51 protein-coding genes and 9 pseudogenes are annotated in these 55451 nt (G+C 36.0%); 23 read left to right on the top strand and 37 right to left on the bottom strand.

All coding sequences use genetic code 11. From position 1 onward, the window contains the following. Positions 1-117 precede the first annotated feature (117 nt). From DMC01_RS04100 to yajC, 15 genes and pseudogenes are all read right to left on the bottom strand, one after another. Positions 118-669, bottom strand: coding sequence for a hypothetical protein (locus DMC01_RS04100; RefSeq protein ID WP_142693005.1), 552 nt, complete (start codon positions 667-669; stop codon positions 118-120). 2 nt (positions 670-671) lie between these two features. Continuing rightward, the gene (locus DMC01_RS04095; RefSeq protein WP_246058999.1) at positions 672-1181 is read right to left on the bottom strand and encodes a type VI secretion system amidase effector protein Tae4; all 510 of its coding nucleotides are present in this window, start codon (positions 1179-1181) and stop codon (positions 672-674) included. Between the two features lie 125 nt (positions 1182-1306). Next, positions 1307-1741, bottom strand: coding sequence for a hypothetical protein (locus DMC01_RS14855; protein ID WP_246058997.1), 435 nt, complete (start codon positions 1739-1741; stop codon positions 1307-1309). Between the two features lie 286 nt (positions 1742-2027). Next, the gene (locus DMC01_RS04085) at positions 2028-2237 is read right to left on the bottom strand and encodes a hypothetical protein (RefSeq protein ID WP_142693002.1); all 210 of its coding nucleotides are present in this window, start codon (positions 2235-2237) and stop codon (positions 2028-2030) included. A 336-nt stretch (positions 2238-2573) separates the two neighbouring features. Next, on the bottom strand, positions 2574-3410 hold the full coding sequence (locus tag DMC01_RS04080; protein ID WP_142693000.1) for a biotin synthase: 837 nt from the start codon (positions 3408-3410) through the stop codon (positions 2574-2576). Between the two features lie 358 nt (positions 3411-3768). After that, positions 3769-6699 (bottom strand): transcription-repair coupling factor, encoded by a 2931-nt coding sequence (gene mfd, locus DMC01_RS04075; RefSeq protein WP_142692999.1) that lies wholly within the window; start codon positions 6697-6699, stop codon positions 3769-3771. Between the two features lie 7 nt (positions 6700-6706). After that, positions 6707-7096: a bactofilin family protein gene (locus DMC01_RS04070; RefSeq protein ID WP_142692998.1), complete on the bottom strand. Its 390-nt coding sequence runs from the start codon at positions 7094-7096 to the stop codon at positions 6707-6709. Continuing rightward, a complete protein-coding gene (locus tag DMC01_RS04065; protein ID WP_142693010.1) occupies positions 7036-7911 on the bottom strand; it encodes a M23 family metallopeptidase in 876 nt (291 codons plus the stop codon). The genes DMC01_RS04070 and DMC01_RS04065 overlap by 61 nt, the downstream gene beginning before the upstream one ends. Beyond that, the gene (locus tag DMC01_RS04060; protein WP_142692997.1) at positions 7904-9103 is read right to left on the bottom strand and encodes a Mur ligase family protein; all 1200 of its coding nucleotides are present in this window, start codon (positions 9101-9103) and stop codon (positions 7904-7906) included. Before DMC01_RS04060 ends, DMC01_RS04065 begins: the two co-directional genes overlap by 8 nt. Beyond that, on the bottom strand, positions 9100-10485 hold the full coding sequence (locus DMC01_RS04055; RefSeq protein ID WP_142692996.1) for a hypothetical protein: 1386 nt from the start codon (positions 10483-10485) through the stop codon (positions 9100-9102). Before DMC01_RS04055 ends, DMC01_RS04060 begins: the two co-directional genes overlap by 4 nt. Further along, a complete protein-coding gene (lptE, locus tag DMC01_RS04050; RefSeq protein ID WP_142692995.1) occupies positions 10464-11102 on the bottom strand; it encodes an LPS assembly lipoprotein LptE in 639 nt (212 codons plus the stop codon). The genes DMC01_RS04055 and lptE overlap by 22 nt, the downstream gene beginning before the upstream one ends. Next, on the bottom strand, positions 11099-13540 hold the full coding sequence (gene leuS, locus DMC01_RS04045; protein WP_142692994.1) for a leucine--tRNA ligase: 2442 nt from the start codon (positions 13538-13540) through the stop codon (positions 11099-11101). The genes lptE and leuS overlap by 4 nt, the downstream gene beginning before the upstream one ends. Then, positions 13540-14511, bottom strand: a complete 972-nt coding sequence (gene secF, locus DMC01_RS04040) for a protein translocase subunit SecF (RefSeq protein ID WP_142692993.1) — start codon at positions 14509-14511, stop codon at positions 13540-13542. The genes leuS and secF overlap by 1 nt, the downstream gene beginning before the upstream one ends. A 154-nt stretch (positions 14512-14665) precedes the next feature. Next, a pseudogene (gene secD, locus DMC01_RS04035) lies at positions 14666-16237 on the bottom strand (protein translocase subunit SecD); the annotation flags it as partial. Continuing rightward, a complete protein-coding gene (gene yajC, locus DMC01_RS04030) occupies positions 16230-16502 on the bottom strand; it encodes a preprotein translocase subunit YajC (protein ID WP_142692991.1) in 273 nt (90 codons plus the stop codon). The gene yajC and the pseudogene secD, both read right to left, overlap by 8 nt. On the opposite strand from yajC, the gene DMC01_RS04025 reads away from it, so the two are divergent. Continuing rightward, on the top strand, positions 16475-17860 hold the full coding sequence (locus tag DMC01_RS04025) for an apolipoprotein N-acyltransferase (RefSeq protein WP_142692990.1): 1386 nt from the start codon (positions 16475-16477) through the stop codon (positions 17858-17860). The genes yajC and DMC01_RS04025 overlap by 28 nt on opposite strands. Before the next feature lie 150 nt (positions 17861-18010). On the opposite strand, the pseudogene DMC01_RS04020 reads toward DMC01_RS04025, so the two are convergent. The 3 pseudogenes from DMC01_RS04020 to nadD form a co-directional block, all read right to left on the bottom strand. Beyond that, positions 18011-18708 (bottom strand): annotated as a pseudogene (locus DMC01_RS04020) (IS1595 family transposase). 891 nt (positions 18709-19599) lie between these two features. After that, a pseudogene (gene rsfS / locus DMC01_RS14850) lies at positions 19600-19899 on the bottom strand (ribosome silencing factor); the annotation flags it as partial. A 51-nt stretch (positions 19900-19950) separates the two neighbouring features. Next, a pseudogene (gene nadD / locus DMC01_RS14845) lies at positions 19951-20484 on the bottom strand (nicotinate (nicotinamide) nucleotide adenylyltransferase); the annotation flags it as partial. Positions 20485-20543: 59 nt separating this feature from the next. Here nadD and gap point away from each other — a divergent pair. The 5 genes and pseudogenes from gap to DMC01_RS03985 all read left to right on the top strand — a co-directional run bounded on the left by gap (position 20544) and on the right by DMC01_RS03985 (position 25285). After that, positions 20544-21536: a type I glyceraldehyde-3-phosphate dehydrogenase gene (gene gap / locus DMC01_RS04010; protein WP_142693008.1), complete on the top strand. Its 993-nt coding sequence runs from the start codon at positions 20544-20546 to the stop codon at positions 21534-21536. After that, positions 21533-22735 carry a phosphoglycerate kinase gene (locus tag DMC01_RS04005; RefSeq protein WP_142693007.1) on the top strand — a complete coding sequence of 401 codons (1203 nt, stop codon included), beginning with the start codon at positions 21533-21535 and terminating at the stop codon, positions 22733-22735. The genes gap and DMC01_RS04005 overlap by 4 nt, the downstream gene beginning before the upstream one ends. 118 nt (positions 22736-22853) lie before the next feature. After that, positions 22854-23595: pseudogene (locus tag DMC01_RS04000) on the top strand (transposase). Positions 23596-23966: 371 nt separating this feature from the next. Beyond that, a complete protein-coding gene (gene ilvC / locus DMC01_RS03990) occupies positions 23967-24962 on the top strand; it encodes a ketol-acid reductoisomerase (protein WP_142692988.1) in 996 nt (331 codons plus the stop codon). Between the two features lie 62 nt (positions 24963-25024). Then, positions 25025-25285 carry a hypothetical protein gene (locus DMC01_RS03985; protein WP_142692987.1) on the top strand — a complete coding sequence of 87 codons (261 nt, stop codon included), beginning with the start codon at positions 25025-25027 and terminating at the stop codon, positions 25283-25285. A 188-nt stretch (positions 25286-25473) separates the two neighbouring features. On the opposite strand, the gene DMC01_RS03980 is transcribed toward DMC01_RS03985, so the two are convergent. The 3 genes from DMC01_RS03980 to DMC01_RS03970 all read right to left on the bottom strand — a co-directional run bounded on the left by DMC01_RS03980 (position 25474) and on the right by DMC01_RS03970 (position 29560). Next, positions 25474-26235 (bottom strand): TdeIII family type II restriction endonuclease, encoded by a 762-nt coding sequence (locus tag DMC01_RS03980; RefSeq protein WP_142692986.1) that lies wholly within the window; start codon positions 26233-26235, stop codon positions 25474-25476. Beyond that, the gene (locus DMC01_RS03975) at positions 26235-27851 is read right to left on the bottom strand and encodes a DNA methyltransferase (protein WP_142692985.1); all 1617 of its coding nucleotides are present in this window, start codon (positions 27849-27851) and stop codon (positions 26235-26237) included. The genes DMC01_RS03980 and DMC01_RS03975 overlap by 1 nt, the downstream gene beginning before the upstream one ends. A gap of 506 nt (positions 27852-28357) precedes the next feature. Beyond that, positions 28358-29560 (bottom strand): LL-diaminopimelate aminotransferase, encoded by a 1203-nt coding sequence (locus DMC01_RS03970; RefSeq protein WP_142692984.1) that lies wholly within the window; start codon positions 29558-29560, stop codon positions 28358-28360. Positions 29561-30009: 449 nt separating this feature from the next. Between DMC01_RS03970 and DMC01_RS13225 the strand changes: the two genes are divergently transcribed. Then, a complete protein-coding gene (locus DMC01_RS13225) occupies positions 30010-30177 on the top strand; it encodes a hypothetical protein (protein WP_185908682.1) in 168 nt (55 codons plus the stop codon). Between the two features lie 311 nt (positions 30178-30488). Here DMC01_RS13225 and DMC01_RS03965 read toward each other — a convergent pair whose 3' ends face one another. The 5 genes from DMC01_RS03965 to rpmE are packed head-to-tail and all read right to left on the bottom strand — an operon-like array spanning position 30489 to position 33905. Further along, on the bottom strand, positions 30489-31304 hold the full coding sequence (locus DMC01_RS03965; RefSeq protein ID WP_142692983.1) for a hypothetical protein: 816 nt from the start codon (positions 31302-31304) through the stop codon (positions 30489-30491). After that, positions 31298-32176 (bottom strand): hypothetical protein, encoded by an 879-nt coding sequence (locus DMC01_RS03960; protein ID WP_142692982.1) that lies wholly within the window; start codon positions 32174-32176, stop codon positions 31298-31300. Before DMC01_RS03960 ends, DMC01_RS03965 begins: the two co-directional genes overlap by 7 nt. Then, entirely contained in the window at positions 32169-32852 is a 684-nt protein-coding gene (gene rlmB, locus DMC01_RS03955) for a 23S rRNA (guanosine(2251)-2'-O)-methyltransferase RlmB (protein ID WP_142692981.1), read from the bottom strand. The genes DMC01_RS03960 and rlmB overlap by 8 nt, the downstream gene beginning before the upstream one ends. Before the next feature lie 2 nt (positions 32853-32854). Further along, positions 32855-33691, bottom strand: a complete 837-nt coding sequence (gene rsmI, locus DMC01_RS03950; RefSeq protein WP_142692980.1) for a 16S rRNA (cytidine(1402)-2'-O)-methyltransferase — start codon at positions 33689-33691, stop codon at positions 32855-32857. Positions 33692-33704: 13 nt separating this feature from the next. Beyond that, on the bottom strand, positions 33705-33905 hold the full coding sequence (gene rpmE, locus DMC01_RS03945) for a 50S ribosomal protein L31 (protein WP_142692979.1): 201 nt from the start codon (positions 33903-33905) through the stop codon (positions 33705-33707). A 474-nt stretch (positions 33906-34379) separates the two neighbouring features. Between rpmE and DMC01_RS13220 the strand changes: the two genes are divergently transcribed. Further along, complete coding sequence (locus DMC01_RS13220) at positions 34380-34544, top strand: hypothetical protein (protein ID WP_185908680.1); 165 nt, start codon at positions 34380-34382, stop codon at positions 34542-34544. Positions 34545-34805: 261 nt separating this feature from the next. Here the strand turns inward: DMC01_RS13220 and DMC01_RS03940 are convergent, their stop codons facing one another. Continuing rightward, on the bottom strand, positions 34806-35264 hold the full coding sequence (locus DMC01_RS03940; RefSeq protein ID WP_142692978.1) for a DUF4156 domain-containing protein: 459 nt from the start codon (positions 35262-35264) through the stop codon (positions 34806-34808). Positions 35265-36032: 768 nt separating this feature from the next. Here DMC01_RS03940 and DMC01_RS13215 point away from each other — a divergent pair. After that, positions 36033-36179 (top strand): hypothetical protein, encoded by a 147-nt coding sequence (locus DMC01_RS13215; RefSeq protein WP_185908678.1) that lies wholly within the window; start codon positions 36033-36035, stop codon positions 36177-36179. A 1026-nt stretch (positions 36180-37205) separates the two neighbouring features. Beyond that, positions 37206-37379: a hypothetical protein gene (locus tag DMC01_RS13210; protein ID WP_185908676.1), complete on the top strand. Its 174-nt coding sequence runs from the start codon at positions 37206-37208 to the stop codon at positions 37377-37379. Positions 37380-37562: 183 nt separating this feature from the next. On the opposite strand, the gene DMC01_RS03935 is transcribed toward DMC01_RS13210, so the two are convergent. The 7 genes from DMC01_RS03935 to DMC01_RS03905 all read right to left on the bottom strand — a co-directional run bounded on the left by DMC01_RS03935 (position 37563) and on the right by DMC01_RS03905 (position 42995). Continuing rightward, a complete protein-coding gene (locus DMC01_RS03935) occupies positions 37563-38228 on the bottom strand; it encodes a response regulator transcription factor (RefSeq protein WP_142692977.1) in 666 nt (221 codons plus the stop codon). Beyond that, positions 38225-39427 (bottom strand): PAS domain-containing sensor histidine kinase, encoded by a 1203-nt coding sequence (locus DMC01_RS03930; RefSeq protein ID WP_142692976.1) that lies wholly within the window; start codon positions 39425-39427, stop codon positions 38225-38227. Before DMC01_RS03930 ends, DMC01_RS03935 begins: the two co-directional genes overlap by 4 nt. Then, entirely contained in the window at positions 39424-40638 is a 1215-nt protein-coding gene (locus DMC01_RS16455; RefSeq protein ID WP_142692975.1) for an urease accessory protein UreH domain-containing protein, read from the bottom strand. The genes DMC01_RS03930 and DMC01_RS16455 overlap by 4 nt, the downstream gene beginning before the upstream one ends. Beyond that, positions 40635-41753 (bottom strand): glutamine-hydrolyzing carbamoyl-phosphate synthase small subunit, encoded by a 1119-nt coding sequence (carA, locus tag DMC01_RS03920; protein WP_142692974.1) that lies wholly within the window; start codon positions 41751-41753, stop codon positions 40635-40637. Before carA ends, DMC01_RS16455 begins: the two co-directional genes overlap by 4 nt. After that, a complete protein-coding gene (locus tag DMC01_RS03915; protein WP_142692973.1) occupies positions 41750-41947 on the bottom strand; it encodes a hypothetical protein in 198 nt (65 codons plus the stop codon). The genes carA and DMC01_RS03915 overlap by 4 nt, the downstream gene beginning before the upstream one ends. Further along, positions 41944-42507 (bottom strand): DUF507 family protein, encoded by a 564-nt coding sequence (locus DMC01_RS03910; protein ID WP_142692972.1) that lies wholly within the window; start codon positions 42505-42507, stop codon positions 41944-41946. Before DMC01_RS03910 ends, DMC01_RS03915 begins: the two co-directional genes overlap by 4 nt. Before the next feature lie 188 nt (positions 42508-42695). Continuing rightward, entirely contained in the window at positions 42696-42995 is a 300-nt protein-coding gene (locus tag DMC01_RS03905) for a c-type cytochrome (protein ID WP_142692971.1), read from the bottom strand. 108 nt (positions 42996-43103) lie between these two features. On the opposite strand from DMC01_RS03905, the pseudogene DMC01_RS14830 reads away from it, so the two are divergent. The 4 genes and pseudogenes from DMC01_RS14830 to DMC01_RS03885 all read left to right on the top strand — a co-directional run. Continuing rightward, positions 43104-43544 (top strand): annotated as a pseudogene (locus DMC01_RS14830) (D-glycero-alpha-D-manno-heptose-1,7-bisphosphate 7-phosphatase); the annotation flags it as partial. Positions 43545-43825: 281 nt separating this feature from the next. Continuing rightward, positions 43826-44782 (top strand): ADP-glyceromanno-heptose 6-epimerase, encoded by a 957-nt coding sequence (gene rfaD, locus DMC01_RS03895; protein ID WP_142692969.1) that lies wholly within the window; start codon positions 43826-43828, stop codon positions 44780-44782. Continuing rightward, entirely contained in the window at positions 44775-46169 is a 1395-nt protein-coding gene (gene rfaE1 / locus DMC01_RS03890; RefSeq protein ID WP_142692968.1) for a D-glycero-beta-D-manno-heptose-7-phosphate kinase, read from the top strand. The genes rfaD and rfaE1 overlap by 8 nt, the downstream gene beginning before the upstream one ends. A 118-nt stretch (positions 46170-46287) precedes the next feature. Then, entirely contained in the window at positions 46288-46686 is a 399-nt protein-coding gene (locus DMC01_RS03885) for a DUF4878 domain-containing protein (protein ID WP_142692967.1), read from the top strand. A 59-nt stretch (positions 46687-46745) separates the two neighbouring features. Here DMC01_RS03885 and DMC01_RS16450 read toward each other — a convergent pair. Next, a pseudogene (locus DMC01_RS16450) lies at positions 46746-47489 on the bottom strand (IS1595 family transposase). 1552 nt (positions 47490-49041) lie between these two features. Here DMC01_RS16450 and DMC01_RS03875 point away from each other — a divergent pair. Beyond that, on the top strand, positions 49042-49227 hold the full coding sequence (locus DMC01_RS03875; protein ID WP_142692966.1) for a hypothetical protein: 186 nt from the start codon (positions 49042-49044) through the stop codon (positions 49225-49227). A 174-nt stretch (positions 49228-49401) separates the two neighbouring features. Here the strand turns inward: DMC01_RS03875 and DMC01_RS03870 are convergent, their stop codons facing one another. Beyond that, positions 49402-50175 carry an ATP-binding protein gene (locus DMC01_RS03870; RefSeq protein WP_142692965.1) on the bottom strand — a complete coding sequence of 258 codons (774 nt, stop codon included), beginning with the start codon at positions 50173-50175 and terminating at the stop codon, positions 49402-49404. Between the two features lie 106 nt (positions 50176-50281). Here DMC01_RS03870 and DMC01_RS03865 point away from each other — a divergent pair, with 106 nt between their 5' ends. From DMC01_RS03865 to DMC01_RS16445, 8 genes and pseudogenes are all read left to right on the top strand, one after another. After that, entirely contained in the window at positions 50282-50716 is a 435-nt protein-coding gene (locus DMC01_RS03865; protein ID WP_142692964.1) for an adenine-specific methyltransferase EcoRI family protein, read from the top strand. Further along, a complete protein-coding gene (locus DMC01_RS03860) occupies positions 50665-51576 on the top strand; it encodes an adenine-specific methyltransferase EcoRI family protein (RefSeq protein ID WP_142692963.1) in 912 nt (303 codons plus the stop codon). Before DMC01_RS03865 ends, DMC01_RS03860 begins: the two co-directional genes overlap by 52 nt. Further along, positions 51573-51929 carry a hypothetical protein gene (locus DMC01_RS03855; protein WP_142692962.1) on the top strand — a complete coding sequence of 119 codons (357 nt, stop codon included), beginning with the start codon at positions 51573-51575 and terminating at the stop codon, positions 51927-51929. The genes DMC01_RS03860 and DMC01_RS03855 overlap by 4 nt, the downstream gene beginning before the upstream one ends. A gap of 102 nt (positions 51930-52031) precedes the next feature. Beyond that, complete coding sequence (locus tag DMC01_RS15810; RefSeq protein ID WP_282432246.1) at positions 52032-52157, top strand: hypothetical protein; 126 nt, start codon at positions 52032-52034, stop codon at positions 52155-52157. 190 nt (positions 52158-52347) lie between these two features. Continuing rightward, positions 52348-52623: a hypothetical protein gene (locus DMC01_RS03850; RefSeq protein WP_142692961.1), complete on the top strand. Its 276-nt coding sequence runs from the start codon at positions 52348-52350 to the stop codon at positions 52621-52623. A gap of 12 nt (positions 52624-52635) precedes the next feature. Next, the gene (locus DMC01_RS03845; RefSeq protein WP_142692960.1) at positions 52636-53841 is read left to right on the top strand and encodes a GmrSD restriction endonuclease domain-containing protein; all 1206 of its coding nucleotides are present in this window, start codon (positions 52636-52638) and stop codon (positions 53839-53841) included. Between the two features lie 164 nt (positions 53842-54005). Next, a complete protein-coding gene (locus tag DMC01_RS03840) occupies positions 54006-55100 on the top strand; it encodes a hypothetical protein (protein ID WP_142692959.1) in 1095 nt (364 codons plus the stop codon). Positions 55101-55200: 100 nt separating this feature from the next. Further along, positions 55201-55338 (top strand): annotated as a pseudogene (locus DMC01_RS16445) (DNA adenine methylase); the annotation flags it as partial. 17 nt (positions 55339-55355) lie between these two features. On the opposite strand, the pseudogene DMC01_RS14820 reads toward DMC01_RS16445, so the two are convergent. Further along, positions 55356-55451 (bottom strand): annotated as a pseudogene (locus tag DMC01_RS14820) (IS1595 family transposase); the annotation flags it as partial.

Here is a 55451-nt window from a genome sequence, read left to right as displayed (position 1 = left end):
AATGTCTTGCATATTTTTGAAGCATTCTGCTTCGTCAAATCTTATAACCGTGCAACCATATACGTTTAGCATGCTACACGGTAAAATAAGAGCAATAAGATATTTTTGCATTTGTATTTATCTTAATATTTTAGAATCTAAAAAACTAGAATTTTGTAAAAACAGCTTCATTGTTTTTTTGTATAGTTTTTGATATTGTTTAGGGAATATATCCTGCAAATAATATAAGCGCAATATTTTATCAATTTTTTGCATATACGCATTACTTTCATAGAGATTCATACACGAAATAGTATAAAATTTATCATTATTGTGTTTTTCTGTGTATGGCATAAATCTTATATCCTTTGTATTAGACATTGTATCTTGGATATATTTTTCTAGCTTTTGTAGTTTTTGATTGTCTCCATCTTGATGCGCAATTTTAATGCTATAAAATTTCATAGCTTTTTCAATCTCCTTAGTTTCTTTTTCCTTGCTATCAAAGTTTTTTATACAATAAAATAGTCCATATCGCTTAAACCACATTATCACTTCATCTATGCTCTCCCAGCTTTCAAGTAATTCCATTGGAATGGGATTTGAGTTATTGTAATATGATTTACTATCTTTTGCAATAGCACTTACACACAACAACAACGCAACAGCTATCACATATATTTTAGCCATATTTATTTCAACTCCCAAAAATAGAATTGTGTTACTATGACAGTATCTCTAATATCAAGCAAAAAATTAGAATTATCTACAAATTTGCCTTCCTTTCCATTCCATAAAGTAGTATGTCCGTAAGCATTTGCTCCCCAACCCATTATTCTCATCACTACGATACCATTTTTATCAAATTGCATAAGTTCATCATAAAAAGCAATATTTTCCGCTTTTAAACTCATAGATTTTGGATTATACGGCTTTTCATATTTCCATTTTACATATAGAAAATCTCTAATATCTTGAGAGCCTAAAACATATATTTTGTTGTCTTTGACAATATAAGTTTTTGTGTTTGGCGTTGGCTTTATTAAGGGCATTCCACCATAATTTAGTGCATAACTCATTCTTAAAGCACAAGTATCCTCATATATCGTAGGGAACTTATCGAATTTATCATAAGGCTCACCACCAACTAATTCATATTTTAATCTTGCTTTTTTGGTGGGTTCTGCCTCACTAGTTCCCAATTTATCTATCGTTTCATACGCCCTTTTAACCTTATCCCAATTAGGTCTATTGCATTTTATACTTGCATTTTTTGTGCCACAAGTTGCCCTCCACTGCCATCATATATCCTTAACTACATTTTTAATTATTGCTTCATTGTTTTGTATTTTAGCATAAAGGGCAAATTTTGATTATCGCTAGATTCTAGCACAATTTCCACTTCTTCACCATCCTCATATCCACTCGTTTTTATATGTAAATTTAAATCAGAGCTATGTCTTGAATCATCGCCCTCTAATTTTATCATTTCTTTTCCATAGCTAAAATACAGTTCTAAAATCTCTTTAAATTTGTTGGATCCTACTCGCGATTTTGTCCTTTCTATCCCCTCCCATTCCCCTAAAAACCTCAAAGGTAGCTTAAATTCAACATTTACATAGCCTCTATTTATATCATCATTTGTGAGTTGAATTTTTTGTGAGGCTTTGTTGTTTGCTTCGTTCTTATTTGTCAAGGGAATAAAGGATAAATTCAAAAAGCAAGGTTTAATTAAGCCTTCTTTTGCTTGATTTATAAACACTTTCTTTTGTCTGATTTATGAGATCTTCACTTAAATTTGTCCTTATGGTTATAGTGTTCCGTCTAATTTTGATCTGCTTGTTTAAAGTTGATTGTAACAAAATATGCTTAGTTCTTGTGAGTGTTGATTATAGCAAAGGCGTGTCTTTTGTTGTTTTTCCCTTGCTCTTTTTTCTAAATCTTTTAAATTTACACCATTGCTTTGAGCTTCTAATTCCTTGTTATTTTTAAACAAACTTCAAAACTATAATGAGCTAAGCGATAAATTTATACCCCTTATGTGAATTTCAAACTTGAATTTTAAACTTGCTCGCTAAATTTATACTATTTATGCGAATTTCAAAGTTTCCTTCATTACTGAAAGTATCTACTTCTTCTTTAACCCTTATTTTTATGCCAAAGCAACTGTAAATTCTATTTGGCTTTAAACTTGTTTGTAGGGTGTAGAGCTTGTTACTTGGCATTATGGTGTAGGCTGTGTTTGGCTTAGTTGACATCTTGGCTCCTCACACCTTCAAATTTTATAAACAAAATTTTAGCAAAAATTCATTTATTTGATGTGCTTGGTTGGCACTTAAAATTCTTGATTATTCTTTCTTCTTTTCTAAAAAAGTATTGATTTTAGACAAAAGATCTTGTAATTTTATAAGAATTTAGACATTTTCGTAAATTAAAAGCAAATTATAAATCACTTCCTTGCATGAATTTTTTAAGTTTATTCACTACAAAGGGCTACAAAGCAATATTTTTTGAATAAGCCTTAAAAGATCAAGTTTTTAGCGTATAAAGAAGTTTTTAAGAGTAACTGTTTCAAAAACAGTTACAAATAAAACTCAATGACACTCAGTAGCAAAGGAAAAGCCTCGCTTTTTTAAATTCTCTATGTCAGTACTTGGTTCTTCACCCTTTGTGGTAAGATAATCCCCTATCACAACAGCACTTGCTCCTCTTTCAAAGACCTCATACTGCCTTTCTTTTAGCACCCTTTCCCTGCCTCCTGCTATCATTATATGTGTATCTCCTAACTCTTTTTTGCTATCGCTGATGATATTTAGGGCTTCATCCGCACTTAAAGGAGGGGGATTTAAGGGCAAATGCTCATTTGCTATGAAAAAATTGATAGGACTTGTAAAGGGCTTTAACTCCTTCAAACTAGCCCTAAAGCTCTTTCTATCAGCTTCGCTCTCACCAAGCCCATAAATTCCTCCACAGCAAAGCATAAGCTCTGCTCTTTTGGCATTTAAATTCGTCTCAAAGCGACTGTCCCAGCTGTGAGTGCTACAAATTTGAGGGTAAAACTCACGAGAGCTTTCAAGGTTATGATTATATGAAAAGCAGCCAGCCTTTTTAAGCTCACAAAGTTGCTCATAGCTAGCCAAACCGTTACAAGCAATTATCATTAAATTTGGCTCAGCCTTCTTAACAGCCCTTGTAGCCTCGCACACATACTCTAACTTATCATCATCAAGCCCAAGTCCGGCTGTAACCAAACAAAAGCCAAGTGCGTGATTTTTTTTAGCCACCCTTGCCTCAAGGACAATTTCTTCTATGTCCTTTCTAGGATATTTTTGTATCTTTGTATTCACAAAGCCACTTTGGTTACAGAATTTACAGTCCTCAGAACAGTTTCCACTTTGGATATTGCTTATAGCACAAAGCATTATTTGCATACTAGCTCCTTTTAAAAATTTGGCTTATATTTTACAAGATTTTTTCTTATTCTTATTCTAAAAGAGCTTAAAAAAATAACATTTATTTAAAGTTTAAATTAGGAGTAATTTATATCTTGCTTTAAAAATTATTGTGTCATTAACAAAAGCAAATAATGGCTATGAATTCACAAGATCAAGCACATTATAAAACAACTCTTGCCCTAAAAGAGCTTGAAAAAAATTGCAAATTTTAAAATTAATTTAAAAGAATTTTTTATATCATATTGCCAAATTTTAACTTTCTTACAAAAAATAGCTTCTTTGCCATTTTCACAAAAAATTCACAAATGTGAGCTTAAATTTTAAGCTTAAAAATTCAAGCCCTAGCTTGTTTTCTTCTTAAAAAAATCAAAACAGTTTCTAAAATATCATCATCGTCTTTGCTTGGAGCTTTTAAAAGGATTTTTTCGCCCTCTTTTGGCGTAAGTGAGATATTTGCCTCGTAATTGCTAATTGCCTTGTAATCTTTGTTAGCAAGGATTTTGATGATGATTAAATCCAAAAACTGCTTGGTGTAGCTATCAAGTGCGCCAAATCTATCCTCAATCTCGCCCCCAATTTCATAGACCTCATTTACGCTCTCACATTTGCTTAAACGCCTGTAAAGTTCAAGGCGAAGCCTATCCTCTGAGATTAAATCGCTATTTAAAAAGGCATTTATGTTTAGTTTTAAATCAATTTTTTCAGTGCTTTTTAGCTCTTTTTTGCTTAAAATCGCAATTTGCTCTTCAAGCATTTTCAAATAAAGATTATAGCCAATTTGCTCTATATGTCCGCTTTGCTCGCTTCCCAATAAATTGCCCCCGCCACGAATTTCAAGATCGTGATAGGCTAAAATACTGCCAGCTCCTAAAAATGAATTACTTTCAAGCGAGACAAGCCGTTTTTTCGCTTCAACGCTTAAATTTTCAGCTACAAAAAAATAGCAGAAACCTTGCCTGTCGCTTCTGCCAACTCGTCCTCTTAATTGATGTAAATCTGCCATTCCAAAACGCTCGGCATTTTCAACGATGATGGTATTTACATTTGGCAAATCTATCCCACTTTCTACTATGCTCGTGCAAAGCAAAATATCATAGCCCTTTTCCTCAAATTTAAGCATTTGCTCTTCTGTGCTTTTTGCGTCAATTTTAGAGTGTAAAACAAGCACTCGCAAATGTGGCAAAAGCCCTTGTAGATGAGCCTTTGCCTCTTCGATGCTAGCTATGTGATTGTGTATGTAAAAAATTTGTCCGCCCCTGCGAAGCTCCCTTAAAATCACCTCTTTAATGAGCTTATCATCGCTGTGTTTGACAAAGGTTCTAACACTAAGCCTATTTTGCGGGGGAGTTTGTATGCTGCTGTAGCTTTTTATGCTGCTTAAAGCCTGATTTAAACTTCTTGGAATGGGCGTTGCGCTCATTGAGAGTATGTGCGAGTTTTGACTAAACTCTTTTAATTTTTCCTTTTGTTTGACGCCAAATTTATGCTCCTCATCGATGATTATAAGCCCTAAATTCTCACATTTTACGCCCAAAAGTGCGTGAGTTCCTATTAAAACAAAGGGCTGTTTGTCGCTTAAAAGGGCTTGAATTTCACTTTTTTCCTTGCTACTTGTGAAACGGTCTAGCTTTTTTACCCTTATATCAAAGGGGGCAAAGCGTTTGGAGAGGGTTTTGTAATGCTGATGCGATAAAAGCGTGGTTGGCACAAAGAAAAAGGCACAAAAGCCGCTTCGCAAAACTGCTAAAATCCCATTCATTGCCACTTCTGTCTTGCCAAAGCCAACATCAGCACTTAAAAGCCTATCCATAGGCACACCGCTCTCTAAGTCCTTAAAAATATCCTCACAGGCTTTTTCTTGATCCTGTGTGTAATCAAAATCCGCACTTGTTCTAAATTCAAGCTGATTTTCAAGCCTGAATTTGGGAGCCTTGATTAAGGCTCTTTTTGCGGCAAGCTCCACTATGCCCTGTGCTATGACAAAGAGCCTTTCTTTTAATCTTTCTTTTAGTTTTAAAAAACTTCCCTTGCCAAGCCTATCAAGCTGAGGAATAGCATTTGTGCTGCCTAAATACTTATCTATCATATAAAGATTTTCCACAGGCAAAAGCAGTTTATCCTCGTTTTGATAAAGCAAAGCTACAAATTCACGCATAGCCCCGCTAATTTTTATCCTTTCAAGCCCGCTAAATTTCCCTACCCCATAATCTTGATGTGTGATGAAATCGCCTATTTTTAGCTCATCTATGATTAGGCTTGGCTTTTTAATGCGTTTTATTTTGCTTTTTTTATTTAAAGAGATGATTAGCTCATTTTGTGAGCTTAAATTCACACGAAGTGGGCTTTTAATGAAGTTTATGTTTGGCGTGAGCTTAATTTCTTGCATTTTAAGCAAGGCTTCATTTGCTGCTAAAAGGGTGATTTTTTTGTCTTTGTGAAAGGTGAAAAAGTCCTTGTTATAAACACTTTGCAAGTTTTTATAAATTTTAGGCTCAGGGATAATTTTTGCGTTTATAAAACTTATATCTTGCTCAAATTCATTCTCGTCAAATTTCTTAATCGCCACAAAATCAAGGCTTAGATAATCAAAAAAGCCCTCCACAAACCAAAATCCTAGCGAATTTATGTCCTTGATGAGTAAATTTTCCTTAAATTCAGCGATTTTTTCATTTAAACGAGTGAATTCATTTTGAGTGAAGCTAGATAAAAAGGGGCAAAGTTCGCTAAATTCAAGTTCTTGTGGAATTGATTTTTGACTTTGTAGATTAAAATGCCTTATGCTTTCTATCTCATCATCAAAGAGCAAAAGCCGCACAGGAAGCTCATCCGCAATGCTAAAAATGTCTATTATCTCCCCACGAAAGCTAGCCTCGCCCTTATCTTGCACCATATCTACAAGATTATAGCCAAGACGCAAAAGCTCGTCTTTAAAGGCATTTAAATTCAGCCTTTGTCCCTTTTTAAGCACTAGGGGGCTTAAATTCTTAGCACTTGGTAGCTTGTGTAAAAGCGTTCTAACAGGCGAGATGAGAATTTTAGCCTCGTTTTCCTTGTGATACTCGCTTAAAACCTTGCAAATATCAAAAAGCTCCTTGCTAAAAGCCCTTAAATCATCGCCCTTACTAGCCCTAAAATCAGGCAAAACAAAGGTTTTTAACCCCTTGTAAAGCGTGATTTGTGCTAGCTCCTCTGCCTCATTATCATTTTCGCAAAGCACGATTTGAGGGGCTTTGTGAAGTAAAAATTCAAACAAAGCAGCTTGCATAAAGCTTTTAAACGTTACTTTCTATTAAGGTAATATGTGCTTCGTCTTTAATCTTGCTGTTTCCGCTAAACCGTCCGCCATTTTCAATGGCTATTTGTCTAGTGATGATATTTCCAGTTACTAGCCCACCTGCTAGAATTTCAAGGCTTTCAGCCTCCAACTCACCTTCAAAGATCCCATTTACAACGACCTTGTCAGCATTTAAATTTCCCTTTAAAACTCCAGATTTTCCTATGACAACTACGCTATTTGATCTAACCTCACCTGAGATCTCTCCGTCTAAATGTAGCATAGAATTAAAGTCAAACTGTCCTTCTATCCTTGCACCTGATGAAATTACTGTGGTTTCTTGGGTGCTTGAGCTGATACTGTCAGTGTTTTTACTAAAGATTGCCATGGCACTCTCCTTTCTTGTGTGAATAATTTGTCCATATTTGCCTTGTTTAGTTTCAAAAAAAATGAGGGATCTAGGGTCTTATTTACAAAACGAACCTCATAATGAAGATGAGGTCCTGTGGATGCTCCTGTGTTACCTGTGTAGCCTATTATATCGCCTTTTTTTACAAAATTTCCAGGTGCTACCACATCCTTTCTCATCATATGCGCATACACGGTTTTAAAGCCAAAATTATGAATTAAAATGACCATATATCCATAGCCATTTGAGTTGTATCCTGAAAATTCAACTATGGCATTTGCAGGAGCATAAATGGGAGTTCCCTCCTTTGATGCTAGATCTATACCTGTGTGAAATTCTTGCCTTTTTAAGATAGGATGGGTTCTCCAGCCGTAATTGCTTCCTATGCCTTGATTAGAAATAGGCCAGCCATTTGGGATTTGAGTTAGCATAATTGTTTGCTGATCATTTGTCAAAACTAGCTTTTCCATCCTCTCAACAGGGCTTAGGTTATTATCTACATTTAGCCCCAATTGCTCCTCAAAAAGTGCTATTTTATCCTCAATGCCCTCGTATCTTTCTTCTTGTTTTTCTATGCTTTTTTGTAATTCCTCATTTGTTTGAGTGAGGGTTTTTCTTGTTTGATTAAGCTCGCTTACCTTGTAATTTAGATAATATATAAAAGATGAGCTTGCGATTAAAAAAAACAGTATAAAAGCCACACAGTAAAGGGCTATCTTTCTCATAATCTGAGATAAATGAAAATGGCGAGAGCCATTAATGTCTGTAATGGTGATAGAAAATCTATCAATCATCCTTTTGTATTTCTTCAAAATACTCCCTTAAAAAACTTTCCACCAAAACAAAGGAACCAAAGACTAAATAATTTTTATCTTTTCTTAGATCTTTGAATTTTTTACAAGCTATGCCAAGGTCCTTGGCTATAAGTTTTATCTTCTTTGTGGCTAGCTGCCTTTGGCTAAAATAATCATAAATTAAGATTTTATCAATTAAAGGTTTCAAAATGCTTAAAATGGCAAAAATATTTTTATCTAAAAATGAGTTGTAAATGAGAGTGAATTTTTGTCCCTCAAAATGCCTTGCAAGTGCTCTTGCTGCTTCTTCATTGTGTCCTACATCGATGATTATGTTTTCGTTGATTTTCTCGCAACGTCCCCTTAAATCAAGGGCTTGAAGCGAATTCAAGGCAGAGGCTAAATTTGTTTGAATTTTTGCTGAATTTATTAAAAAATTCAAGGCACAAAGTGCGGTTTTTAGATTTTCTTGTAAAAACTCAGGCAAATTATATTTTCTAATATAGCTTTCAAGGGCATTTTTGAATTCTTTGCCTTGTGAAATTATAAATTCATCTGCTTTATAAAGATTTGAATTCTTTAAAAGGGCTATTTTCTCAGCTAATTTTAAAACGCTTTTTTCTTGCACACTTGAAATGACGGCGTTTTTACTCATCACTTTTAGCTTTGTCCTTGCAATGTCAAGTAAATTCTCGCCTAAAATTTGAGTGTGGTCTTTTGAAATTGGAGTAAAAATGCTTAAAGCCTTTTCAAATACCGAAGTAGCGTCATATTCACCACCAAGCCCTGCCTCAAAGATGATAAAATCACAGTCCTTAAAAATAAAAGCAGCCAAAAAGGTAGCATACTCAAAATATGAAAGCGAGTTTAAATCAGCCTCGCTCATCAAACTAGCTAAATTCTCGTGAGCCTTTTCAAGTTCATTATCGCTTAAAATAGCCCCATTTAGCCAAAATCTTTCATTAAATTCAAAGATATGTGGGCTTGTGTAATGCCCCACGCTAAATTCAAGCCCCTTTAAAAGCTGAGCCAAAAACCGTCCTGTGCTACCCTTGCCATTTGTGCCTATGATGTGAATGATTTTAATCTTGCCAAAAAGCTCTTTGTAAGCCTCATAAATTCTCCACGACCTGAATTTATCGATTTGTGCGTAATGTTCGTTCTTTTTTGCTAAGAATTCTTTAAAATTCATTGTTCTATTTTTTCTATTAATGCATCAAGCAAATTTAAGTGCGGATAGCTTTGCTTGTCCATAAAAAAGCTTACTATCCTAGGAAGCACGGTTTCTTGCTTGTATATAAACTTAAAACCCTCTATCTCTGTGATGTTTTTGCTAACAAATTCTACAACCTCGTTATAATCCTTCTCATAAAGAACCAAAAGATAAGATTTTTCATCAAGTAGCCAAAGCTCATCTTCATTAACACAGTTATCATTAAGCACCTTTTCAAAATGAGACATAATCTCTTTAAAGTTATCAAGTCCGTATTTTTCAATGATAAAGCTGTAATTACTTATGCTAAAAGCACAAAGTGTGTAATTTGTCCTATCTTGTAAAAAGCACTCATCAAGCCTAGCTACTCGGGTTTTCAGGCTATATGCCTCTCTTTCTTTGTCATCATTTAGCACCTCAACTTGCTTATCCATCTTTGCAAGCTTATCAAGTAGCTTATTAAACTTAGAATTTAAGGTTTCAAGGCTTAAACTTACACTGCCATCTTCATTTTTTTCTAGCTTGTTTATGAGGCTTTTTGAGCTTTTATTTTCGCTATTTATGGCATCAAGTAAGGTGCTTAATCTTTGCAAGTTTTGATTATAAAAGCTAAGATTTTTTTGATGAAATCTTAAATCAGCATTTATGCGTTTATTTACCATCTTTGCAAGTTCGTTGGCAAAATCATCACTTGTGCCTTCATTTGGCAAGACAGTATAAGGCTTGTTTTTTAATCTTAGCTCAAAGTCTTTTAAGGCTTCATTTTCTGTGAGTGAGGGCTGCAAACAAAGGCAAATTAGAGAGGCAAATCTTTTGTAAGATCTAGCATTTAGCTGGTCTAATAATTTATTTATACTAAGAGCAAAGTCCTCGTTTTTGATTCCATACTCAGCAAGTTTATTGTCAAGTTCCTTGTCTTCTTTGTAGGCTTTTTCCCATTCTTGCCATTTTTTTTCCAAAAAATAAATTTGCTCGCTTTGCATATTTTTAAAAGGCTTATCAAGGCTTAAAAAAGCCATATCCTTAACCCTCTTATCGTGGCTTACAAGTAGGCTTTTTATAACTGTGTTTAAAAGTCTTAAAAATTCAGCCGCCTTGTCATTGCTTTGTCTATTAAGTCTTGAAATGAGATAGCTTAAAAGCTCGTCTATGTTTTTGGCATTTTGTAGCTGCTTGTCATCTTGATAGCTTGGCACAAGCAAGGATTTAAATTTGGCGATTTTTTCCTTTGTACCACCGCTCATACCCCTTTTAAAGCTTAGCTCCTCAAAGATCTCAGTGTAATTTTCAGGAGTTGCCTTTAAGCCTCTTTCTTTAAGCTTTAAAAGGGTTTCTTTGGCTAATTCGTTGATGTTTGCCATTTTAGCCCCCTCATAGAAATGATAGAAACAAACTCATCAAAGGCTTCACTACTAGCATTTCTAATGGCATCAAATCTTGCTGAGTCGCTAATAACACTATTTGGCGAGATAGCAAAGTCATAATCCCCGCTTGTTGTGATTTTTTCCTTGTGTCCGTCTTTAAAATGTGCCTCAAAGCCCAGTGTGATTCTTGTTTTATAGGCTATGACATAGCCGTTTTCATCGTAGATTATGGGGATAAAGCTCAAATTTTGCATATTTACATAAAGACTTTCATCTGCCTCGTCTTTGTTTGCTGGGCTTTTGTCAAGCTTGTTTATGATTAACTCACGCACGGTATCGACTATATAAATGCTATTTCTTGCATCTTGTTGAGAAATGCTAACATAGACATAAATTTTATCGCTAAAAACATTACTTGCTACCTTGCTTGTAGGCAAATAGCCACAGGCTACAAAAAAAAAGGCTAGTGAAAGGGGAGAGAGAATTTGAGTGAGTGTTTTGGCAAATTTGGCTAAATTTCTTTGAATTTTGGTAAAAAATTCAAAAAAACTCACGCAATTTTTAAAATTTTTAGCAACAAATTCAAGCCTTAAATTCACGCCACAAATTCTCATTTCACCACCAAATTCACAAGCTTTTTTTCAACATAAATTTCTTTTAAAATTTCCTTGTTTTCAAGCCATTTTTGAGTGGCTTTTTTTGCACTTTGTAAAATTTCGTTTTTAGTGGCAGTGTTTGAAACCTCGATTTCTGCACGGTTCTTGCCATTTATGCTAACCCCAAGTTTTAAGCTATCTTTTACAAAGGCTTCGCTGGCAAGGGCGATTTTGCCTAAATTTGCCCGCTTAAAAAGCCTTTCGCTTAACTCAGAGCAAATATGCGGCACAATGGGTTCAAGCACATTTAAGATGATAAAAAAGCCCTCTTTTAAAAGTGCTTTATTTTGGACTGAATTTAAGGCATTTAAAGCCTCCATACAAGCAGCGATTAAAGTGTTAAAAGCAAAATTACCCTTATACACCTCGTCTGCTTTCTTCAAGGCTTCATACACCTTTAATCTTGCGTATTTTTCCTCTTTATTTAGCTCGTTTTGTGAAATGATGGGCATTTGCGAAGAAGGACGCAGCTGCAAAGCCCTATCCCAAAGCCTACACAAAAAGCGGTAAGCTCCCTCAACGGCATTATCGTTCCATTCAAGCTCTTTTGCTGGAGGGGCAGCAAAGAGTATGAAAAGCCTTGCTGTGTCAGCTCCGTATTTATTGATAAGCTCATCAGGATCAACCACATTTCCCTTGCTTTTACTCATTTTTGCTCCGTCTTTTAAAACCATTCCTTGCGTTAAAAGTCTCTCAAAAGGCTCATCTACATTTAAGTAGCCCAAATCCCTCAAAGCCTTTTGAAAAAAGCGCGCATATAAAAGGTGCAAGATGGCGTGTTCTATGCCGCCTATGTATTGATCGACATTGAGCCAATACTCCATACTTTTTTTATCAAGTGCGGTTTCTTGCCAAGTGCACTCATCGCTAGCAAAGCGCGCAAAATACCAAGAGCTTTCAAAGAAGGTATCAAGGGTGTCGCATTCTTTTTTAGCCTTATTTTTACATTTAGGACACACACAGTCTTTCCACGAAGGGTGCTTTTCAAGTGGATTTCCCTCTCCCGTAAGCTCAATATCATCTGGCAAGGTAATGGGCAAGGCGTTTAAATTTTGCGGAACTATGCCGCATTTCGCACAACGCACCATAGGAATGGGCGCACCCCAATACCTTTGCCTTGAAACCCCCCAATCCCTTATTTTATAATTTGTAATCCTTTTGCCAAGCCCCTGTTTCTCAAAAAATTCAGTGATTTTCTCCCTTGCTTCGTTACATTCTAAACCGCTAAATTCATCGCTATTTATTAAGACACCTGCTTTTTGAGTCCAAGCCTCATTTGGCGTGAATTCCTTGTGTGAAATCACTTGCACTATAGGCAAATTATAAAATTTAGCAAACTCGAAATCTCTTTCATCGTGTGCAGGCACAGCCATAACCGCACCGCTTCCATAATCGCTTAAAACAAAATTTGCAACCCACACGGGAATTTTTGCCTTTGTTAGCGGATGAAGTGCATAAATGCCTAAGAAATAGCCCTCTTTTTCAGCCATTTGCCTTTGCCTTTGGCTTTGATTTTGCATAGCGTGAATTTTTTTAGCCTTTTCTTTGTCAAGCAAGTTTTTTTCTAAAAGGGTGCAAACTATGCTGTGTTCGGGTGCTAGGGCTATATAACTTACTCCATAAATGGTATCTGCACGAGTTGTAAAAACCTCAAAGCTTTTTTCATTCGATTTTATCACACTTTCATCATCAAGTTCAAAGGAAAATTCAAGCCCATAGCTCTTTCCTATCCAATTTTCTTGCATAGTAAGCACTTGTGGAGACCACTTGCCTTGCAGTTTTTCTAAATCCTTTAAAAGCTCGTTTGCATAGTCCGTAATCTTTACATAATACCCACTCATCTTTTTTTGAGACACTTCACCCCCACAACGCCAGCATTTACCCTCAATCACTTGCTCGTTTGCAAGGACGGTTTTGTCATTTTCACACCAATTCACACTTGCTTCTTTTGTGTAAATTAGCCCTTTTTCAAACATCTTGATGAAAAATTCTTGCTCAAATTTCGTGTAAATGGGATCAGAAGTTGCTAGGATTCTCTTTCTTGAAAAAGAAAGTCCGAGGGCAAAAAGCTCTTTTTTCATATAGTCTATATTTTCATAGGTCCAGGTTTTGGGGTGAATTTTATGTTTTATCGCGGCGTTTTCAGCTGGCATTCCAAAGCTATCAAAGCCTATGGGGTGCAAAACATTAAAGCCCATCTTGCGAAAATGCCTTGCAAGTGCGTCTCCAATGGTGTAATTTCGCACGTGTCCCATATGTATGCGTCCGCTTGGGTAGGGAAACATTGAAAGAATGTATTTTTTAGGCAAAGAAAAATCATCCTTTGGCTCAAAGCTTTGTTCTTTCTCCCAAATTTCTTGCCATTTTTTTTCTATATCTTTTGCATTATAGGGCATTAGATACTTCCTTTTTCATAAAGGCTTCGTAATTTTGCCTTTTCTTGCTGCTTTTTGATCTTATCTAGCTCTTTTTTGCGGTAGTCTAAAACGCTGAATTTAAACCAAAGCAAGATAGGACTTGCCACGAAAATAGAGCTTAAAGTGCCAATTATTATGCCAACGAGCAAGGTAAGCGAAAAGCCCTCTATCATCGAGCCTCCAAAGAGATAAAGTATAATCACAGTTGCCCCGCTTGTGCCAGAAGTGATAATGGTGCGTGAGAGCGTTGCCGAGACGCTTTCGTTGATGATTAAAGCTAAATTTGTTTGTTTGCTTGTTTTGATGCCATCTCTAATCCTATCAAAGATGATGATTTTATCGTTTAGAGAATATCCTAGCACGGTTAAAACTGCGGCTAAAATCTCCAAATTCACATCTATGCCAAAAAGCATTATCGCCCCGAGCGTAATGAAAACATCGTGAATCTCTGTGATGATGGCTGCTAGGGCAAAACGCCACTCAAAACGCACCGCAATGTAAATTAAAATGGCAATTAGGCTCACAACTATCGCCATAAGCCCCTTTTCACGAAGCTCATCGCCTACCTTTGGTCCTACTACATCAACGCGGCGAAGCTCAAACTCACCTGTATCCTTTAAAAGCTTGCTTATATAAGCACCTATGTCGTTTGAAAGATTGGCTTGGCTTTCTAGGAAACGAATGGTTATTTCGCTGTCTGAGCCAAATTCAGTAACTGAGAGGTTTTGAAATTCGCCAGTAATACTTAAAAGCTCTCTAATTTGAGCTATGGGAGCTTTTTCCTTATACTGCACCTGAACGAGCGTTCCTCCGCTAAAATCAATGCCATATTGAAGTCCCTTGCTTACAAAAAGATAAATAGTGCCAAGCAGTAAAATCGCACACAAAGCAAGAGCGCTGTAGCGCATCTTCATAAAATCATAAACTTTTTTCTCGCTAAAAAATTGCATTTTAAAGCCTTTTTACTGAATTTAAATTTGCTTGAGAGTTTTTTGGTGAGCTTAAATTCACAGAATTTGTTGAATTTCTTGTTTGATTTAAGCTTGCTGCATTTCTTTTGGCAGCAGTTCTTGCTAAATTTAAAGAATATTCTATTAACTCAGGTCTTTTATAACCAAACCAAAGCCTTGTGTTGCCACTTTTTTCAATGCGTGTCATAAAAAACTCAAACATTCCGTGTGTTCCTAAAATCGCTGTAATCATAGACACCACTATGCCTATGCCAAGGGTTACAGCAAAGCCTTTTACAGCTCCTGTGCCGTAAGCATAAAGGGCGATTGAGGTAACTAAACTTGTTAAATTTGAGTCAATAATAGCACTCATAGCATTTTTATAGCCATTTTCCACGCTTTTACTTATGCTTAGCCCCTCTCTTAAAAGCTCTCTTATGCGTTCGTTTATGATGACATTTGCATCCACAGCCATACCTACTGTTAAAACAAGTCCAGCCATACCGGGCAAGGTTAGGGTCGCTCCAAACATAGACATAATCGAAATGATGCCTAGTATATTAACAGCCAAGGCAAGATTTGCAAAGATACCAGCTATGCCGTAATACAAAAACATAAAAGAAACAATGGCAATGCTAGCTCCAATTAAAGCAATCATCGACATTTTAATGCTCTCAGCTCCTAAGGACGGTCCTATGCTTCTTTGTTCTAGCAACTTAACAGGGGCTAGCAAGGCTCCACTTCGCAAAGCAACAGCCACATCGCGCGCTTCTTCTGTGGTGAAATTTCCGCTGATTTGTCCGCTACCTCCGCCGATTCTTTCATTTATATTTGGAGCTGAATAGACCTTGTTATCAAGGACTATGGCAAGGCGCTTACCAACGCTTTTTTCTGTGTAATCAGCAAAAATCGCAGCCCCTTGTGAATTTAAGGTGAAATTGATAACAGGGGAATTTGAGGTTTGCCCAAAGCCCACTCGCGCGTCTGTAAGCATAGACCCATCAAGCACGGGTATGCTTTTTAGGGCGTATTTTATGTTTTCATCTTTTGCATCGGGCAAAATAATATCCCCATAAGCAGCAGCCTCGCTTTGGCTGAGTAAATGAGCCATTGGCATTCTTTGTGCATCAACTTCCATAAGCTGCAAATGCGCGGCTTTCATAATGCGTTCCTTTGCACGAAGCTCATCCTCACGGGTTTTAATGCCAGCAAGTTCTACTAGAATTTTGTCTTTTCCTTGTTTTGCCACGGTTGGCTCGGCTAAGCCAAACTCATCAAGACGGTTTCTTATGGTTTCAACTGCTTGAAGCAGTGCATAATCCATAGTAGCTTCAAGCTCCACAGCACTTAAACTAAGGCTATAATGTGAGTTTATAAGCTCAATTTCTAAGCCCTCAATTTGCTTTAAAACAGCATCTATTTTGGCTAGATCAGCCTCATCTAAGACTGTGAATTCTATGAATTCATCGCTTATTCTTAGCTCGTCAATGATGATATTTTGCTTGTTGATTTCGTAGTTTAGGGTTGAGGCTATGGTTTTGATCTTTGAATTTATAGCCTCTTGTGCGTCTATGCCAAGTAGCATATAAAGCCCACCTTGCAAATCAAGCCCTAAATTTATCTTTTTGCCAACCTCACTTTGCAAAAAAGAGGGCAAGGAAAAAAGGAGAGAAAAGATTAAAACTATAATGAATATAATAAGTCTATAACTAAGCCTACTAGCCATCTAGCTTCTCTGCGATAAATTTTTTTGAAATTTTTACAAAAACACCCTCTTCATTAATCTTAACTTTGATATGATCTTGTTCTGGTTTTATAACCTCACAGATCAAACCGCCCGTTGTGATAATCTTATCGCCCTTTTGTAACTCATCTATCATTTTCTGATGGGCTTTTGCTTGCTTTTGTTGGGGTCTTATAACCAAAAAATAAAAAATGGCGATCAAAACGATCAAGGGCAACAATGAAGTTAAAAGCGAACTCTCTTGCATCCAAAACTCCTTCTTTGAAAAACTTAAACTCAAATTCTAGCATTTTAAAAATAATAAAAGCCTTTTTTTCAGCTTTTTTTATTTCAAATTCAATCTACCTTGCCCTCTTAGAAGATGAGGGTTTAGTTGATATAGCACTCTTGCAGCTTTTTTCTCCATTTTTGGCAATCTATGGCTTTGTCCTGCTTTTGCGAAGTGATGGGGCTGGATGGTTTTTAACAGGCTTTTTTCTCTCATTAATGTGGTTTTATTGGATAGCCCTATCTTCGATCTATTATAATCTTCATTACATAATCCCCCTTGAACTACTTGGCATTGGGCTTTTTTATGCTATTTTGTTTAGGCTTTGTCATTTGCTTGGCTTTGATTTTTTAAGGCTTGCTGGCATATTTGCTTTATCTTTCATTCATTTTTTGGGCTTTGATTGGCTAAATTGGGGGGTTTTAACTGTTTATGGCTTTTTTGATGCTAGTTTTAGGGGGATAATTTGTATATTTTTAATAGCCTATTTTTGGTATGAAAAATACATTTCAAGGTATTATAAGCTCTTTATTATATTTGTTTTAGTGCTTACAGGAATTCAGTATCAAAACAAGGATTTTCAAGTCTTAGCTAGTGATTTTAAATTAATAAACACAAATATAGCAGAGGATGAGAAGTTTTTGCCAGATCTTGCTTCTAAGAATGCAGATGAGGTTATGAATGAGATTATTAGGGCGATTGAGGAGAAAAAAGAGCTGATCATCTTTCCTGAAAGCTCCTTTGCCTTTGATTTAAAGCAGGGCTTTGGGGGGATTTATTATGAGTTTTTGAAAGAATTTTCAACTCAAATTGACATTGTGGTTGGTGCTCCTTATGAGGAGGAGGGGAGATTTTATAATTCCACTTATATCTTTAAAAAAGGAGAGGTGCAAATCCTGCATAAGCACTATCTTGTAGCCTTTGGTGAGTATATGCCTAAGATTCCTTATATTAGCGATCTTGTGAGGGAGTATTTTTTGCCTGGTATGGGTGAGTTTTCAAGAGGAGAAAAGCTAAATCAATACCTTGTAGGCTCTCAGCTTGTTACAAATGCCATTTGCTTTGAGGCTACAAAGGAGGAGCTTTACAAACACAGCGACATCATCATAGCCATCTCAAATAATGCTTGGTTTGATAATCTCGTTGAACCTGCTTTGCAAAGACTGTTAATTAGCTTTTATGCTAGTAAATACGGAGTTTCGATCTATCACGCTACAAATGCCAAGCAAACAGGGATCATAGAGCCTAAGAGCGCACTTTTTGTAAAGCTTGTTGATTTTTTAAATGATAAAAAGCAGTGGTTCATAGATGAGTATCACAAAAATAAAAGAAGCTAAAAGCCCTTAAGTTTTTAGCTAGCTTGAATTTAGTTTTTTTGTAAGCAAGGCTTGAATTTAAGCTTGAATTTAAATAAGCTTGCAAGGCTTGCAAGGCTTGAATGTTAAGCTTGAGTTTAAATAAATTTATAAAATTAGGCTCAAGATACTTTAAATAGGATTTTCTCTTATCAACTTTAATAAATTTTGATAAAGATTTTGTCCTAAATTTTTCGTCTTAATTCTGTTTCTTTTAAATGAAGGACAAAATTTTCTTTTTTAATTCCACGAAATTTGGCAAGTGTCAACTTTGCAAAGCCCCAGAAATTCTCTATTCCGTTTATGTGGTTTCGTCCGTTTGCAAACTCATTTTTGCTATGTTTGACCCTATAATGCGCCTTTGCACCAAAATCAACTAAGCCATCATAAGCTTTGAAGCTATCACTATAAATTTCACACTCGTTAAGCTCTGCAAAGTCCCTTATGATAGGCAGTAGCTCTTTGGCAGAGCAAGTGTTTGAGCGTATAAACGCAACCGTTTCGCTTTAACATACCAAACACAGGTGTCTTTTTTCCAGCTCCACGCCCCCTTTTTCCACGCACACGCCTTGTCCCAAAATAACTTTCATCAACTTCAATCTCACCGCTGAGATTTTTTCACACTCTTTGGCTATTAAAATGCGAATTTCTCGTAAAATTCTATTCATACAAGCACGAGTTATTTTGCAAATTTCAGCGATTTTTTTCGCCTCTAAATCAAGGCTTCTTGCAAAGTTGCGAGTGCGTAGCACGAAGCAAAAAAATACTTCAAAATTTCCCTAAATTTCTTTTGAGACAATTCGGGAGCGAATCATATACTTGTTTTTCATTTTGCTCTTTATACTTTAAAATGATATTGTATCAAATTAAAGTATCTTGAGCCTAAAATTAATAAGCAGGGCTTGAATTTATATGAATTTGCAAGGCTGAAGCTCTTGTCATTTTGATCGCGGCAAATCTTTATAAAGAGAGCTTTTTGCCTTGTTTCAATATGACAAACAAAGACTTAAATTTAAAAGCTAATTTTTTAAATTTACATAATTTAAGCCTTAAATTCAAGCTATACTGTAAATTCAAGTGCCAAAGTTCAATACCCTTTTCTAAAAAATTCAAAATTTAAATGCCACAAAAATTAAGCTTAAATTCTAAGTTTGTCTAAACAAGTATAAATTAAATCAAGCCCTTTTTGGATAAATTTGGCAAAAGGGCATAAAGGACTTGCAAATTCAAAGCAAAGCTCTTTGAAAAGCTTTTATAGCGTATTTTGTATGTTTGAATTTATAAAGAAAACTTAATGATAATGTATCAAATTCAAGTCTAGCGAGCCTTTTAAATTTGTAAATAGAATTTAAGGCTTCTTTAAAAAACAAGACATAAATTTGAATTTTTCATTAAATTCAAGCAAACAATTTCTAGCAAAGAATTTTAAAAGCCCTATGTGAATTTAAAGCCTCTTTCAAAAAAAAATGTCATTTAAGCCTTTTTAAAAAAGGCTTAAAATTCACGCAAAGAAGTGAATTTATAATTTTAACTTGTAAGATTTTGTCAAAACGACTAACTTCTTACTACAATTTACAAATCTTTTGCCTTTTTATGAAACTTAGTAAGCCTTATGTTTTTTTGTAAATTTTAAGGCTTTTTATATAAAAATCTTTAAATTTAGCCTAAAACAAAGCCTTGTGTGAAATAAATTCAAGCTAAGTTGTAAAATCACCTTAAATTCACAACAAGCCCTTAAGCTCTTCTAAGAGCTCTTCGATCTTGTATCTTGCTCTGTATTCTTCGCTTAAAAGGTGGATCAAAAGATCTCCTAGATCAATAACAGTCCATTCCTCAGAGCTTTGTATATTTAAAGGCTCTTCTTTCAAGGGCTTTAAAAGCCTTTTAAGCTCATCTACTAAAGAGGCTGAGTGCTTTTGTGCTAGGCTTGAGGCTATGATGACAAAGGATACAAAATAATCCTTATCCCTCATATCAAAGACCCTTAGCTCCCTAGCCTTTTTATCCTCTAAGACTGTTACTATTTTTCTCACTTTTTCTTCTAAGAGCTTATTTTCTTCTTGCTTTTGAAATAAGCCTTCATAGTATCTTTTAACCTCAGTTACAACCTGGGGGCAAATTTCGCTTAAATTTAAGTTTGATCTTATGCTTGAGGAGGAGATGTCTATGTTGGTATTTAGCTGCTTAAAATGTCTTGGTATGGCTATCTTACTTCTTTTTGCGATGATAAATTCAACCATGCTTGAAAGCTTGTCAAAATCATGCCAAGAACGAAGCCCTTTGAGATTATCAGCACCTATTATTAAATAAAACTTGCTTGGGTTGTAAAATTCTTGTAGATACAAGGCTGTTTCTATGCTTGGGACGGGTCTGTTTTGTCTGATCTCAAAATCACAAAGCTCGACCCTATCTAAGCCTCCCCACACCTTTTTTGCCCACCTAAATCTTTGCTTTTCATCTGCATAAAAGTTTGATTTAAAGGGGCTTATGTAGGTTGGCATAATGATTAATTTATCTATGTCTAGGCTTTTTAAGGCATTTTTTACAACGCTGTCATGTCCTAAGTGGGGAGGATCGAAACTTCCGCCAAAAAGTGCGATTTTCATAAGAAATTTAACCTTTTTTTTGTAAAATTATAGCATTTTATACCCTAAAAGGAATGCTAATAATGACAAAAATTGCTATAAACGGCTTTGGACGCATAGGAAGATGCGTAGCTAGGATAATCTCACAAAGAACTGATGTAGAGTTAGTAGCGATCAACGACACAGCAGATGCCTCTTTGACCCAGTATTTGTTTAAATACGACACAGTGCATAAGAGTTTTGATGGAAAAGTAAGCGTTGAAGGAGATGATCTTATTATAAATGATAAAAAAATCAAGGTATTTAAAAGCCGAAATATAAGCGATTTAGACTTTGCTGAGTATGGAGCTGAGGTTGTGCTTGAGTGTACGGGTGCGAATTTAAGCATGGAAAAATGCCAAGCCTTCATAGATAGAGGCATAAAAAGGGTGATTATGTCAGCACCTGCAAAGGATAACACCCCTACCTTTGTTTTGGGCGTTAATGCGAATTTATACAAGGGCGAGCCTATCATTTCAAATGCAAGCTGCACTACAAACTGTTTAGGACCTGTGTGTAGGGTCTTACAAGATAGCTTTGGCATACAAAAGGGGCTAATGACTACCATTCACGCCTACACAAACGGACAAAGCATAATTGACGCAAAGGCAAGGGACAAAAGAAGAAGCCGTGCTGCTGCTCAAAACATCATCCCAACCTCAACAGGAGCAGCAAAGGCTATGAGGCTAATTATGCCAGAATTAGACGGCAAACTTCACGGACAAAGTATGCGTGTTCCTGTGATCGATGTATCAAGCGTGGATCTAACAGCTCAGCTTAATAAAAAAACAAGCAAGGAGGAGCTAAATGAGGCTTTTAGAGAGGCAGCAAAGACGACCTTGAAGGGCTTGTTGCTTGTTGATGATGAGGAAAGGGTAAGCTCTGATTTCATAGGCTGTCCTTATGGGGCTGTGGTGGCAAGTGATTTAACCCAGGTTATTTGCGAGGACTTTGTGAAGATCATAGCCTGGTATGATAATGAATGGGGCTATTCATCCCGCCTTGTAGATATGGCTGTGTGGGTAATGCGATGAATAGCAATATAATCTCCATAAAGGATATGGATCTGATCGGAAAAAAGGTCTTTATAAGATGTGATTTTAATGTGCCCCAAGATGAGTTTTCAAACATTACAGATGATAGAAGAATTAGATCAGCAATCCCTACAATTCGCTACTGTTTAGACAATGACTGCTCCTTAATCCTAGCCTCTCACCTTGGAAGACCCAAGGAGCTTAACTCAAAATACTCCCTAGCCCCCATAGCAAAACGACTTGCAAGACTTATGAATAAAGAGGTAATTTTAGCAAAGGATGTCATAGGAGAGGATGCTAAAAACAAGGCCTTGAATTTAAAGACAAAAGAGATATTAATGCTTGAAAATCTTCGCTTTGAAAAGGGGGAGACAAAAAACGATAAGCTCTTAGCAAAAGAACTTGCCTCAATGGCAGATGCTTATATAAACGATGCCTTTGGGGTATGTCATAGGGCGCATTCTAGCGTAGAGGCTATTACTTCTTTTTTTGATGAGGAGCACAAGGGTGCTGGCTTTTTACTGCTTAAGGAGATTAAATTCATAAACAATCTCTTAAAGCATCCAGCTCGTCCCTTTGTGGCTATAGTTGGAGGCTCAAAGGTAAGTGGGAAATTACAAGCTTTAACAAATTTACTCCCCAAGGTAGATAAGCTTGTAATAGGAGGGGGAATGGCATTTACCTTTTTAAAGGCACTTGACTTTGATATAGGAAATTCCTTGTTAGAAGAGGATCTGATCGAAGAGGCTAAGAGCATTTTAAAAAGAGGCAAGGAGCTTGGGGTAAAAATTTATTTGCCTGTGGATGTGGCTGTGGCGAGATCTTGTTCTAGCGAGGCTATGATGTCTTATGTGCCAACTCAAGAAATTCCAAGTGGCTTTATGGGACTTGACATAGGACCTGCAAGCGGCAAGCTTTTTAGAGAGGCCTTAAATGACGCTCAAACCATTTGGTGGAATGGTCCTATGGGTGTTTTTGAGATAGAAAAATTTGCAAAAGGCTCCTTAAAGATGGCACATTTCATAGGAGATAGCCACGCTACTACCATCATAGGAGGAGGGGATACTGCTGATGTTGTAACCAGAGCAGGTGAAGCTGATGATATGACCTTTGTCTCCACAGGAGGAGGTGCTAGCTTGGAATTAATCGAGGGCAAGGAGCTACCAGGAGTAAAGCCTTTAAGGGTGCTAGATAAGTGATGAGCTTTGAAAGCATGTTTAGCTTTTTAAAAGTTTTTTGTGAATTTAAGTTTAGTTTTTTAAAAGGCTCAAGATACTTTAATTTGATACAATATTATTTTAAAGTATAAAGAATTAGATGAAAAACAAATATATGATTCATTTCCGAATTTCGCAGATATAATTTAAGGAATTTTGAAGTATTTTTTTTGCTTCGTGCTACGCACTTACAACTTTGCAAGAAGCCTTGATATTAAAGCAGTAAAAATTGCAAAAATTACTCAAATTTCAGAGCAAACTTTATGCAAACTCTTTAAGCAAATTAGAATCTTAATTGCACAAGAATGTGAAAAAAACTCTAAATTAAGTGGTGAAATAGAAATTGTTGAAAGTCATTTCGGTGCTAAAAGAGTGCGAGGAGCTAGCAAGAAAACACCTGTGTTTGGAATGCTTAAGCGAAATGGTTGTGTTTATACCCAAGTAGTAAAGAATTGCTCTAGTAGTGAGCTTTTGCCTAATTGTAAGATTCTAGTAATTTGCAAGAATCTATCATTTATAGTGATTGCTTCAAAGCTTATGATTAACTTGTGGATTTTTTGCTTCGTTTCACTTGCAACTGCGTAGTAGAAGGTGCTAAAGAGCATTATAGAGTAAAATACTCAAAGAATGAGTTTAGCTTAGCTAAGAATCACATAAATGCAACTGTGAACTTCTGAGGTTTTACTAAACATAGCTTAGCTAAATTAAAAGGAATCAAAAAAGAAAATTTTATGCTTCATTTAAAGGAAACTGAATGTAGATATAATGCTAAAATACAACAACAAGATTTGTATAAAATCTTGCTAAAAATGATAAGAAATCAACCGCTTAAGTTTAATTGAGCCTTGATTTTATCAAGCTTGATAGCACTTTGCGAGGGGAAAAATTCGCAGAAGGCGTGCAAGAGGCGTGCGAAAAGCTTGAATTTATGCCTTAAAAAGTCCGAAAATCCTTGAATTTTGACGATGAAAATGTGAGAAATTTGATATTTAAGAGCTATGCCTTACCGTGTCAAAGATGAAAATATATACATTTTAGGAATTTACAAAAAAGATCTAAAAGCCTTCAAAGCCGCTCAAATTTAAACAAAACATTTTTTGCCCACACCAAAAAAGCAAGATAAATTTGCTATAATGCAAAGGGTGATTTTAAACTGCTAAATTCATAAAAATTCAGCCAAATTTAACGCTAAATTCAAACCGAAAGGACAAAAATGATTAAAAAATTCTACGACACAGACTGCGATTTAAGTCTAATCGCCAAAAAAACAGTAGCCATAATAGGCTTTGGCTCTCAAGGACACGCTCACGCGCAAAACCTCAAAGAAAGCGGCTGCAAGGTTGTTGTTGGTTTAAGAAAGGACAGCAAAAGGGTAGCAGATGCCAAAAAAGCAGGGCTTGAGGTGCTTGAAGTAGCCGCAGCAGCTAAAAAAGCAGACTTAGTGATGATGCTTGTTCCTGACGAGCTAACAGCAGACATCTACGCAAAGGAGGTTGCGCCAAATTTACAAGCAGGAAACATCCTAGCCTTCGCACACGGCTTTAATATACACTTTTCCTTGATACAGCCCTCCAAGGACCTTGATGTCATAATGATAGCCCCAAAGGGACCTGGACACACCGTGCGAAGCCAATACCTTGAGGGCAAGGGCGTTCCAAGCCTAATAGCCGTGCATCAAGATTACAGCGGCAAGGCAAAGGACTATGCCCTAGCCTATGCAAGTGGCATAGGTGCTGGCAGGGCTGGCATTTTAGAGACTAGCTTTCGAGACGAAACCGAAACTGACTTGTTTGGCGAGCAAGCCGTGCTTTGTGGGGGGGTTACCGAGCTTATGAAGGCTGGCTTTGAGACACTTGTGGAGGCTGGTTATGAGCCTGAGATGGCTTATTTTGAGTGCATACACGAGATGAAGCTTATAGTGGATTTAATTTATGCTGGAGGCTTTGCGGCGATGAGAGATTCTATCTCAAATACCGCTGAGTATGGCGATTACCGCACAGGACGCAAGATTATCACAGAACACACTAGAAAGGTGATGAGAGGGGTTTTGCGCGAGATTCAAGATGGCAGCTTTGCAAGTGAGTTTGCAAGTGAATTTTCAGCAGGTAGAAAGGCTAAATTTTTGGCAACAAGAAGGCTTGAAAGTGAGCATTTGCTTGAAAAAACGGGCAAGGATTTAAGAAAGATGATGAGCTGGATTAAGAAGTAGTTTTTGCTTTTTGATAACAGCTTGTCTCTTGGCTGATTTTTGTATGTGGTAAGGGCGAATTCTTGTGGGTGCTTTTAAGGGAGTTTGAAAAAAGCGGGGTCGGTAGCCTTATTTGGCTAGCCTCAATCGCTTTTTTCTACGCACCCATTTTTTTGTTTGCAGTTGCGAGCGTAGCGAAGCAAAAACAAGCTCGCTCACATACCTATGCTGCGTTTCGATTTTTTCTGCACAACCCACACCCAATGGGTTGCAAGAACACGAAGCAAAAAATCGCCTCGCAATACTTCGCCTTATCCAATCTCATACAAATTTTTTACATTTGAAACTTTATCTGAATTTCTGTTATCTTTAATTTGTATTTTGCATATAATGCACCTTTTCTGCTCTCGTTCAAAATCTTGCAAATTTATTTTTCTTGCAGTTTAAAAAAATTCACAAAGTTCTGTGAATTTTTTATAAAAATTCAACAAATTTTACTCAAAAATTCACAAAATTACAAAACACTAAGTTTTTATGCCTTAAATTTTTTAAAATACTCGTCAATCTCGCCTCGCATTTCTTGTCCTACTTCCTCAAAGGCTGATAAAATCAGCTCATAACTGCCCTTGCCTCCCAAGAAATCCCAAAATTCCTCCGCTACTTTTAATTCCTTTTCTAAATCAAGCATTCCTGCCATAGTCCATCTTTCGTAAGGCTTTGGATAGTAGGGATTGTAGGGTATGGCTATGAGCGTGTGAATTTTTGCTTGTGGCTTATCGTAAGCATAGCAAGCAAGCCAAGTTAGCAGGGTTTGTTTGAATTCCTTAAAGCCGCCCTTGTTTGGTTTAGCCGTTTTTATGTCTATGAGATAGACTTCTTCGCCTTTTTGCAAAAATAAATCAACCTTTGTTGGCTTTCTTTGTGCCACTTCGCCACTTCTTGCACTAGCTAAAATCCTCTTGCTTTCATCTGCTTTGTTTGGCTTTTTTGCACCGCTTTCAAGCTCGTTCATTATATCTTGTATAACCCTTTCAGCACCTTTGCTGATATGCTCACCAGCTCTTTCTTGCCTTTTGATTTTGTCAAAATTTACTTTTGCAAGTTCCTCAGCCACAGGCTCAAAAATGCTCGTGCCAAAGTTTGTGTTAAGGCTTTGTATAAAGCTATACAAAGCCATTCTATCCTTGCCTAAAAGCTTGGTGTGAAAGGGCATATAGGAAGTTTCTGGCTTATAAGAGCTAAATTTTTGTCTTAAAGCCATTTCAAGCCTTGCTTTGATTTTAGCCTTTATCATCAGCTTTCCTCAAACAAAAATATACTTTCATTATACCTGCCCTTGTCCTTTTCACTGCGGTTTAGCACAGGGCGTTCATAACGCTTGGTAATTTTCATATTTGCTAATTTTGCTATGCTAGGATAGAGATTAAATTTATCATTTGCCACAAGAAAAATCTTGTAATTTTTGGCTAAAAATGGCTTTGCGTTTAGCAAGGCTTGGGCGATATTTTGAGTGTATTTTTCTTGTGCTAATTTTCCTTGTCCTTCTTTTAAAGCACCTATTTCGCATTCATCCTTTCTTGGCAAATTAAAAATATCATAAGCATAAGCGTGCTGTTCGTGGTAATCAATAAGCCCCACATAAGGCGGCGAGCTAAAAATGCCAGCAAATTTTTGCCTTTCAAGCAAGTTTGCAAATTCTTTATCTTTCTTTGAAAGCTCGCTCAAAATATCACAATTTGTGGAGTTTGCGTTTATACAAAATTGCTTTGTGGGCGTTTTTAAAGCCTTAAATTCAGCCAAACGCTTTAAGGTGTCATTTGCATAGCTTTTAAACCACTTTGTAATGCTAAATAAGGGCTTACAAACCCTGCCGTGCTTTGCACAAAAATAGGTGCTTGTCATAGGCTCATTTAAGGTAGCCAAATCGCTGTGAGTAGTAGCCCTGCAAGAACGAGCCGTGCGACTTAAAATAATGCTTAAAATATCTTCTAATCCTTGCGGGGCTTGCCCTATTTGCTCTTTTAACAATAAAATTTCATCTCTAATGCTAGGAATATACCATTTTTCAAAAAAACTGCCTTGCTTGTTTGGGCTAGTTTGTATCTTAAATTTATCCGCCAAGTCCCTAAAAATAGGCAAAAATTCAAGCTCTTTTTGCTCGCCAAAAGCCTTTTCGTCAATTTGCTTTAAGGCAACCCTTCTTTTGAATTCCTTGCTTGGAAAATGTGTTTGATTAAATTCGCTTAATTTTTCGCTTAAAATTTGCTCAAATTTGGCTATATTATTTTGTTTGTTAAAATTTTCCAAAAGGCAAATAAGCCTTGAAAGCTCACTTTTTAAGGCATTTAAATCATAATCTTTGATTTTAGCATTACAAAGCATAGTGTTAAATGATGAAAGCTCGATACCAACGGCGTTTAAACCAAGTTCATTTGCCACAGCCAAGGTAGTACCAGAGCCACAAAACAAATCAAGCACAAAATCGCCCCTTTTGAAAAAAGCCTGCGTTTTTAGCTCGTCTGTGTGGGTGTCTAAAAAATACTCCACAAGCTGTGGGATAAACTTGCCCTTGTAAGGATGCAAGCGGTGAATGTGCTTTGTGGTTTGTGCCTCTTTGTAATTAGAAAAAGAAAGTGGGTGTAAAAGCTCGTTTTTCTTGCTAAAAGTAGTGTCATAATAGGCTTTTAACTCGTTTTTATCGATTAAATTTTCCTTTGGATTTTTGCTGTGGTTTGCGATTTTACCATAGTTTATGAGATAGATAATATTGTTTGTAGTTACATTTTTACCAAGATACTCACTAGCCCAAAATGCCGCATTTTTAGGGCTTAAAAAGGAATTTGTTTTTAAATCATCATCTATGCTTTTTAACTCAAAATCATCAAACAAACTCACCCTTGCTTCAAGCATATTTTTTCCTTAATTTTTACTTAAAATTATAGCCTTTTTTCTTAAATTCTAGCTTTCAATGATAAGCCTTTGTGAATTTTGGCAAAAATTCACAAAGTTGCTTAAAATTCAAGCGAAAATTCAAATTTTTTTAAAAAACTTAAATTTACCCTAAAAAATTCACAAATTTCAATTTTAAAAACACCAAAACAAATGCGAAAATTCGCCTTTGCGTGAATTTTGCTTAAAAAACTTATAAAATTTTACTGCAAAAATGCTAAAACAAAGTGAAAATTAAGGCTTTGCCTGAATTTTCCGTGATTTAAATTCAAGGCACAGGATTTTCGATGAAAAAGTGCTTATGCAAGGCGAAGGCTAGACTAAAAGCGAACGCGGTCTGCCGAGCCTTGCAGAAGTGCTTTTTCGCGAAAAGCCGAGCCAAGCCTTGTAAAAAAAGCTCACAAATTGAGCTAGAATTCACAAAGACACTCAAAATTCACACCAAAACTCAAACAAAGTTTATAAATTTATTCTTTCAAATATCTCTTAATGTTCCTTGCTGCTTGGCGGATGCGGTTTTCATTTTCTATTAAAGCAATTCGCACATATTCATCCCCAGCCTCGCCAAAGCCAATTCCCGGGCTTACCGCCACACTAGCCTTTTGCAAGAGTTGTTTGGAAAACTCTAAGCTTTTTAAATGTGCCTTTTGAGAGGGCAACTTCGCCCACACAAACATACTTGCACTTGGGCTTTTTAGTTTCCATCCTGCATTATCAAAGGCATCTAATAAAATTTCAAGCCGGCGAGCATAGGTTTGCTTAATCTGCTCTATACAGCTTTGATCCTCGTTTAAAGCCACAGTGGCAGCGACTTGAATGGGCGTATACATACCATAATCAAACCAAGATTTTATCTTTTTAAGCGCTCCAATTAGCCTCTTGTTGCCCACCATAAAGCCCACACGCCAACCTGCCATATTATAAGACTTTGAGAGTGTGTAGCCCTCCACAGCCACATCCTTTGCGCCCTCTACCTCAAAGATACTAGGCGTTTTATACTCACCAAAGCAAAGCTCGGCATAAGCAATGTCTGAGATGATATAAAATCTTTCTTTTTTAGCAAATGCCACAAGGCGCTCATAAAAGCTTTTTTGCACGGTTACTGTGGTGGGATTGTGCGGGAAATTCACTACCAAATACTTCGCGCGTGGGGAGTTTTCGTTTAAAATCTGCTCTAAATTTGCAAAGAATTTATTCTCATCAAGCTCGAATTTATCATTGTAAAAAAAGGGCATTTTGGCGACATTGCCCCCTGCTATGATGAAGGCTTGTGTGTGTATGGGGTAAGCTGGGGTTGGCACTATGGCGGTGTCGCCCGGGTTGATAATGGCACGGGCTAAATTCACAAAGCCTTCCTTGCTACCCATAGTGGCAACCGCCTCGCTTTCAGGGTCCAAATCAACCCCGTATTTTCTTTTATACCACTCACAAATGGCAAGACGTAGCTTGTAAATGCCAGCACTCACAGAATAGCCCGAAGTTTTATCTTTGTTCGCACTCTCGCAAAGCTTGTCTATGATGTGCTGAGGCGTTTTGCCATCAGGATTTCCCATAGAAAAGTCTATTATGTCCTCACCCGCACGGCGAGCTGCCATTTTTATGGCATTTACCTCGGCAAATACATAATTTGGAAGCCTTTCAATTGTATGAAAACGAATTTCGTCAAACATTTTGTCCCCCTTGTTTTGAGTTTTTTAAATGTACTTTTTTAAAAAAGTATTGATTTTATCACGCAAACTTGTCATTTTGAGCTTTCGCAGAAAGCGAAAAATCTCTTTTTTGAGATACTTCGCTACCGCTCAGTATGACAAAATTCAACACTTTTTTAAAAAGTGCTTTTTTTAAATTTTGAGCTAAAATTTAGCCTTAAATTCAAGGCTTTGTTTCTTTCAAACTTAAATGAAGTTTAAATTCAACCTTCAAACTTTTCAAACCTTGAATTTAAAGTTAAAATTCAGCTTTTAATTTTTGTGCCTTGAATTTTTAGCCAAAAATTCAACTTTTCTTTTAAATCACATTAAAATTCAGCCTAAAATCCATTGTTATTTTGAGCTTTCGCAAGAAAGTGACCCGGCGGATTGCAAGGCGCAATCAAAGCAAAAAAGCTCTAATTGTCATTTTGAGTGGCAGCGAAACATCTCAAGCCACAAGATACTTCGCTACCGCTCAGTATGACAAGAATTTAAAGAATTTTGTGAATTTTCTTTTATGTTGTCATTGTGAGCCTTGCAAGAGCGAAGAATCCATTTTTAAATTCAAGCATTCTTTGCCATTCTTGGATACTTAGCACACGCTAAGACAAACAAAATCAAACACTTTTTTAAAAAGTGCTTTTTTTAAATTTTGAGCTAAAATTCAAGGCTTTGTTTCTTTAAAGCTTGAATTTAAAGCTAAAATTCAGCCTTTAATTTTTTGTGCCTTGAATTTTTATCCAAAAATTCAGCCTTTCTTTTAAATCACATTAAAATTCAGCCTAAAATCTATTGTCATTTTGAGCTTTCGCAGAAAGCGAAAAATCTCTTTTTTGAAATACTTCGCTACCGCTCAGTATGACAAAATTTTTGTTTTTCAAAACTTGAATTCTAGCCCAAATCCTCGCTATCTCACAAGCTCTATGTTAAGCCCACGGCGGATATTGTCTATATTATAGCTATCGCCTACTATGACATACACGGCATTGTTTGGGATAGTATCTGTAAATTCCACACTCTTGCTTGAATCAACCGTGCTTTTAATAAGCCTTAAATTCTTATCCAAAAACAAAACCTTTGCAAACCAATTATCAGCAGGATTTGATCTTATATGTAGCTTGGATGCCCCATTTGTGTGGATTAGATAATCTCTTAGAGGTCTTTGCAAATTTGTGCTTTGATTTACTAAGATATTTGCTGACGGCTTTAAAATAGCCTTTGAAAGATCAAGTTCGTATTCAAAATTATAACTACCTAGCCTTTTTATGTTTTTTATAAAGACAAAATTTTGTTTTAAAATGCTATAAAAGCTTGCTGGATCTAGTATGTAGCGAGTTTGTATTTGAACTGTGTAGCTTTTTAGATCTGAGCTTAGATCAAGTGCGGTTGGATTAAAATAAGAAAAACCAGCTTGATTTAAGGCTTCATTAATGATCTTTACAAAGATCAGAGCATCTGATCTTGCCTTAAAGCTAAGCTCTAAGCTTGTGGAATTAGAAAGGCTAAGAGGAAACAAGGCATTCATCTTTAAGATTCTTAAAAGCTCATCCCACCTAGCATAGCCGTTTTCATCTACATAACTTTTACCCTCAAACAAGAGTTTAAGCCTTGAATCAAGGCTTGAATTTCCTACCAAATTTCTAGCAAGATCAAAGCTGCTAAGGGCAAAAAGCTGCTTTGAAAAAAGGACAAGAAAGAAAAAGATCCTTAAAAAGCCTACCATTCCTTGCCCTTGTTATAGCTCATAAATTCAGCCAAGCTTATGTTTTTAATCTTTCCATCTTTTACCAAAAATCTCTTTGAGCTTCCAGCAGGAAATTTCTGCTCTGCCCCTGTGTCATCTACGAGGGTAAGTGCTGTTGCTCCTATTAGTAAAAGCTGATCTTTGGTAAGATCAACAGTGAAGTTATTCTCAGTTACAGTGGCTGTTTTTGAGCGGTTTGTAAGATCTATAAAGCCCACCCACACCTTGCCATCTGTGCTAAATACCGCCTCTTTTGCCTTGGTGTTTGTTTCTTTGAGTATGTTATTTATCTGTTCTTGCTGACTAAGTCCTTGCTTTGTCTCCTCTTCTTTTGTAATGTTTTGCTCCTCTTGTGCAATGCTTTCATTATTATCTTCCTTATTCTCGCTTACAAGCTGGATATTATTTGTAGCCTCATCTAAAATTTCAACAACAGCAACACTAGCATTTTCTCTTTGCTCATCATTTAGCAAAAGTTTTAACAAATCATACTGATAAACAGCCCAAACAAGCACAATCACAAGGATCAAAACAACTCCCCAAATCCAAGAATTACCGCTTTCTTTTGTATACTGCTCTACATCTGTTGAGATCTTGTTGGTAGGAGTTGGTGTTTCTGGGGTCTTTTTTGAAGGCTCTTCTTTGTCCTTGTTTAAAAAATTCTCATATTCTTCTATGAATTTGCTAAGATCTATATCAAATTCTCTTTTGATGATCTTAACAAAGCCCTTGACATTAAATCTTTGTAATTTTTTATAATCTTTTTTGACTATGGCATCTAGAAATTCAATTTCTATTTGAGTTTTTTGCGAAACCTCTCTTAGATCCAAATCCTCTAAATTCTTACTCATTTTTTACCATCCTATCGCAAAGTATCGCAAAGGCAGCACTGACATTCAGGCTGTCAAAGTCGTTTTTCATTTTTATGCCTACGCATTCATCGCATTTAGCAATGATCTTATTAGGCAAACCAAATCCCTCAGAGCCCATAATCAAAAGCTTTTTTCCCTTAAAATCAATCTTATGAGCTTCTTTTCCATCTTTTGTGCTAGCAAAAATTCTAAAATTAAGTTGTTTTAGCTCGTTTATTATAGCAAAAATATCCTCGCTTATACAAAGTTTCACATCAAGTGCCGCCCCACTACTTGATCTTATCACGCCCGCCATAGCCACGGTTTTTGCTATGATAATAAGGCTTGAAACGCCTAGGGCATAGGCTGTGCGGATGATTGATCCTATGTTTCCCACATCGCTAACCCCATAAAGCAAAACGATAAATTCATCCTTTTTGAGTGCCTCAAAGGGCGAAAATTCAAAGTCTTTAATGTCAAGCAAAAAGCCTTGATGATTTCCTCCTTTTGCTAGAGCCTGAGCCTTTTTGTTGTCAATTTTTGTAATCTTAAAACCGCTTTTTGAAATTATAGCAAAACTTTTTTTATCAAGCTCTTTTGCAAGATAAAGCTGTTTTATTAGCTGCTTGTGCCTTTTTAAAATATAAAAAAAGACCTGCTTACCAAAGACAAGCATAATCATACCTTATTTTGACTTAAAAGTTTGTGATAAAGTTCTTTTGTTTGTTTTTTTTCTATCTGCGCTAAGAGCCTTGCCTTGTCCTTTGTGCTTAATGAAAGTGCCATGATCTCGTCCTTGCTTAAAAAAATGCCCTTTTTTTCGTCTGCGTTTTCGTCCTTTGCCGCAAGCACAAGCACCCATTCTCCGTTTAAATTTTCATTTTCAAGGGTTTTGGCAAGGGTTTTGGCATTGCCTTTGAATTTTTTTTCAAATTTCTTTGAGATTTCTTTTATGGCAAAACACTCTCTTTGAGGAGAGATCCTTGCAAGCTCACTCACAAGGGCTAAAATGCGTTTGGGAGACTCGTAAATAATGCTTGGATAAGGGTTTGCAAGCACCTTTTCAAGCTCTTTTTGCCTTTGTGCTTTTTTACTGCTTAAAAAGCCCATAAAAATAAATTCTTTCTCACAAAGCCCACTTGCAGCAAGTGCTACGAGTGCAGCGTTTGCACCACTTAACACCTCATAATCAATGCCGTTTTGCTGTGCGTAACGAATTAAAAAAAGCCCGGGGTCGCTGATACAAGGCATCCCCGCATCGCTTAAATAGGCTACATTTTGATTAAAAATTGCCTTGTCTAAACTAGCTAAAACCTGCCTTTCGTTGTGGCTGTGCAAGGATACAAAGCGGGCGGGGGCTATTTTAATGCCAAATTTCTCATTTAAAAGCACAAACAAGGCCTTACAAACCCTCGTGTCCTCGCAAAAAACAAGCTCACAAGTCTTTAAAAGCTCTAAGCTTCGGTAGCTTATGTCGCCAAGATTTCCTATGGGCGTGGGTATGAAATAAAGCATAGCCGCAAAAGGCTTAATTCATCGCGTATTTTTTCTTAAATTTCTCTACTCGTCCAGCAGAATCTACTATTTTTTCACTTCCTGTAAAGAAAGGATGGCAGTTTGAGCAAAGATCTAGCTTTAATTCAGGCTTATTTGATCTTGTAATGAAGGAATTTCCGCAAGCACAACTTACCTTGCACTCGACAAATTCAGGGTGAAGTTCTTTTTTCATCTTTTATCCTTAAAATAAAATAAGCCTTAATTATAGCATAGTTAAGATAAAAAATATTAACTTTCACCAAGATAGATATGTTTTTTACTGTTAAAAGGACTTAAAAATTCAAGGCTTTTTATAAAAGGACCTTGAATTTATATCTTTGATGTATTTTATATTTTAAAGCCTTTGTCATACTAAATTAAGAGTTGCAATTTCTTGCAAGAAAAAATATTTCACACAAGAATTTCTTCGTTTTCTTTGCAAATTTACAACGATAAAATGTGAATTCTTGGCTTTTACTAAAATTAAAAGCCTAGCTTTTTTTGCAAATAAAATTTCTTTGATAAAAAGGTGGTGTTCTAAAATCAATGTTTTTTATAAAATAGTTTTATAAATTAAGGGCTTAAAAATTCAAGGCTCTCTAAACAATGGATAAAATTCTAGCTTAAATCCAAGTTAAATATATCTTCCTCTTTTTAACAAGATCTTATGCAAAGTTTGCTTGAAATTTGCATCTTAGTTTTAAATTTTCTTTCAAATGCAAGATCAAGCTCTCCTTTTAAAATTTACAGTCCCTTTTTCTCTCGCTTTGTTCTTAAATTCACAAAGGATCTTTCTTGTAAATTTAACAAAGCTAGCATAGTGCTTTGCTAAAATCATAATTTAATGTTTTTTTGTTTGAATTTACCTTAGATTGATCTTAAAATTTAAGAAGAGATTTATTGAGCTAGTAAAATTTATATGTGTTTTGAATATGTTTTGACTGTGTTTTGAAAAAGTATAAACTTGTATTTATAACAAGCCTTAGCATAAAGGCTTTAAATTTAAGCTTAAAAGAAGCTTATATAACTTTTAAAAGGGCTGCCCTTTGAGAAAGAAGCTTAGATAGCTTTAAAGGGCTACCCTTTGACTAAGCTACCATCTGCACTCGTAAATTCCACCTGTGATCTTAACAGCACTTGTGAATTCCACTGCTTGAAACGACAAGAGTGCAGGCTGGGTTATGACATTGTCGCAATTTTTTTCAACCCCTGTTGTGATCTTGCAAAGTTCTTTTTCAACATGGATTAAAAAGCGCTTTTCCTTGCCTAGATTAATTAAGGGCAAGACATTGTTGCGAAGATCATTTCTTGCACTCTCGCGCAAAAGCTCCTTGTCTGCAAATTGGGCTGGGGATAGTCCTTGAATTTGCCTAGCAGTGCCTTCTTGCTCACCTATAAACAAGCAACCAGAGGGCTTAGACTGGGTAAAGATCACAGCCTTTGCCTCGTCTTTAAGAGGGGTTACTGTGTATGGAATTTGGCCCACGCAAGCACTTAGGAGCAACAAAACACCACAAAGGGTGAGAAAATGAAGTAGTTTAGTAGAAATCATAGTTTCCTCCTTGTAAATTTATCAGTTTGTGCTGATTGAAAGCAAAAGAAAGGGTATGAAGGTTGTAATGTGTAGAAAATTTTGAAATATTTTTGAGCTTTTATGCAAAATATGCTTTGAAGCCTCGATAAAAGATAAGTGCTAAGGATTTGAGTGTTTAAGCAAAAATAAAGCCTTGTGAATTTTAAGGGTTTTGTAGTTTTTGATAAGAAAAAATTAGATAAAAATAAGGCTACAAGAAAGAATTTTTGAAACTGCGTTGAAATGTGGGGGGGGGGGGTTATCTTGGCTTTTAAATTTTGATCTATATTAAAGATGCAAATGAAACCCTTTTGTGTGAATTTTTTGTATTTTAAATCTAAAAAAGTTTTTTTCATCTTATCCCTTTTTCTTTTAAAGCTAGTGTTTGCTAAAACAAGCATTTGTAAAGGCTCTTTAGTCTTACTTTACATTTAAACTTATCGTTTTTGCTTTATCAAAAAGCTAAAATTGTTTTGTCTTACTTCTCACAAGGACTAAGCATTACAAATTTAAGTGTCTTTTTAAATTCAAAGTCTCGTTTTGAAACAAATATTTTACACAAATTTAAAAATATTTGCAAATTTTTTAAATGGGATTTTTAAACTTGTAAGGCCCGGCACAAGCAATGCGTTTATACGCAAGTGCTTAACATTGCTTGGCGACTAAGTTAGTGCAGATTATATGGGATTTTGCTAAGATTAACGAGTGTGAAATTTACAGCAATAATTTTAAAACTACGGTGGCTTGGTGGATTTTGCTTCGTTTTGTCTTGCAACTTTGCAAGAAGGAGCAAAGGTACATTACAGAGTAAAACACTCTAAAAACAAGTTTGCAAAGGGACACAAGCATATAAACGAAATTGTGAATGTTTTTACTTCGTGCTCTTGCAACTGAGTAGTAAAAAGGACCTTGCAAGAACTAACTTAGCTAAATTTAAGGCAAGGGAATTTTTCACGCATTTGAAATAGGGTGAAGTTAGCTCTAATATTAAGAATGAAACCTTATATAAGGCTTTGTTAAAATGGCTTAGGAAAATCCTAGCTAAGTTTAGCTAAAAATATCAAGCACTAGACATATTTGCAAATTTTTTAAAGTTTCGTGGGATTTTTTGTATTAATTTCTAATTGTAAATTGCAAAGAAGATGCTTAAAAATTCACGCATAGCTAATTTTAAGCTCAAAATATCAATCAGCTTAAAATTCACACAAATAAGTGAATTTTTATCATTTATTTTTAACTTGTGAATTTTTTTGCAAAAATACCATTAACTTGTGAATTTATTGCGTGAATTTTTTGTGCAAACACTCAAATTTGTGAATGTTTTGCGAAGCAGCTAGAATTTGTGAATTTGTTTTGCGAAAACACCCAGTTTCTTCTAAGATAACAAAGACAGTTAATACTTTTAGCTGAAATATTTAAATAGGCTCAATTAAACTTAAACCAAAGGGTTTTTAAGCTAAGTCCTATGAAAAACAAAGGTCTGTTCCCAAATTTCGCAGATATAATTTAAGGAATTTTGCGTTATTTTTTACTTCGTTAAGCCTCTTGTAATTTTTGGGGAATTGATTTAGAGGCAAAAAATGCTCTACTTTGTCAAATGCCTCATCAAAGTTTGTGTAAAATTTTCAAAGATCTTCGCATTTTAATCGTAAAAGAATACGAGAAGCTTTCTAAAATTAGTGGTTGAAGTTGATGAAAGTTATTTCGGTGGTGTGCGTGGCAAACGTAGGCGTTAGGCTGGTCGCAAAAGTTTTTACTTCGCACTCTTGTAGCTGCAAGCAAAAGGCTTGTTGAAACGCGAGATTTGCGTTTATACGCTCAAACACTTGCTCTGCGAAAGAGATACTACCTATTATAAGGGACTTTGCAGATGTAGAAAAACCACAATTTTAGGAAAGCTTCAAAGCCTACGGTGGCTTGGTGGATTTTTGCTTAGTTTTACTTGCAACTTTGCAAGAAGGAGCAAAGGCACATTACAGGGTAAAACACTCTAAAAACGAGTTTGCAAAGGGACACAAGCAGATAAACGAAATTGCGAATTTTTTTACTTCGCACTCTTGTAGCTGCGTAGTAGAAGAGGCTTTGCGAAGTTGACACTTGCCAAATTTAAAGGCTAAAAGAAAATTTTATCCTTCACTTAAAAGAAACAAAATTAATACAAAAAATTTAAGGCAATATTCTCATCAAAATTTATTAAAATTGATAAGAGAACATCCTATTAAATTTAATTGAGCCTTAAATCTAAGCCTACTTACTTAGCTTAGCATCTCAAAAAGCCTATAAATTTATCTTGTAGCCAAGTCCTGGGACATTTTTTATAAGATCATCTCCTCCCACCTTGTCTTTAATCCTCTTAATAAAGGTTCTTATGGCTGTATCGCTTACTGTTTCGCTGGTCCAAATGTTTTTTCTAATCTCCTCGTGCAAGATCAAGGCTCCAGCTTGCTTTAAAAGCAAGGATATAAAGGCTAGTTCTTTTTTTGTCAAAGAAATTTCCTCATCATCTTTAATTAAAACCCTTTTGATCTTGTCGAATTTATAATGCTCGTTGATTACAGTGATATTGTTTTGCTGCATTTTTTCATCCTTGAAAAGCTCTATAATGCGCAAAAGCTCATCCACATCAATGGGCTTAATCAAATACTTATCAATCCCAGCATCAATGGCACGCAAAAGCCTATCCTTTTCTGAGTAGGCTGAGAGAACAATTATAGGGGTTTGTTTGGAAATTTTCTTGATCTCCTTTGCCATATCAAGCCCATCAACTATGGGCATTAAGATGTCTGTTATGATGATGTCAGGATTAAATTTTTTAAATTTCTTAAGCCCCTCATCTCCGTTTTTGGCGGTGATGATCTTTAAGAAAAACTCACTCAAAGCCTTACTTAGACCCTCTCTTAGCTTGTCCTCATCCTCAACTATCATCAAAGTTAGATTTTTCATTTTGTTTCTTCCTTGTCTTGTCTTAGATAGATATTAAAGCAAGCACCTTTTTTGTCGTTGCTAACCTTAATTTGTCCTTGCATATTTTCTATGAGCTGTTTGCTAAAAAAGAGATCAAGTCCTGCGCCTTGAACTGGGTATTTTGTAGTCCAAAAGGGCTGAAAAACCTTATCCAAGAACAAAATTCCACCAGCTCTATCCCTAACAGTTATTTTAACATAATTCTTACCAAACTCACTAAGACTTACAAAAATATCCTTGTGTTTTTTCTTCCCATAAGCATCAACTGAATTCATAAAAAGATTAAAAAACACCCTCACCAAATCCTTCTCATCTCCTAAAATCTTATAATCTTTTTTTGAGCTTAGATGAATTTGAACTCCTTGATTTTGAAGTCGCTCAAAGCTTATATTTTGAGCTTCTTGTAAAGCCTCCATCAAAGAAAATGATCTTTGAAAGCTTCTTGAAGAAGATATAAACTCATCTATATGAGCTGACATTTTTTTAAGGGTTTTTTTGCACTCCTCGTAATTTTCTTCAAATTTTTGCTCATCTTTTAAGTCTTGTTTCATCTTAAAAAGCAAAAGCCCAAGCTCACTTAGAGGCTGTCTCCACTGATGTGCTAAATTTGAAAGCACCTCTTTGATGGATAGATCTAGGCTTTCTTTTTGAATTTTTTTTAGGCTTTCCTCGCTATTTTTAAAATTTGAGGAAAGCTCCTCTTTTATGCTCATCTTTTTTTCATAGAGATTTTTTTGATAATAAAGCATCATTTGCTCAAAATGCTCATTCATCTGCTCTATCTTTTTTTTACTCTCCATTAATTCCTCATTTAAAGAAAAAAACTTGCTTAAATCATAAGCAAAACTAGCATAGGCACAAACTTCGTTTTTTTCGTTAAAAATGGGGATAATGAGGCTATCAAGATAAAAGATTTTGCCGTTTTTGGCTATGTTTTTAAAGAGTATGCGGTAGGGTCTTTTTTCTTTTATGCTCTTCCAAAGCTTAGCAAAATTGCTATCTTGCATATCAGGATGCTTTAAGATACTATGTTTCTTGCCTATTAGCTCTTTTTTGCTATATCCACTGATCTTACAAAAAGCAGAGCTAAGCTCTAAAATCACGCCGTTTAAATCCGTCTTTGAGTAAATCATAGTCTTTTGAATCTTTTTCAAAAGCCCTGCTAAATCCTCTCTCATCTAGTTAAGCTAACCCCCAAATATGCAAGATAAATCCCATATAAAATTATAATAAAATATGAAATTTTTGTCCACCAAACCTGAAATCTGTCCCCAAAAATCCCTTGCAAAAGGCTAAAAGCCTCGTTAAAAAAAAGAAGTGCGGGCAGGGTGCAAGCCCCAAATACTAGCATTATGAAAGCACTTTGAATGAGGCTATCTTGGCTCATCGCCAAAGCTAGATAAAAATAAACAAGCCCACAAGGCACAAAGCCGTTGCAAAAGCCCAAAACCACAGCACTTTTATAGCCTTTGAAATTCAGCCTTTGCCACATTTTTTTCGCAAATAAATTAAAAAAGAAAGGATTTTCAAAAAATGCCAAAAACTGCCCCCTAAAATTCAAGGATAGTCCCAAAAGCACCATAAAAATTCCCAAAACAAAAAAGAAAATTCCCTTGTTTAAAAAGCTCAAAACATTTCCAAATGCTCCAAAAATCACGCCCAAAAGCATATATGCCAAAACCCTAAATATATGATAAGTAAGGCTTAGTGTGAATTTAATGCTTGGTGTTTTTGAGTGTTGGCTTGAAGTTGTTGAATTTTTGTTATTTTGAGAGATTTTTGTTGAATTTAAATTTGTCAAATATGCCTTGCTTGGGACTGAATTTAAACTTGAATTTATGAAATTTTCGGTATTTTGTGAATTTTTGTTTGAATTTGAATTTGTAGCATTTAAGTTACTTGACATTGGGGCTGAATTCGTTGAATTTTGAGTGCCTTGTTTTGAGCTTGAATTTAAGCTAAACTTTTTGACATTTTGAAAATTTTGTGTTGAATTTAAAATTGCCAAATCTTGCAAGTTTTGCTTTGAATTTAAAATTGTAGAACTGCTTGGGGCTGAATTTAACTTTGAAATTGTTGAATTTTGAGTGTCTTGTTTTGAATTTAAATTTAAAATTGTTAAATTTTTGTTTAAATTTATTGAATTTAAGCTTGAATTTCTTACATTTTGTGAGTTTGATTTTAAACTTGAATTTTCGGTATTTTGTGAATTTTTGTTTGAATTTGTTGAATTTTGTGAGTTTTCATTTGAATTTACGCCCACATTTTCGTCATTTGAAGCTGAATTTAAACGCAAAAAGGCTATATTAAAGCCCCCGCACATCGCATAACAATGCGAAAAGCTAGAAAGCAGTGCCACGCTTACTGTCGCTAAAATGTCAAAATTCACAGCAGCTTAACAAATTCGTTAAAGATATATTTACTCTCGTGCGGACCGCTTGAGCTTTCAGGGTGATGCTGCACGGAAATGATGGGATAGTCCTTATACACCACGCCTTCGACATTGTCGCCAAAAAGATTGCGGTGTGTTATAGTGGCTACCTCGCAAATGCTCTCAGGCACATTGTAGTTGTGATTTTGCGCGGTTATTTCTACAACCTTGCTTTGCTGATGAAGCACAGGGTGATTTGCTCCGTGTTGCCCGAATTTCATCTTATAGGTTTCATAACCAAAGGCATTGCTTAAAAGCTGATGCCCTAGGCAAATGCCAAGCATTGGAATTTTAGCCTTTATGAGCTTTTTTAGCTCGTTTATTTCATCTTTTAGCATCTTTGGCTCGCCCGGTCCATTTGATAAGAAAATCCCTTGAATTTCGCCCTTGTTAAATCTTGCTATAAGCTCGTCCGCTTTCGTGCTGTGTGGCAACACCTCTACCTCCAAGCCACATTCTACAAGCTCATTGAGTATGTTTTTTTTGACACCATAATCTAAAACGACAACTTTCTTTTTGGCTTTCTCGCCCTTTTTGTAAGCTAAGCTCACGCTATCCCAGACACCAAAGCTGTGCTTGTAAGGCTTTTTGGTGCTGACCTTTGCCACGAGATTTAGCTCCTCTATGCGAGGGCTTTTTTCAAGCAAGTTTTTAAGCTCATCTTTGTCCTTAAATTCAGTAGAAATCACCGCACGAAGATTGCCAAAGTCCCTTATCATCTTAACAAGCGCACGAGTATCTACTTCGTAAAGTCCTATTTTGCCACGCTTTTTAAGGTATTCATCAAGGCTCATTTGCCCCCTAAAATTTGAAAACTCGCTGTTTAAATTTCTCATTAAAATGCCACTAGCAAAGACTTCTTTGCATTCATCATCGTTTTCATTTGTGCCCACTATGCCAAGTTCTGGCATAGAAAAAACTATGAACTGCCCTGCATAGCTAGGGTCTGAAATAATTTCTTGATATCCTGTTAAAGAGGTGTTAAAAACAAGCTCGCCATAATATGTCCCGCCTGCCCCGCAAGCCTTTGCGGTGAAAAAAACGTCATTTTCTATGTAAATATAAGCCTTCATAGTCTTACCCCTTGAAACTGTGTAGTAAAAAATGTCAAATTCTTTAAGGAGGTTTTCGTGCAAATTTCTTTTTTAAAAAATTCAAGCAGCTTGCAAAAAAAGCTTAGAGCTTTTTTGTTAAGCTTAAATTTAAAGATCTTATCAAGGCTTACAAAGCTAGAAAGATTAAGCCCTAAAAGACTAGAAAAACTCACAGCATACCCCTTTTTTTAAGCTCCTCTTGGTAAAGCCTTTCAAAGATTAGCTCATACTCCTCAGAGCCTACTACTAGCTTTTTACTGCGATTTTCTTGCATTTTTCCTATCTTTTCAAAGACTAGATCCTCTATCTTTTCATAGCTTTTTAAATACTCCTCAATGGCTGAAAAGATGAGATTTTTCACCCTGTTTTCACTCACAGTAAAATTAATCAAATCATTTTCTATAAGCTCTTGCAAGATAAGATGTGCTAGCTGGTTGTGCCTGTCCTCGCTATTAAAGATCACCTCAAATTCAGGTGCTAGCTTTTTTTTGATAAGCCAAAACATATTTTTTCTATCTACTTGCATAAAATGCATCTCTTCTTCTTGTTCTTCTAAGATCTCCTTAACCCTCTCGTCAAGCCTTTTTTCCTTCGCTGTGTCGCTTTCAAGCACGGTTTTTGCTGTTTGATTTAGCAGATCAAGTGTATCTTTAATATCAACAAAGGAGGAATTTGCTAGATCTAGGACGATTTTATTAGTGATATATGGGATGTGTGAAGATTTTATACGCATTTTAAGCCCCTAGCTTGTGAATTTAGCTTACGCAAAATTCACAGTTAAAATTTACTAATGATAGCTTAAAATATATAAGAAAGAGTTAAGGGTGGCTTAAATTTTAAAATTTAGCCCTCAAAGCCCAATTAAAATCTTAAAAAAATTCAGCTTAAAAAGATCTGTTGAAACGGCAAAAGAGCAAAGCTTCATTTAATTATACTATCTATATAATCCTCAATAGCCTCAAAATCAGCCTCAGTCAAACCCTTAAGATTTAGAGTCATTATAGCACCTTGTCCGTATTTATTAAGCTTTCCTGCGGCATATTCCCTTACGGCTTTAAGTCTTTCCTCTCTTGGTATGGTATTTAGAGCCTTAACCTTGTTTAGATAAACCTTATCAGCCTTTGCTCCGTGGCAAATGGCACATTTTTTATAAAGTGTAGCCCCGTCTTTGGCAAACACAAAGGTGCTAAGACAGGCTAGGATGATAAGAGTTTTTTTCATTGCTTTTCCTTTATTTTGGGTTTTATGTTTAGTATTGTAGCGGTTTAAATTTAAAAAATATTTAAAATTCAAAATATTATTAAACAAAATTTGTATTATAATGTGTCTATGAAAAAAAGAGCCTTGTTTTTGGATAGAGACGGTGTCATAAATGTTGATAAAAGCTATGTTTATAAGATAGAGGACTTTGAATTTAAAGAGGGGATCTTTGAGCTTTGTAAGCTTTTTTTGTCAAAGGATTATGCACTTTTTGTGATTACAAATCAATCAGGAATAGCAAGGGGCTTTTATAGTGAAAAAGACTTTGAAAATTTAAGCAAATTTATGCTTGACGAGTTTGCAAAAAAGGGCATTGAGTTTAAAAAAGTGTATCACTGTCCGCATTTAGAGGATTGCGAGTGCAGAAAGCCAAAGCCTGGTATGATCTTAAGGGCACAGGCTGAATTTAATGTAGATTTAAGCCAAAGCGTTTTAATAGGAGATAATGTAACGGATATGAAGGCCGGACTAAATGCTGGAATTAGGACACTTTGCCTTGTAAGAGAAGATTTAGAGTGTGAATTTTTAGGCTACGAAAAAAGGGGCAAAAGCCTTGAAAATTCAAGTCAAAGATGTGAGTATTCAAGTGAAATTCAAGGAAAAGATGCCAAAAGCCTTGAAAATTCACAAGAGCTTCAAGGCAAAAACGAAAGAAGGCTGTGTTTAAATAAAAACGAGCAAGAGATTGAGTATTCAAGTGAAATTCAAGGCAAAAAGCCTGAATTTAAAGATGATTTTTACAAAAAATTCAGCAATTTAAACGAAATCATAGCTTATTTTAAGGAAAGATTATGAGGGTGGTAGTAACGGGCGGGGCTGGCTTTATAGGCTCAAACTTGGCCCTAGCCTTGCAAGAAAAAAATGAAGTGCTAGTAGTAGATAAAATGCGAAGCTTTGAGCGCTTTGAAAATGGTAATTTGCAAAGCTTTGGGCATTATAAAAATTTGCTTGATTTTAAGGGCGAGCTTTTTGTGGGAGATATTTGCGAGAGCACAAGCATAGCTAAGATTAGAGCCTTTAAGCCTGAGATCATCTTTCATCAAGCAGCCATCTCAGATACCACCGCGACCAATCAAAACCTCATTTTAAAGACGAATTTAAACAGTTTTTATGACTTCATAGCTTTAGCAATTGACTTAAACGCAAAGCTCATCTACGCTAGCTCAGCCGCTGTTTATGGAGACGCACCAAGCCCTCAAACTGTTGGAAATGAAGCCCCCAAAAATCCCTACGCCTTTTCAAAGCTAATGATGGACAAAGTAGCGGCAAAATACCATGACAAAGCCCACATAGTAGGACTTCGTTACTTTAATGTCTATGGGGAAAATGAGTTTTTCAAGGATAAAACAGCCTCAATGGTGTTGCAATTTGGCTTGCAAATGCTTGGCGGACAAAGACCGCGTTTGTTTGAGGGAAGCGAGGCTATTTTTAGGGACTTTGTTTATGTTAAGGATGTTGTGAGTGCAAATTTAGCCGCACTTGATGCCAAAAGTGGGGTTTATAATGTAGGCACATTCGAGGCTAGAAGCTTTACAGACATAGTAGATATACTTCAAAAGGAACTTTGCACAAATTACGAGTATGAGTATATCCCAAATCCCTACACAAAGGCTTATCAGTTTCATACTCAGGCTGGCAAAAATTCACAAACAGATTTTAACTACGTTTCAAAATTCAGTCTTGAAGAGGGCATAAGATCATATGTAGCCCAGATTAAACAAATCTTTGAAAAGGAAATCAATGCTTGATAGCTTAGCACACAAAAGTCCCAAGGTGCTAGTAATAGGCGATTTGATGGTGGATAATTATATTTGGTGCGAGTGCAAACGCGTAAGTCCTGAAGCACCCGTGCTAATAATGAATACAAAGCGAAACGACAAGAGGCTAGGAGGTGCAGCAAATGTGTATGCAAATCTTAAAAGCCTTGGAGCAAAAGCCTTTGCTTTAAGTGTTATAGGAGGTGATGAGGCTGGTAGGTTTTTAGAGGCAAATTTAAACGCGAAACTGCTTGTTCAAAAGGGACGTGTTACATCGCTAAAAAACCGCATAATCTCACACTCTCAGCAGGTTTTAAGACTTGATGATGAAAGTGTTGAGGACATAGCCCTTGAAGATGCATTACTTGTTGAGTTTGACAAGATCGCAAAGGACTATGAAGCCATAGTTTTAAGCGATTATGGCAAGGGAGTTTTAACGCAAAAAGTGTGTCAGCAGATCATCAAAAGGGCAAATGAGCTTAAAATCCCTGTGTTAATTGATCCAAAGGGCAGCGATTACTCTAAATACAAAGGTGCAACGCTTTTAACCCCAAACAAAAAAGAAGCCATTGAGGCGCTTAAAATCTCAAATTTAGAGGGTGAAAATCTCAAAATAGGCATAAAAAGACTAAAAGATGAGCTTGATTTAAAATACTCCCTCATAACCCTTTCAGAAGCTGGCATCGCACTCTTTGATGAGGATTTGCATATAGCACCTGCTAAGGCAAGGGAGGTTTTTGATGTAACAGGGGCCGGAGATACTGTCATTGCAATGCTTGGCTTTTGTCTAGCCTTAAAAGTGCCTATTTTAGAAGCTTGTGAGCTAGCCAACAAGGCAGCTGCTGTTGTGGTAAGCAAGGTAGGAAGCGTAACTGTTAGCTTTGATGAGCTTAAAAGCTATGAAAAAAACGGCTTTGAATTTAAGATCAAAGACCGCGATGAATTAGCACTTTTGCTAAAAAATTCACAAAAAAGGCTAGTTTTTACAAATGGTTGCTTTGATCTTTTGCATTACGGACACATCAAATACCTTGAAAAGGCGAGGAATTTAGGGGATTTGCTAGTTGTTGGCTTAAATTCAGATGCAAGTGTGAAGAGGCTAAAGGGTGAAACTCGTCCTATAAATTCGGCCTATCAAAGGGCTTGTTTGCTGGCAAGTCTTTATTTTGTGGATTTTGTGGTCATTTTTGATGAGGATACGCCATTTGATCTTATAAAAGCCTTAAAGCCAGACATTTTGGTAAAGGGCAAGGACTATGAGGGTAAGGAAGTTGTGGGTACAGAGCTTGCAAAAGAGGTAAAACTCATTGATTTTGAGGATGGCTTTAGCACGAGTAAGATCATAGAAAAAATCATCTTAAATTACAAGAAAAACTAAAAATGCTTGAATTTTTACACTCAAAAAGAGCTTTGTAAAAGTTTGCAAGGTCGGCAGATTTTTGCGCCTTTAAGGCAAACTTGAAAAATAAAATTTTTGATCTCATTAAGGAGGATTTATGAAAAAAATATTAGCTCTTATGCTTTTAAGCATTTTTATAACAGCTTGTAGCCTTAAAAATAGTCCAAAATATGTAAGCGAAGGCTATACAAAGGCCTTGGAGCAAAATGATCTAAGAAAGGCAAGATCTTACATATATGTTCCCTCAAGCATTCAAAGCTATATGAGCTCTAAGGATATAGAAGAGCAGCTTGGAAGAGAATTTAGCAAATTTCAAAAAGAACTTGAGGGCATAGCAGGGCTTAAGAAATTTAAGATAGTTCAAAGCAAGGAAATTAGCGACACAGTAACAGAGCTAATCGTAGAATGCATAGGAAATAACGGACAAATCATAGATAAAAGCTTTTACACAGTAAATATAGACGGGGTTTGGAAGCTTATACAGGATGTAAAATAGCCTTAAATCAAATTTATTAGAGAGTGTGTCATATATTTATTTTTCATTTTGTTCTTGGCTCAATTAAACTTAATAGGATTTTCTCTTATCAATTTTAGTAAATTTTGATAAAGATTTTGTCCTAAATTTTTCGTCTTAATTTTGTTTCTTTTAAGTAAAGGACAAAATTTTCTTTTTTAGCCATGAAATTTAGCAAGTGTCAACTTCGCATAGCCCCAGAAATTTACAATTTCGTTGATATGGCTTCGCCCATTTGCAAACTCAAATTTGGCGTGCTTTACCCTATAATGTGCCTTTGCTCCTTCTTGCAAAGTTGCGAGTAAAACGAAGCAAAAAATCCACCAAGGCACCGTAAGCTTTGAAGCTTTCCTGTAAATTTCACTCTCTTTAAGCTCTGAAAATTCCTTTATTATGGACTGCAACTCTTTGGCAAAGCAAGTGTTTGAGCGTATAAACTCGTGTGATTGCGTTTTAGCATCCCTTCTCGTAGAGGGACGAGTGCGTAGCACGAAGTAAAAACACAGGTGTCTTTTTTCCAGCTCCACGTCTTGCACCTTCTGCTAGCAGTTGCAAGTGTAACGAAGCAAAAAATAACTTTCATCGACTTCGATTTCACCGCTGAGATTTTTTCGCATTCTTTGGCTATCAAAATGCAAATTTCTTTGAAAATTTTGCACAAACTTTGTTGTGAAATTTTACAAAGTAGAGCGTTTTTTCGCCTCTAAATCAATTCTTGAAAAGGGACGAGCCACAAGGCGAAGTAAAAAATAACGCAAAATTTCTCTAAATTTCTTTTCAAAAATTCGGAAACGGACTTTTGTTTTTCATAGGCGTTAACTTAAAAACCTTTCAATTTGGTTTAAGTTTAATTGAGCCTTGTTCTTTATATTTGAAAATGATCTTGTATCAAATTAAATATCTTGAGGCAATTTTAAAAGTGCTATTTTAAATTTAAAATAGCTTTGTAAGCCCTTGAATTCAAGGGCAAATTTTGTGAATTTTAGCTTAAAGACTAAATTTAAAAGCCAAATTAAACTTAAAAGATCTTAAATTTTAATGAGAATTTTGAGTTTAAGGCAAATTTTAAGCTATAAAAAACTGTTTTATAAACTGAGTTTGAAACAAATTTTAACTTATAAAAACTGTTTTATAAACCTTCTAAGAGCTAGCCTCAAAAGAGCTTAAAGGGCGTTGATCTTAGCCCACGGTTTTATCATTTTAACTAAGTAACTTGCCAAAAAATTTTATCAAAGAAACTTCATTCTTAAAATTAAAGCTAAAGTATTGCTAATAAAAACCGGGTAAAAATCTCACTTAATAAACTTCGTTTGATATAAAAAGCTAGAACTTAAAACGCTTTTAGCTTAGAAAAAGCTTAAACTGTGAATTCTTTGCTTACTTCTTATACTAATAATGACAGCTTAGATTGAAAATGACAGCAAAACGTGAATTTCATAAAAATTCACAAGGACTAAGCTTGTTTTCAAGAAATATGACTAAGTGCCTCATATTTCTCCTAGTTCATAGCTGTCATTGCTATAAAGAGTGAGTAAATAAAAACTCACAGCCTCAACTTAAAGATAAACTCGCTTAAAAGCCACCATTTTAATAATCTCGCCTTGTCCCTCAAATTCAAGGCTTAAATTCACACAAAATTCAAGCACTCACACAAGTTCGCTTGAATTTAGCACTAAGTTCTTAAAGTTTATTTTGCAAATTTAAACTTTGCTTTATGCTTTTGCAGATCCTTAGAAGGCATTTAAGCCCTTGTTTAAAGCCAGTATTTAAGCCCTTGGCACACAGTGCCTATACGCTATGTAGCCTTTAATGCTCTCATAAATTCTCACAATTTGCAAGTGCTTATTTAAATTGTATCATCCATAAATCTTGCTATTAAACCTTTCAGGCACGAAGCTAGGATTAATTTGCCCAAGCTTTAAATTCAAGCCAAAATGCTAAAGTTCTTAAACAAATGAAGGTTGATTAACTCTTTTCATAGAGTTTAAATTTGGCATCACACACAAAGAAATTCAAGCTTAAAAGGATTAAATCACAATGTGAATTTAAACAAGTTGAAACAAAAATTCTAGCCATTTAAACTTCATTATTTCAAAAATCTATAAAATCCTGCTACTATAAAAGGTGTAGCACAAACAAAAGAATCACTAAATAATTTATGCACTTAGCACAAGCCTCTTGCAAAGCAAGATTTTTAAAGGCTAAAATCCTCCCCCTTGCATTGCAGAGTTAGCAAAGCGTGCTAGCAAATAACCCCCCTATCTTGCAAAGAGGGATTTATAGGGTGGGTTTAACTGAAAACGGATTAAAAGCCTTAAACACCTTCTTTAAGAGTTTATGAACTCATCAAATGTTGATTTTAAGCCATTAAAGAATAAGATATATGCTATGCGGAGGGATTTATGGGGTGGATATTATAGAATGCAAATTGCGGATTACAAAACACAGACCTTGCTTGAAAGTTCGTCCTTTGTAATCTGTGTTTTGTTACCCAACCCTCTAGCTCCACGCTTACATAGCTAAGCTCTTAGCCCACACATTTTTCATCTTTTCTTTGTAAAAAGCCTTTCTTGCATTGATTTTACCGTTTGCATTACCATTAACTAAGACTTATGCACTTGCCCCAACAGCCTAAAACCTGCCTTCAAGCACTTAGAAGGCTTTGTTTTTGTGAATTTAAGTAAATTTATAACAAGCTTAAAATTTTAAACCATCCTTAAAGCTTAGATAAAACTGCTTTGCTACTCGTCCGCTACGACTTGCTCGAAGCAAGGCAAAGTGCTTTGCCCTCGTGTGCAAGGCTTCTTTGTCCTTTTTGAAAATTTCGCTGTCCTTGAAATAAAAATCAACGATTTTTAAATAATCCTCAAGGCTTTCTTGATAAAAGCCAAGCCAAAGCCCAAATCTATCGCTTAAGCTCAATTTTTCCTCTTTTAAATCACCAAGGTGAAGCTCACCCTCATCTACACTCACCCCCTCGTTATCCCTTTGAAATTCAGCCAATAAATGACGACGGTTTGAGCTTAGATACAAAACTATGTTTGAGGGCGGCCTTTCTATGCCCCCTTCTAAAAGAGGCTTTAAGAACTTATAGCTAAGATCTCCTTCCTCAAAGGAAAAATCATCGCAAAAGATGATGAATTTAAAGGCTAATTCCCTAAGCTCGTCTATGATCTCTGGCAAGGCACTTAAATCGCTCTTATCAAGCTGAACTATACGCAAATTTTGCTCTTTTAGCTCGTTAAAAACGGCCTTAATCAGACTTGATTTACCTGTGCCTCTTGCACCCCATAAAAGTGCGTGATGAAAGCTTTTGCCATTTAAAAAACGCTCTGTGTTAAGCATCAAAGCTTCTTTTTGCTCCTCAATGCCTACTAAATCTTTTAATCTCACCTCATCAAGCTCGCTAAGGTATTTTAAGCCCCCTCTTTTAGCCCTATAAACTGCTGCGTAATGCTTTTCAAAGCTCATTTATCCCCCTTTGATCTTTGTTTGTGAATTCTTAAGCTTATAACACAAATTTTTAAATTTTCTTAGCAAAAAAGCATTATAATAACAAAAATTTAAAGGATACAAAATGCCAAACTCCACAAATTCAGCAAAGACAAATTCAGCAAGCAAAGGCACAAATGTAAATTTGCAAAATGCAAAGAGGGCAAAAAAGGATGAGTTTTATACTCAGCTTAATGACATTGAAAACGAGTTAAAGCACTACAAGGCACATTTTAAGGACAAGGTGGTGTATTGCAACTGCGATGATCCGCTAGCTAGTAATTTTTTTAAGTATTTTTTCTTAAATTTCAAGCATTTGGGGCTAAAAGAGCTAATTACCACTTGCTATAAAAGTCAAAATTTTAGAGAAGTTAGCAAGGAAGATTCACCCAAAAAGGCTTACTGCATACGCATACATAATGCACAATCTCATTCAAACCCTGCTAAAACAAGCATTGCCGAGCTTGAATCATTACTCTCTCTCTCTCTCTCTCGCATAGCCCTACTCAAGAGCTTTTAGAAAACTTTGAAAAAAACAAGCACAAATTACACAGCAAAACCACAGAGCTTAAATCTGACAAAGCCACAAAAGAGCAAAGTCTTTTTGATATCTTAGAGGATGAGGATACAAACAATGCTGGGGATTTTAGAAGCAAAGATTGCATTGAGCTTTTAAAACAAGCTGACATTGTCGTTACAAATCCGCCCTTTTCGCTTTTTCGGGAGTATGTGGCTCAGCTTATGGAATTTGATAAGAAGTTTCTCATTATAGGTAATCAAAATGCAATTACCTACAAAGAAATTTTTAAGCTCATAAAAGCAAATCAAATTTGGCTAGGTTATGGATTTCGTGGCGGTGCGGGGCATTTTATCAATATCCACTACGAAGACTACGCAACTGCAAGCGACCATAAAGAAGGTATGATACGAGTTTCTGGCGTTAATTGGTTCACAAATTTAGACATTAAACAACGCCACGAGCCACTAGAAACCATACATTTTTATTCAAAATCCCCTGAAAAATACCCAAAATACGACAACTACAATGCCATAAATGTAGATAAAACGGCTGAAATTCCTATGGATTATGAGGGCGTTATGGGCGTTCCCATTACCTTTTTGGATAAATACAACCCCGAGCAGTTTGAGATTTTAGCACTTGGAAATTCACGAGACAATTTCACGCCAACGAAAGATTATATCAGCCCAAAGAAACATTTAAAAAATGGCTCTGTTGTAAATGGCGGAGCGATAAATTGCGTGTTAGCATTAGAGACGGATAAATTACCCTTTAATCAAATTTATTACACGAGCGAAAATAGCAAATATCTATTGCCCCCATACGCAAGAATTTTAATTAAACGAAAGGACAAAAAATGAGTTATACGACTTGTCATACTGAGGGCAAAGCCCGAAGTATCTCAAAAGATTCCCCATCCCTTGCGGAGAGCAGACGGAGAGAGTCTCCACTGATTCCCCCTCCCTTGCGAGAGGATTTTGTCTTTGTTCCCCCTCACTTTGCGAGAGAACCCCTCCCCAAACCCCTCCCGCAAGGGGAGGGGCTTTTCTTTGTTTCCCCATCCATTGCGAGAGGATTTTGTCTTTGTTCCCCCTCCCTTGCGGAGGGGGTTAGGGGGTGGGTAATTTGCGTAGCAAAAAGCAAAATTCAAAGCAAAAGCCTAGATTTTGTCATATGGTTGCTTCGTCTAGCGTTCGCAAATCCTGCGGATTGAGCGTAGCGAAATATCTCAACGAAAGAGATTTTTCGCCTTTTTTTGCAAAAAGGCTCAAAATGACAAATTTTAGGGCGTTGCCTTATAAATAAAGTATTGCCTTTGTTAAAGCGATATTTTAAGGCTTATGCCTTAAATACCCACCCCCTAACCCCCTCCGCAAGGGAGGGGGAATCTTTGGAATCAACGCTCCGCAAGGGAGGGGGAACAAGATGTAAGCCACCTTAAACAAAGGAAGGGGGGAGGATTTTTGAATTTTCCGCAAGGGAGGGGGAATCAGTGGAGACTCTCTCCGTCTGCCACTCCGCAAATGAGGTGGGGGGAACAAAGGCAAAATCCTCTCGCAAAGGAGGGGGAATTTTGGATTACACTCCGCAAGGAGCGTGATAAATCAACTAGATTCTAAAAAGGACAAAAAATGAGTTATACGACTTGTCATACTGATAGCAAAGCCCAAAGTATCTCAAAAGATTCTCAAAATAGAGATTTTTCGCCTGTGGCTCAAAATGACAAATCTAGGCTTTTGCTTTTTGCTACGCAAATTACCCACCCCCTAACCCCCTCCGCAAGGGAGGGGGAACAAGATGTAAGCCACCTTAAACAAAGGAGGGGGAATTTTGGATTACACTCCGCAAGTGAGGGGGATTTTTGGATTACACTCCGCAAGGAGCGTGATAAATCAACTAGATTCTAAAAAGGAGTAAAAATGAAAATCACCCTACAAGAAATTCCCATTAGGGATTTAATCAAAGGCTATGCAAATGATGAGAAAAGCGGACAGGTAGTAGCCTTTAATGGCAAGCTAAATATACGCCCAAAGTATCAACGTGAATTTGTGTATAAGGATAGCCAAAGAAATGCCGTTGTGCAAACTATACTTTGGGGCTTTCCCTTAAATACTATGTATTGGGTGAAAAATACCGAAAAGGACGCTGAATTTGAGTATGAGGTGCTTGACGGACAGCAAAGGACAATTAGCATTTGTGAATTTGCGGCTGTGAATTTTTCCCTTGAAAAGATGACCTTTAAGGCGAATTTTGCTAGTTCTATAATGAATTATGAAACTATGCCAAGCGATGAAAGAGAGAGCTTTTTAAACTATAAATTGCAAGTTTATATCTGCGAGGGCGAGGACAGCGAGAAGTTAGAGTGGTTTAGGACTATCAATATAGCAGGCGAAAAGCTAACAGAACAAGAGCTAAGAAATGCTGTGTATGCTTGTGCGTGGCTAAGCGATGCAAAAAGACGTTTTAGCAAGAGAAATTCACTAGCCGAGCAAAGAGGGGGGAGGTATTTAAGAGGCGAGGCTATAAGGCAAGAATACCTTGAAACAATTATAGCGTGGAAGGTAGGAAGTAGGGATAATAAGCTAATAGAAGGCTATATGAATCACAACAAAACTATGAGGGCAAAAAATGCCGATGAGCTGTGGCTTTATTTTAACAATGTAATCGAGTGGGTTGAGGCGAAATTCACAAAATACCGCAAAGAGATGAAGGGGCTTGAATGGGGGTTTTTTTATAATGCTTATAAGGACAAGGCTTTGGATGCAAACGAGCTTGAAGCTGAAATTTCAAGGCTTTTAATGGATGATGAGGTAACAAGCAAAAGGGGCATTTATGAATTTGTTTTAAGTCGCAATGAAAAGCATTTGAATTTAAGGGCTTTTAGCGAGAGTCAAAAATCGCAAGTGTATGAGGCACAGGGGGGACTTTGTGCAAATGGCGGAGGCGTAAAGGACGGAGGCAAGGGCTTAAAGAATGTCAAATGTCCGCACGAAAATGAGGTTTTGGAGCTTTCGGCTATGCACGCTGATCACATAATGCCTTGGAGTAAGGGCGGCAGAACCGAGCTTTCAAACTGCCAAATGCTTTGTAGGGAGTGTAATTTGGCGAAGAGTGATAGGGGGTGAAGGGGGGGTTTGAATTTTTTGAGAATTTTTTGGGATGTGGGTTTTTGTGAAAGGTTTTTTTCAAAAAGTGTTGATTTGTCATTTAAAGCTTACGACAATATGTGAAGAAGTCATTTTTTAAATTTTCTTAGCAAAAAAGCATTATAATAAGAAAATTTAAAGAGGTGCCAAGGGTGATAAATGCAAAACTTACAAATTTTTCTTATCAAAAATGCTGGGTTGAGAACTTGCCTTGCGTGAATTTTACAAACATTAACGACTTGCCAAGCCTAAGCCTTGTGAATTTTAAAGATAAAAGCTTTGCCCTAAGCAAGTGGGTAAGCCCCAAACGAACACGCTCTTACCCTTATGCAAGGGTTTATGACACCTTTTCAAGCCCCGCAAACAAGGTCGTAACGATAATTCCGCTTATCAAAGATGAGGGCATAAATGGCGATATGGATTATTTGCAGTTTGATACTGTTTCTTTAATGAGCCTTTTGAATGTCTATGTCATAATAGCTTTTTATGACAAGGCGCAGCTACACCCCAAATTAAAAGGCAAAATCACAAATCAAAAATTTAACAACGAACACATTTTATCAGAGCTTAATGACCTTTGCAACTATCATCAATCAGCACTGCATTATAATCTTAATCAACTTAGCACCCAAAAGCTTTCAAAGCTCGTAAATTTAGCAAAAAATGCCTATGAAAACATTTCAAAATCCCTAAAAATCAAACTTCACAACCCACAAAACATAGATAAATTTCTTGCCAAAATCACGCAAAACAAAGATGAATTTATTTCTTTTTCGCGTGAAAAAGCCAAAAAAGCACAAAACGCAAAAGCTTTAACCGCGCAACCAAAAGAGCAAATTGCAGTAGGAAAAAAGGCTAAAATCGTTATAGAAAATTATCTTGGCGGACAGTATTTTTTTACCATTGATGATGTTTTTGTGAAAAACAACATTTTGCATTTATGCGAGAGCAAACACAGCAAAAACGCCCTTTTGCCAAGCAATGATGACATAAAAGACGGTCTTTTAAAACTTATGATTTATAATAATCTTTTTGAAATTCAAGGTTTTAAGAAGTTTAAAGTAGTTTTAAGGCTTACTTCAAATGTCTTGCAAGAAAATTTTAAACTTCCAAGCGAGAATTTACAATCTTTCATCCTTTCTCATAGCTTTTCTAAGTCCCAAATAACAACGCTTAATGCCTTAAATAAAGAAGCTAAAAATAATAATTTTGAAATTTGGATAAACGATGAAAACTAAGTTTATAAAATCCCCACTTCGCTACCCTGGCGGTAAAAGCAGGGCATTAAAAACCCTTGTGCCGTTTTTTCCGTTTGAATTTAGCTAATTTAGAGAGCCATTTTTTGGTGGTGGAAGCGTTGGACTTTATCTAGCTCAAAGGCAAAAACGCATTTTTGCAAATAATTTAAATGCTGATTTATACAGCTTTTGGCAGGTCTTAAAAACGCAAAATAAAGTTCTAGTAAATGAAATTTAAAGCATAAAAATAATGGCTCAAGATACTTTAATAGGATTTTCTCTTATCAATTTCAGAAAATTTTGATAAAGATTTTGTCCTAAATTCTTCGTATTATATCTAAATTCTGTTTC

The organism is Campylobacter troglodytis (genome assembly GCF_006864425.1).
Classification (GTDB): Bacteria; Campylobacterota; Campylobacteria; order Campylobacterales; family Campylobacteraceae; genus Campylobacter_D; species Campylobacter_D troglodytis.
The sequence above is the reverse complement of the archived record's forward strand: the minus strand, read 5'-3'. Positions and strand labels throughout refer to the sequence as shown.

Coding starts and splice junctions, on each gene's coding strand:
- DMC01_RS04100 (WP_142693005.1), bottom strand. CDS start 669: ATGGCTAAAATATATGTGATAGCTGTTGCGTTGTTGTTGTGTGTAAGT.
- DMC01_RS03865 (WP_142692964.1), top strand. CDS start 50,282: ATGCCAAACTCCACAAATTCAGCAAAGACAAATTCAGCAAGCAAAGGC.
- DMC01_RS03960 (WP_142692982.1), bottom strand. CDS start 32,176: ATGAGTAAGAATTTAGAGGATTTGGATCTAAGAGAGGTTTCGCAAAAA.
- DMC01_RS03855 (WP_142692962.1), top strand. CDS start 51,573: ATGAGTTATACGACTTGTCATACTGAGGGCAAAGCCCGAAGTATCTCA.
- DMC01_RS03845 (WP_142692960.1), top strand. CDS start 52,636: ATGAAAATCACCCTACAAGAAATTCCCATTAGGGATTTAATCAAAGGC.
- rfaE1 (WP_142692968.1), top strand. CDS start 44,775: ATGCTTGATAGCTTAGCACACAAAAGTCCCAAGGTGCTAGTAATAGGC.
- DMC01_RS04060 (WP_142692997.1), bottom strand. CDS start 9,103: ATGAATTTTAAAGAATTCTTAGCAAAAAAGAACGAACATTACGCACAA.
- DMC01_RS03885 (WP_142692967.1), top strand. CDS start 46,288: ATGAAAAAAATATTAGCTCTTATGCTTTTAAGCATTTTTATAACAGCT.
- DMC01_RS04070 (WP_142692998.1), bottom strand. CDS start 7,096: ATGGCAATCTTTAGTAAAAACACTGACAGTATCAGCTCAAGCACCCAA.
- DMC01_RS04055 (WP_142692996.1), bottom strand. CDS start 10,485: ATGGCAAACATCAACGAATTAGCCAAAGAAACCCTTTTAAAGCTTAAA.
- rsmI (WP_142692980.1), bottom strand. CDS start 33,691: ATGCTTTATTTCATACCCACGCCCATAGGAAATCTTGGCGACATAAGC.
- DMC01_RS03965 (WP_142692983.1), bottom strand. CDS start 31,304: ATGGTAGGCTTTTTAAGGATCTTTTTCTTTCTTGTCCTTTTTTCAAAG.
- DMC01_RS04005 (WP_142693007.1), top strand. CDS start 21,533: ATGAATAGCAATATAATCTCCATAAAGGATATGGATCTGATCGGAAAA.
- DMC01_RS13220 (WP_185908680.1), top strand. CDS start 34,380: ATGCAAAGTTTGCTTGAAATTTGCATCTTAGTTTTAAATTTTCTTTCA.
- yajC (WP_142692991.1), bottom strand. CDS start 16,502: ATGCAAGAGAGTTCGCTTTTAACTTCATTGTTGCCCTTGATCGTTTTG.
- lptE (WP_142692995.1), bottom strand. CDS start 11,102: ATGAGAATTTGTGGCGTGAATTTAAGGCTTGAATTTGTTGCTAAAAAT.
- DMC01_RS03910 (WP_142692972.1), bottom strand. CDS start 42,507: ATGCGTATAAAATCTTCACACATCCCATATATCACTAATAAAATCGTC.
- DMC01_RS04025 (WP_142692990.1), top strand. CDS start 16,475: ATGAAGTTAAAAGCGAACTCTCTTGCATCCAAAACTCCTTCTTTGAAA.
- DMC01_RS04065 (WP_142693010.1), bottom strand. CDS start 7,911: ATGATTGATAGATTTTCTATCACCATTACAGACATTAATGGCTCTCGC.
- DMC01_RS04080 (WP_142693000.1), bottom strand. CDS start 3,410: ATGCAAATAATGCTTTGTGCTATAAGCAATATCCAAAGTGGAAACTGT.
- DMC01_RS03870 (WP_142692965.1), bottom strand. CDS start 50,175: ATGAGCTTTGAAAAGCATTACGCAGCAGTTTATAGGGCTAAAAGAGGG.
- rfaD (WP_142692969.1), top strand. CDS start 43,826: ATGAGGGTGGTAGTAACGGGCGGGGCTGGCTTTATAGGCTCAAACTTG.
- rlmB (WP_142692981.1), bottom strand. CDS start 32,852: ATGCTTGTCTTTGGTAAGCAGGTCTTTTTTTATATTTTAAAAAGGCAC.
- secF (WP_142692993.1), bottom strand. CDS start 14,511: ATGCAATTTTTTAGCGAGAAAAAAGTTTATGATTTTATGAAGATGCGC.
- rpmE (WP_142692979.1), bottom strand. CDS start 33,905: ATGAAAAAAGAACTTCACCCTGAATTTGTCGAGTGCAAGGTAAGTTGT.
- DMC01_RS03930 (WP_142692976.1), bottom strand. CDS start 39,427: ATGAGAGAGGATTTAGCAGGGCTTTTGAAAAAGATTCAAAAGACTATG.
- DMC01_RS03905 (WP_142692971.1), bottom strand. CDS start 42,995: ATGAAAAAAACTCTTATCATCCTAGCCTGTCTTAGCACCTTTGTGTTT.
- DMC01_RS03935 (WP_142692977.1), bottom strand. CDS start 38,228: ATGAAAAATCTAACTTTGATGATAGTTGAGGATGAGGACAAGCTAAGA.
- DMC01_RS03980 (WP_142692986.1), bottom strand. CDS start 26,235: ATGATAAAGGCTAAAATCAAAGCAAGGCTTGAAATGGCTTTAAGACAA.
- mfd (WP_142692999.1), bottom strand. CDS start 6,699: ATGCAAGCTGCTTTGTTTGAATTTTTACTTCACAAAGCCCCTCAAATC.
- DMC01_RS03970 (WP_142692984.1), bottom strand. CDS start 29,560: ATGTTTGACGAAATTCGTTTTCATACAATTGAAAGGCTTCCAAATTAT.
- DMC01_RS03850 (WP_142692961.1), top strand. CDS start 52,348: ATGAGTTATACGACTTGTCATACTGATAGCAAAGCCCAAAGTATCTCA.
- leuS (WP_142692994.1), bottom strand. CDS start 13,540: ATGCCCTATAATGCAAAAGATATAGAAAAAAAATGGCAAGAAATTTGG.
- ilvC (WP_142692988.1), top strand. CDS start 23,967: ATGATTAAAAAATTCTACGACACAGACTGCGATTTAAGTCTAATCGCC.
- DMC01_RS03875 (WP_142692966.1), top strand. CDS start 49,042: ATGAACTCATCAAATGTTGATTTTAAGCCATTAAAGAATAAGATATAT.
- carA (WP_142692974.1), bottom strand. CDS start 41,753: ATGAAGGCTTATATTTACATAGAAAATGACGTTTTTTTCACCGCAAAG.
- DMC01_RS03940 (WP_142692978.1), bottom strand. CDS start 35,264: ATGATTTCTACTAAACTACTTCATTTTCTCACCCTTTGTGGTGTTTTG.
- DMC01_RS04085 (WP_142693002.1), bottom strand. CDS start 2,237: ATGTCAACTAAGCCAAACACAGCCTACACCATAATGCCAAGTAACAAG.
- DMC01_RS03975 (WP_142692985.1), bottom strand. CDS start 27,851: ATGCTTGAAGCAAGGGTGAGTTTGTTTGATGATTTTGAGTTAAAAAGC.